Below are 56,203 nucleotides of genomic sequence, written 5' to 3'. Positions count from 1 at the left end.
TGTTTCCGCCAAGGTGCGGCTCCTGTCTGTCGGCATCTCGATCGGCATCGGCGCGCGGCATCCTCCGCCGCACGGTCGCGCATGGTCCAACGAACCGCCGGCGCTGCCAAGCCGGCGCGGGATGTGCGCTGCGCCCTTGTCCGCCGCCGTCGCCACCCACACAATCCGGGCACGCTCCCCAGGTATCTCCGCCCATGCTCGTACTCCAACCCGCCCGCAAGCGCCGTGACAGCGGCGCCAGGATCGGCCTGGCCATCGCCGGCGGCGGCCCGATCGGGGGCATGTACGAACTCGGCGCGCTGCGCGCCCTCGACGAAGCCATCGAGGGCCTGGACCTGACCCGGCTGGAGGTCTACGTCGGCGTCAGTTCCGGCGCCTTCCTGGCCGCCGGGCTGGCCAACCGGATGAGCACCGCGGAAATGTGCCGGATCTTCATCACCGGCGACGCCGACGACGAGGTGGTGTTCAACCCGGCCAGTTTCCTGCGCCCGGCGGTGTTCGAATACCTGCGCCGCGCGGCCGGCGTGCCGCGCCTGCTGCTGGAATGGGCCGGCGCCGCCCTGCGCCGCCCCGGCGAGGCGCGGCTGTCGGCCGCGATCAACCATTTCGGCGGCATCCTGCCGACCGGACTGTTCGACAACTCGGGGGTGGAGGAATTCCTCCGCCGGATCTTCACCAGTCGCGGCCGCAGCAACGATTTCCGCGAGCTGGCGCGGCCGCTGTTCGTGATCGCGGTGGACCTGGATACCGGCAGCGCCGTCCGTTTCGGCGACGCGGGCTGGGACGACGTGCCGATCTCGCAGGCGATCCAGGCCAGCTCCGCCCTGCCCGGCCTCTACCCGCCGGTGGAGATCCGCGGCCGCCATTTCGTCGATGGCGCCCTGCGCCGGACCATGCACGCCTCGGTGGCGCTCGACCACGGCATCGACCTGCTGCTCGGCATCAATCCGCTGGTGCCGTTCGACGCCAGCGTCGGCGGCACCCGGCCGCACGAGGAACAGGACAAGCTCTCCGAAGGCGGCCTGCCGATGGTGCTGTCGCAGACCTTCCGCACCCTGCTGCAGTCGCGCGTCGAGGTCGGCCTGGCGAAATACGCCGAGAAATACCCCGACGTCGACCAGATCGTGTTCGAGCCAAACCCGGCCGACGAGGAGATGTTCTTCACCAACGTGTTCAGCTTCTCCTCGCGCCGCCGCGTCTGCGAGCACGCCTACCGCACCACCCTGCGTGACCTCGCCAAGCGCCGCGACGAACTCGCGCCCCTGCTGGCCCGCCACCGCCTGCGCCTGCGCGAGGAGGTGCTGGCCAACCCCGAGCGCTCCCTGCTCGACGGTCTGGGCGACGCCCCGCGCTCGACGGAAACCACCGCCCGCTTGCGTCGTGCGCTCGACGACGTCGATGCACTGCTCAGCCGGCGCCGCGCCCGCCGCCGCTGACACACCGGCGAGAACGACTGCGCCGGCGCGCGCCGCACACCGCCCCGCACCCTTCCCCCGCATGGTGTGATTGCTCTAGTCCGGGCGTGGAAACTGCAGCCGTCCCGGACCGCGTCCGCCCCATGATCGTGAGGTTTCCATGGCCAAGCTGAAGTCCTCCGCCCGCGCCAAGCGCGCCGCCACCGGCAACAAGGAAGCGGGCCTGCAAGCCAAGGCCGAGCAGGTGTCGCGCTCGATCGTCGACTCCGCCCAGCAGATCTGGCTGGCCGGCGTCGGCGCCTTCTCCCGCGCCCAGGAAGAAGGCACCCGACTGTTCGAGGCTTTGGTCAAGGAAGGCATGAATCTCGAAAAGACCACCCGCCACCTCACCGCCGGCAAGGTCGATGCGGTGCGCGATGCGGTCGAAGAGCGCGTCGGCCAGGCCCGCGAGCGTGCCGCCGACACCTGGGACCGTCTGGAAAAGGTCTTCGAGCAGCGCGTGCAGCGCGCCCTGACCCGCCTGGGCGTGCCCAGCCGCGACGAGATCAAGGCCCTGATCGAGCGCGTCGACCAGCTCAACGCCGAATTGCGCAAGCTCTCCGGCAGCGACGGCGCCAGCCGGTCGCGCCCGGCCGGGTCCGCCGCGAAGAAGGCGAAGGCGCCGGCCGACAAGCCCGCCGCCCGCAAGCGGGCCGCCGCGAAGAAGCCCGCCCGACGCAAGGCCGCCCTGCCCAAGGCCCCCACGCCGGTCGCTCCCGGCGAGTCCCGCTGACCCTTCACCCGGTTTGCGCCCGCCAGCCACCCTGGAAGTCCGTCGGCTCCCTCCCCCTGCGGCTTCCGGCTGGCGGGCCATTTCCTTCGCCACGCCCGCAATGGCACACCGGACCGGGCGGAAGTCCGGCGACACGACCACGAGACGGCCGGACGGATCCGCGTAGACGCCGTCGCGGCCTGAACCTGCGCAGCGTTACGTTGTAGACAGTGTCCGGCGCCGCAGAGCAGCCCGCGGCTGCCGTCATGCCCGTCACGGAGGAACCACGTGCTTTCGCTGTCCCCCGCGCTCGCGGCCGTCTTCGTCGGTCTGGCCTCGGGTGTCGTCATCTACCTGCTGTTCGGCGTCCGCGGCCGCAGGCAGGCCGAATCCCATGCCGGCGTCGATGTGCTCGCCGCGATGAAGTGGCGCGAATTCGCGCATTTGGTACTGGAGGCGTTGCGCCGGCAGGGCTACGTCGAGCAGGACGTGGAGCGCCAGCCTGGCGACAGCGGCTTCGACTTCGTGCTGGGACGCGACGGCCAGCGCTACCTGCTGGCCTGCAAGCAGGGCCGCGCCTACCGGCTCGGCGAGCAGGCCGTGCGCGAGTTCGCCACCGCGATCCGCATGCAGGGCGCCATGGGTGGCGTGCTGGTGACGCTCGGCCAGGTCGAAGGCTTCGCCCGCGAAGTCGCCACCGCGCACCGGATCGAACTGATCGACGGCGAGACACTGTGGCAACGCGTCGCGCCGCTGCTCCCGCAGGAACTGCGCCGCGGCGTTCACAAGCAAGCCGAAAGCGGCAGCAACCGCCGCCTCGCGCTCGGCGCCCTGGGCAGCGTCGCGCTGGCGCTGACGGTCTTCACGCTGATGGAGCCCGAGAGCAAGCCACCGCTGGCGGCCGCCAGCATCGTATCCGATCGCCCGCTGCAGCAGGCGCCGCCTGTCCGGCCGGGCAGTTCCGCCGCCGAGTTGCCGCCGCTGCCGAAGCTGAGCGAGGCCGAGTTTGCCGAACGCCGCGTCGCCGCCGCCCAACTGGTCGGCAAGCTTCCCAACATCGACAGCGCAAGCTGGTCGACCCGGTCGACCCTGGTCATCGCCCTGCGCGATACGCGCGATGGCAGGGCGGCGGACCCGGTGGAAGAGTCCTGTCGCATCCTCGTCCAGTACGAGGAACTGCGCTTCACCCGCCTGCAGATCGAACCGCCGCCCGGCGACGACGCGCCGGTGCGGTGGCGGCAATGCCGGTAGGTGCGGGTTGCGGGCTGATGACCGGCTGGGGGACGGCCTCCACCGTCACCAGTGCACGCCGCGCATCAGCGCGGCGAAGGCGATCTGCTCGTTGGTCGGCCGCTCGCCCTCGCGGGCGCCCTTGATGCCCTTGGCCGCCGCCGAGTCGGGGAACAGCTCGAAGGCGGTGTTCATGATCACCTCGTAGGCCTTCGGCGCCACCGCGTTGAGCACCGCCGCGAAGGTGCCGAGCCGCGTCGCGATCCGGCTCGGGCGCTCGATGATGGCCTTGACCACCAGATCGGCCGCCTCTTCCGGCGACAACGTCGGCACGCTCTCGTAGACCTTGGTCGGCGCGATCATCGGCGTGCGCACCAGCGGCATGTTGATGGTGGTGAAATGGATGTTCTTGCTCGACAGCTCACCCTGCGCGCAGCGGCTGAAGGCATCCAGCGCCGCCTTCGACGCGACATAGGCGGAGAAGCGCGGCGAGCTGGCCAGCACGCCGATCGAGCTGATGTTGACGATCTGGCCACGACGCTGCTCGATCATCTTCGGCAGGAAACCCATGATCAGCCGCAGCGAGCCGAAGTAATTGAGCTGCATCGTGCGCTCGAAGTCGTGGAAACGGTCGAAGCTCAGCTCGATCGACCGCCGGATCGAGCGGCCGGCGTTGTTGACCAGAATGTCGACCGTCCCGTGCTCGGCGAGCACGGTCGCCACCAGCCGGTCGCAGTCGGCCATGTCGGACAGGTCCGCCGTGTAGGCCCAGCACTGGCCACCGGCGGCGACGATCTCGTCGCGGGTCCGGAGCAGCTCCTCCTCGCCGCGCGCCACGATGATCGTCTTCGCGCCGGCCGCCGCGATCTTCTCGGCCGTCGCCTTGCCGATGCCCGACGAGCCGCCGGTGACCAGCACCACTTTGCCCTCGACGCGACCGCGCAGCGAGCGGTCGACGAACAGGTCGGGATCGAGGTGGCGCTCCCAGTAGTCCCACAGCCGCCAAGCATAATCCTCCAGCTTCGGCAGGACGATCTTCGAACCCTTCAACGCGCGTTCGGTCTCGCGGTTGTCGAAGCGGGTGGGATAGGTGATGAACTTCAGCGCCTCGCGCGGAATCTTCAGGTCGCGCAGCATCATGCCGACGAAGCGCCGCACCGGTGGCAGGCTGCCGATCGCCGCGCGCGCCGCGGCCGGCACGAAGGCGAACATGCGCGCGTCCAGCCGCATGGTCATCTCCGGTGCGTGGGCGGCGCGACAGAACACGTTGAGCAGCTCGCCCACCCGCATCGGCTCGGGGTCGACCAGGTGGAAGCAGCCGCCGTCCAGTCCCTTTTTGTGGGCGATGTGATCCATCGCATCGGCGACGTAGTCCACCGGCACCACGTTGATGCGCCCGCCCTCGATGCCCAGCGTCGGCACCCACTGCGGCAGCAGCTCACGCATCTTCTTGATCAGGGTGAAGAAGTAATACGGCCCGTCGATCTTGTCGATCTCGCCGGTGCGCGAATGGCCGACCACGATCCCCGGCCGGTAGATGCGGAACGGCACCGGGCATTCCTTGCGGACCAGGCCTTCCGATTCGTGCTTGGTACGCAGGTACGGATCATCCAGCTCCTCGGCCTCCTCGAACATGTCCTCGCGGAACACCCCCGGGTACAGACCGGCGGCGGCGATCGAGCTGGTGTGGTGGAAGCAGCCGGCATGGATGGCCCCGGCCAGCTCCAGAGCGTGCCGGGTGCCGTCGATGTTGGCGACCCGCTGCGCCTCGGCATCGGCGGTGAGGTCGTAGACAGCCGCCAGATGGAAGAAGTGCCGGACCTTGCCCCGCAGCGCCTTGACCTGCGCTGCCGTCAGCCCGAGCCGCGGCTTGGCCAGGTCACCGGCCACGACGCGGATGCGTTTGCGGTCCCAGCCCATCCTTTCTGCGACCGCGTCGAACTTCTTCTGCGCCCCCTTGCGGACCAGCACATGCACGGTGCCGCTGCGCTTCAGCAGATTGCTGACGAGATGACGGCCGATGAAACCGGTGGCACCGGTGACGAAGTAGGTCATGACGCTGGGCTCCCCTCGAGGCTGGATCGATCCATGCGTAACGGTACGGCTGCCCGGCAAGCATAGCCACAGCCCCCGATGCTGCCTAGCGAATGCCCTTCCGACGACGCATTAGCCCGGAGCGGGCGGGGTGACCCGAACGGCAGATGAGCCCGGACGGCTCCGGCATGTTCACCCTCGGACGAGCATCGCGCCCCGGAATACCTGCCCGGGGCGCTCGTCGGCCTGCCGGCGTGGCAGCATGCAGCATGGCGCCGGCCTCACCGGCCGCCGCGCGGGGACCATCCGGGCGTGCGCATCGCGGGCCGTCGCACGGGCCGGATTCGGCGCCGAACCAGGGACGACGGGAGCACGACGATGAACGACACCCTTCCCAAGTCCGCCCGCAAGGTGCAGGCCGCACTGGAAGCCGCCGGCCTCGCGGCGCAGGTGACCGAACTGCCGCAGTCCACGCGCACCGCCGTCGATGCGGCCAACGCGCTCGGCTGCACGGTGGCGCAGATCGCCAAGTCGCTGGTGTTCCGCTGCGCGAGCGACGGCAGCGCGGTGCTGGTGATCGCCAGCGGGCCGAACCGGGTGGATGAAGGGCTGATCGCCGCACGACTCGGCAGCGCCATCGGCAAGGCGGATGCCGACTTCGTCCGCGCGGCGACCGGCTTCGCCATCGGCGGTGTGCCGCCGCTCGGCCATCCGGCCCCGTTGCGGACGCTGATCGACGCGGACCTGCTGGCTTTCGAGCGGGTGTGGGCCGCCGCCGGCACACCGAACGCGGTGTTCCCGCTCGACCCGCGCGAGCTGGTGCGGATCACCGGCGGCGAGGTGGCGACGGTGACCGCGAAGACCGACGGCTGAGCAAGGCAGCACCGCCCCCGCCCCGCCTGCCGACGCGGCGCCGCCGGGCAGCCAGCACCGATTGAACCGCCCGCCCGCCTGGCGACACCTTTATTCCCGAAACCACATCACAGGGGACGGCGCGTGCGGCGGGACAGCGGGCGGATCTACGACGAGTACCTTGCCGCCGCAGCCCGCGCGGGCGACCGCGCGGCGTGGGAGCGCCTGGTCGCACGCTGGCATCCGCGGCTGCTGCGGCATGCCTGGCGGCTCACCGGCGATGGCGAACAGGCACGGGACCGGGTGCAGGAAGCATGGATGGAGATCCTGCGCGGGCTGCGCCGGCTGGACGATGTGGCGGCATTTCCGGCATGGGCGTTCCGCATCGTGACGCGCCGCTGCCAGCGCGCCTACCGCCATGCCGAGCGCGAGCGAGAGGGGATCGATGCGCTGGCCGTGGCCACGCCGAGCTCGACGCCGGAGCATGCATCGGGCGAGTTCGCCGCCGAGCTGGGCCAGGTACTGGCCGCGATGCAGTCGCTGCCGGCCTCGCAGCGCGCGGCGCTGGCGCTGTTCCACCTGGACAACCTGAGCGTGGCGGAGATCGCCATCGCGCTCGACGTTCCGCCGGGAACGGTCAAGACCCGGCTGATGCACGCACGGCGCAAGATCCGTGCGCAACTGGAAGGAGCGAACGATGGGCAAGATTGACGAACTGATCGAACAGGCGTTGTCCTCCGAAGACCGCGAGCTGCTGGCCCGACACGCAGAGCCAGGCTATTTCGCGCAGGCCTTCGGCCTGTTCCGCGGCTCGCTGGGATGGGTGGTGTGGCTGGCTTACCTGACCGGCATCGCGGCCTTCATCGGCTTCGCGTTCGCGCTCTGGCAGACGTGGACGGCGGCCGAAGCGCTGGCCGCGGTGCGATGGGGCGTGCTCGCCGTGGTGCTGTTCCAGTACAGCGCGATGATAAAGAGCTTCCTCGGCAGCCACCTGGAAGCCAATCGCACCCTGCGCGAGCTCAAGCGCGTCGAGCTGCAGTTGGCGCTGGTGCGCAGCGCGTTGACGGGCAAGGAAGACTGAAAGCTCATGAGTTTTCCACACGCTCTCCGATCCGGTAACGTCTTGCCCATGGCCGCCGCCGCGGCCGGCACCGGAAAGGGACCGGAGAGATGAACCGTTACGCGCTGCTGCTGTTTCCGCTGTTGATGCTCGCCTGCACTGGCGCACGGGCCGAAGCCTCGCAAGCCACCTTCGAGCGCATCACCCGGGTGGCGATCGCCGCCTTTCCGCCGGGCACGACCTCGTTCGAGCTGTTCCTGGTGACACCGGACGATCGTGCCGCCTCGGTACGCCAGCTCTCGTCCTTCCTCGGCGCAGCCAAGAAGCAGCGCGCCCGCTGGGTGGTCGCCTCGGAAGACGCAGAGCTGCTGCACGGCGTGCTGATGGAGGTGTTCGCGCGCAGCCGCAGGAGCATGCGCATCCAGACCCAGATCGTCGTCGTCAGCCCGATCCCGGCGAGCGTCGAACTGCAGGACGCGGCGCGCGAGGTCGGCGCCAGCCTGGAATTCCTCGTCCTGCCGCCGGCCCCGGCCCCGACCGCAGGAGACTGATCGCTGCGCCCGTTCCAGGACATCTGCTGTCCGGTGCAAGGCCTCGACCTGGCCGGACCGCCGCCGCTGCGATGAACGACGGCTGCATCTTCTGCGCCATCGCCGCAGGCCAGGCGCCGGCCAGCCTGGTGCACGAGGACGCGCTGACGCTGGCCTTCCTCGATCTGCGCCAGGCCCATCCCGGGCATGTGCTGGCGATTCCGCGCCGCCATTGCCGCGACCTGCGCGAACTCGACGATGCCACCGGCGCGGCCCTGATGAAGACACTTTCCCGCGTGACGCGCGCAGTGGCGGCAGTCTTCCCGCACGAAGGCATCAGCATCTGGCACTCGATCGGCCAGGCGGCGCGCCAGGAAGTGCCGCATCTGCACTTCCACGTGCATCCACGCCGGCTCGGCGACGGGTTGCTGCGCGTGTATCCGTCCGCGCCGGCGCGCCCGCCGCGCGCCACGCTCGACCGCTACGCCGCCGCCTTGCGTGAGCAACTGGCGGGCGACATGGCATCGCCACGCTGATAGGCTGGGTCACGGGCCATGCGGATCGCGCCGCCTGCGCCCGCATTCCTTGCCCGCCATGCCCAGGTGCCGCCATGAGCATCCCGCAAAAGCCCGCCGGCTACAGCGCCGTCTCGCCCTACCTCATCGTCGACGGGGCGGCGGCAAGCATCGACTTCCTCAAGCAGGTTTTCGACGCGGTCGAACTGCGCCGGTTTCCCGACGCCGAGGGCCGTCTGCTGCATTCGGAAGTCCGCATCGACGACAGCGTGCTGATGATCGCCGACTGTGTGCCCGAGTGGCCGGCGGTGCCGGCGCACGTGCATGTGTACGTGCGCGACGTCGATGCCACCTATCGGCGTGCGCTGGATGCCGGCGCCACGCCATTGCAGGCGCCAGAGAAGAAGCAGGACGAGGACAAGCGCGGCGGCTTCCGCGACGCCCGCGGCACGACCTGGTGGATTGCCACACGCGTGGAATGAGCCGCGACCGCACTGCCCCACAGCCTCCGAGGTGACGCCGTGCCCGGACAGACATCGCAACGCCAGGCCTACGTCCTCGCCCCAGGCGAGGGCCGCCACTATCCGATGGGCCGCATCGCCGCGGTGTTCAAGGCCGACGGCGCGGAAACCGCGCACGGCTATTCGATCTCGGAATGGTGGCTGGAGCCGCGCACGCAGGGCCCCGGCGCGCATGCGCATCCCGAGGACGACGTGTTCTACGTGCTCGCCGGCACGATGAGCTTCCTGGTCGGCGACCGCTGGGTCGATGCGCCGGCCGGTTCGTTCGTGCTGGTGCCGGGCGGCACCACGCACGACTTCGAGAACCGCGGCGAGATCCGTGCCGGCGTGCTCAACTTCACCGCGCCGGGCACCTTCGAGGAGCACATGCCGGCGATCGCACAGTGGTTCGCCGAGCATCCGCCGGGCACGGCCGGCGGCTAGACTTTCCGTTCCCGCACACGCTGCCCGCACGGATGACGGTACTCGGCTTCGCTCACAACAACCTGCGCGCGCCACAGGCCATGATCGAACGGCTGCGCACGTTCTACTGCGAGGTGGTCGGCCTGCGGGTCGGGCCGCGTCCGCCCTTCCGCAGCCGCGGCTATTGGCTGTACGCCGGCGAACACGACGTGCTGCACCTGACCATCGCGCCGGACGACGAGCCGCGCGCCGGCGACACGCCCACCACCTTCGACCACGCCGCCTTCCGCTGCCGCGGCCTGGACGTGTACCGGCGCCGCCTGGCCGAGCTCGGCATCGCCTACGAAGTGGACGAAGTGCCGCTGACCGGGCAGGTACAGCTGTTCCTCAAGGACCCGGCCGGCAACGGCGTGGAACTGAACTTCGCCGCCACCGACCGGTAGCCGGACGCACGGTGTTCCCGCGATTCGGAATCGGCAGCAGGCCGGGGGGCGGTCACGAACGGCACCAGCCGCGCCACCTCTCCCTACAATGGCGACGCGGCCGCTCGCCGCGTTCTTCGGGAAGGACATGCACAGCGTATTCGTGATCTCCGGCGTGTCGCGCGGACTCGGCGCCGCGCTGGCGCACGCCGTGCTGGCGCGCGGCGACCGGCTGATCGGCATCTCGCGCTCGCCCTCGCCGCTGGGCACGCACATCGTCCACGACCTGGCGCAACCGGCCGGCCTGGCGGACAAGCTCGCGCCGCTGCTGCGGGCGGAGGTCGGCCCGCAGGTGCGCCGCTACGTGCTGGTGAACAACGCCGGCGTGCTGGCGCCGATCGGCACCCGCTACGACACGGCGGACATCGAGCGCAACCTGATGGTCAACCTGGCCGCGCCGATCGCGCTCAGCCGCGTCTTCCTCGACATCCTGGCCGAGGTGCCCGCCGACAAGCGCGTGCTCAACATCTCCAGCGGCGCGGCCACCCGCCCCATCCACGGCTGGAGCCTGTACTGCGCGGCCAAGGCCGGGCTGGAGCACTTCGGCCGCTGCCTGGCGCTGGAGCAGCAGGTCGCGGCGCACCCGGCCGATGTGGTCAACATCAGCCCCGGCGTGATCGATACCGGCATGCAGGCGGCGATCCGTGCAGCGACGCCCGAGCAGTTCCCCGACCTGGCGCGCTTCCAGGCCCTGCACGCGGAGGGTGCGCTGGCCACGCCGGAAGCCATCGCCGACAAGCTGCTGGCCGGGATCGATGCCGGCGCCCGGCACGCCGGCGTCACGCTGCCGATTGACGACTTCGCGGCCGGTCGCACCGACCCGGCCTGAGGCGCGGAACGCGGCTGCCGGCCACACCCGCGCCGCGACCGTGCGGCGCATCGGTCGGGAGCGTCGGCGGCTTCGACTCCTTCTCCCCAGCAGGAAGGTGCCCGCAGCGGGCTGTTTTCCGTCGGCCCGCCAAGCAAGGTCTGAACAAGTCCATCCTGGACTTGCCAGCCCACGCCGCCTCCGGCGCATGTCCGGGCGCGGCTTCGACGAATCGGGCACTGGCGTGCTTGATTCGCGAGCCGGCCATCCCTGGCCGGCGGAACCTCTGAATCGACCAGAGGTTCCCTCAAGCTTCCGGCCCGGCGGCCGATAAACCCGGTACCGGTGCCGTCCCGGCCTCGGCGCTCGCCTGCTTCGCCCGGCACCATCCCCGCCCGGGCCACATCGCGGTCGCCGAGACCGGCCCGGCACTGGACCACCGGCCCACGCCATGCCGGCCCTCGTCGTCCCAGGGCTTGACCGACCGGGCCGTCCGCCCCGTACCAGGATCGATCTCTGCCCTTGTCCACGACCGTCCCCACCGCCAGCGCCCTGTCAAACGCACTGGACGCCGTCCTGGTGGTGGAGAACTCGCCTTCCTACGCCGCAATGGTGGCCGAGGCGATCCGCGAGCGGCTCGGACTGCCGGTCACGGCCGTCACCAGCCTGGCCGACGCTCGCCGTGCGCTGATGGACGAGAACCGTTATTTCCTCGTGCTCACCGGGCTGGTGCTGGCCGACGCCGACCAGCAGACCATCATCGACACCTTCGTCTCGCGCGGGCTGCCCACCGTGGTGGTGTCCGGCGTCTACGACGAGACGATCCGCCAGCGCATTCTCGGCCGCTCGGTGGTCGACTGCGTGCTCAAGAGCGCGCCGGGAAACATCGACTATCTGGTCTGGCTGGTGCAGCGGCTCGACCGCAACCGCCGCCTCGCCGCGCTGGTGGTGGACGACTCGCTGACCGCCCGCAGTTACACCGCGGCGCTGCTTGCGATGTACGGTTTCCGCGTGGTCGAGGCCGGCGACGGCGCCACCGCGCTGGACCTGCTCGCCAGCGATCGCGGAATCCGGCTGGTGGTGGTCGACTACCAGATGCCCGGCATGGACGGCATCGAATTCACCCGCCGGGTGCGCGAACACCATGCGCGCGACAAGCTGGCGATCATCGGCGTCTCCGCCTCCGAGCGTGCCACGCTGGTGGCGCAGTTCCTCAAGAACGGCGCCAACGACTTCCTGCACAAGCCGTACTCGCGCGAGGAATTCTTCTGCCGCATCTCGCAGAACGCCGACAACCTCGACCTGATCGGCACGCTGCAGGATCTTGCCACCAAGGACTTCCTCACCGGCCTGCCCAACCGTCGCCATTTCTTCGAGCAGGCCCGTCGCCGCTTCGACCAGGCGGTGGCCGCCGGGCGACCGCTGGCGGTGGCAATGCTCGACATCGACCACTTCAAGCACATCAACGACACCTGGGGCCACGATACCGGCGACGCCGTGCTGCGCGCAGTCGCGGCAACCCTTGCGCTGGCGGCCACCTCGCAGGACCTGGTGGCGCGCTTCGGCGGCGAGGAGTTCTGCATGCTGGCGCCGGACATGCCGGTGGACATCGCCATGCGCCGCTTCGAACGGCTGCGACGGGCCATCGCCGACCTGCGCATCCCCTGCGGCGACGCCACGGTCTCGCTGACCGTGAGCATCGGCGTCTGTCCGGCGCCGCGCGAGAGCCTGCACGCGATGCTGTCCGACGCTGACCGCCTGCTCTACCTCGCCAAGGCCGGCGGGCGCAACCGGGTGGTGACGGGCGAGGGCTGAGAGCCGGAAACCGGGAACCGGGAACCGGGAACCGGGAAAAGCTTCGAACCCTCGCCGCTGTCCGGGGAAATCGGCGCGGAACGCCTGAAGCCGCGACCGGTCCGCCGCATGCCGGCAGGGCGCGTTCGCTTTCCCGTGCACCCTCACGCCGGAGCCCGCTCTCCCGCTATGCTGCACGCCCGCCCCACGCGAGCGCCGCGATGAACACGCTCCACGGCCAGTGCCACTGCGGCAACCTGCGGATCGACCTGCGCACGGCATCGACACCCTCGCAATTGCAGCCGCGCGCCTGCGACTGCGGCTTCTGCACCCGCCACGGCGCGGCCTGGGTTTCCGACCCGCACGGGCGGCTGGACATCACCGTGCAGGACCAGGCCGCGCTCGGCGATTACCGCCAGGGTGCCAACCTCGCACGCTTCCTGCTGTGCCGGCATTGCGGCGTACTGGTCGCGGTCGAACGGGAGGAGGCCGATGGCCGCTTCGCCGCGGTCAACGCGCGCTGCCTCGACGATGCAGCCTCGCTGCCGGCCGCCGTCACCGCCTCGCCGCAGCGGCTGTCCGCCGACGAAAAGCAGGCACGCTGGCGGCAGCTGTGGATCGCCGACGTCCACTGGCACAGCGCCCGGGACGGCCGGTCATGAGCGTCGTCTGCCGTGTCTGCGGAGAAGGCGACCCGCTCCCCTTCCAGTCCGTGGGCGGCCGCGACTACTGGCGCTGCCCGCTGTGCGAGGCGACCCTGCTCGACCAAGCGCAGCTTCCATCCGCCGACGCCGAGCGCGCCGAATACGCGCGGCACCAGAATGCGACCGGCGATGCCGGCTACCGCCGCCACCTCGCCCGCCTGCTCGACCTCCTGCTGCCGCGGCTGGCGCCGGCCAGTGCGGGCCTCGACTACGGCTGCGGCCCCGGCCCGGCGCTGGCGGCCATGCTGCGCGAAGCCGGCCACGACATGGCGCTGTACGACCCCTTCTTCCACCCCGATGCCGCCGTGTTGCAGCGCGACTACGACTTCGTCGTCTGCACCGAGGCCGTCGAGCACTTCCACCACCCCGCCGCGGAGTTCGCCCGCCTGCGCACATTGCTGCGCCCCGGCGGCTGGCTCGGCATCCTCACCTGCTTCCAGACCGACGACGCCCGCTTCGCCGGCTGGCACTACCGCCGCGACCCCACCCACGTCGCCTTCTATCGCGAGACGACCTTCCATCGTCTCGCCGCGCGCCACGGCTGGCACTGCGAAATCCCGGCCAAGGACGTGGTGCTGATGCGACGCCACGACCACGAGTGACCCATGACCTGCGCCACTTCTCTACATCGACCGCATCGTGGTCCATGACGCCTTCCGCCGGGCCGGTTTCGGGCGACTGCTCGGCCAGGACATCATCGGCTTCGCGCGGATCGACTGCGCGCGCCACGAGGTGGCACTGGTCGAGGCGGCCGTGGCCGAATGACACTGCCGCATCCGGGCCGGCGCTGCCGGCGCGGTCCGCGCTCATGCCTCCCCAATCCGTTCCATCGCCAACCCCTGGATCGCCCATGCTTCGCCGGCCGCTTCCCATCGCCCTTCTGATCGCCATCCTGCTGGCCGTGTCGCCGGCCCGGGCCGTCGACACGCTGGTGGTCGTGGTGCGTCACGCCGAAAAGGCAGCCGAAGGCGATGACCCGCCACTGACCGAAGCCGGTGTCGCGCGCGCCGAGCGGCTGGCGCGCCATCTCGCCGGCCTGCGGCTGGGCGCGGTCTACGCCACCGACTACCGCCGCACACGCGACACCGCCCTGCCCGCTGCGCGGGCAGCCGGCATCGCCGTCGAGGGCTACGCGCCGGACGGGGCCGCGCTGGCCGCTGCGATCGGTCAGCGGCATCGCGGCGAGGCCGTGCTGGTCGTCGGCCACAGCAATACCGTGCCAGGCCTGGTCGCGCTGCTCGGCCGGCGCGAGGTGGCGCCGATCGGGGACGCGGAATACGACCGCCTGTACCTGATCGCACTGCCGGAGAACGGCGAACCGCGCGTGCTCGAAGCGCGCTACTGAGCACGATTGCGTCGCCCGTCGGCCCGGCACACACTTCGCGGGGGAGGTGCCGTCATGCCCAGCCGCCACGACAAACCCACTCCCGCCGCGCGGCACGCGATGGACGCGTGGCGGCTGATCCGTCTGCTGCTCGGCCTGGCCGGCGCGGCGCTCGCGCTGTTCGGCGCGTACTGGATGTCCGGCCCGCACTCGCCGCTGCCGGTGCCGGCCTGGCGCGTGCCAGGCGCCCTGCTCTTCCTCGGCGCGACCGCATTCGCGCTCGGCAACGTCGCGCTGGCCCGACCCTGGCGCTGGCCCGGCTACCTGATGCTGGCCGCGATCGCGCTGCTGTTCCTCACCCGTGCCCTGGTGCCTGGATGAGTCGGGAAGGGGCGCCTGCCTGCCCGCGGCCGGCGCGAGCGCGGGCTCTGTCACCGTCACGCCATGGAACACCACGTCGCACCGATGGCATCGCCTCACCGTGCCGGAGGTGCCATGCTTGCGGCGCCCGCGCACTCAGGAGACCGCCATGCCCGTGATCATCCGGCCCCGCACCCACGACATCGGTGGCCTGGTCGTGCGCCGCGCGCTGCCGGCCATGCAGCGGCGCAGCGTCGGGCCGTTCGTGTTCTTCGACCACATCGGCCCGCATGTCTTCGGCCCCGGCGAAGGCATCGACGTGCGTCCGCATCCGCACATCGGCCTGGCCACCGTCACCTTCCTGTGGGACGGCGCGCTGATGCACCGCGACAGCCTGGGCTGCGTGCAGGAGATCGCGCCCGGCGACGTCAACTGGATGACCGCCGGCCGCGGCATCGTCCACTCCGAGCGCACGCCGGACCGGCAACGCGCCGAGGGACATCGCATCCACGGCCTGCAGACCTGGGTCGGCCTGCCGCAGGCGCACGAGGACGACGCGCCGGCCTTCCATCACCACGGCGCCGCCACGCTGCCACGCATCGAGCGCGATGGGGCACGCATGACCGTGGTGGCCGGCCACGGCTTCGGCGAGCGCTCGCCGGTGCGGGTCTACGGCGGCACCTTGTACGTCGCGATCGACCTGGATGCCGGCGCCGCGCTTACGATCCCCGCCGAGCACGCCGAGCGCGCGCTGTATCCGGTCGAAGGCGAGCTGGAGCTGGACGGCTTTCCGCTGCCCGACACATGCCTGACCGTGCTCGACGAAGGCAGCGAACCGACCCTGCGCGCGCGCACTCCCTCGCGGGTGATGCTGTGCGGCGGCGAGCCGCTGGACGGCCCGCGCTTCGTATGGTGGAACTTCGTCTCCAGCTCGCGCGAGCGCATCGAGCGGGCCAAGGCGGACTGGCGCGAGGGCCGTTTCGACCGGGTCCCGGGCGAGACCGAGTTCATCCCGCTGCCCGGGTAGCGGCGCTCCGGCCGCGACCCCGGAGCCGGGCCGGCACCGCGACTACGAGACCAGCGGCCGCAGCCAGAAGGTCAGTGGCTTTTCGCTCTCGGCCGGCTCGCCGATCTCCTTCCACGCCAGCCGCATGGTCATGCCGGGCTGGCGCGCGTAGCCGCGTTTGGCCCAGAAGGCGTCGTTGTCGCGGTGGCCGGGCGGCCGGCGCGGATCGTCCGGCGCGCGATCGACCGCGGCGAAGGCGGTCCAGCCGAAGCGCCCGAGCCGGCGCGCGTGCGCTTCGCGTTCGTCGAAGAAGCGATGGCCGAGGCCGAGGCCACGGTACGCTCTCAGCAGCACCGACTCGCCGCAATAGAAGACCTGCTCGACCGGGATGCCGCGCGCGACGAACGGACGCTGGAACGCCTCGTCCTCGTCGGCCAGCGGGATGCCGGTGGACGCACCGACCACGCGCCCATCGTCGAAGGCGAGCACGAACAGGCTGTCCGGCGAACGGGTGTAGGTGGCCAGGTACCTGGCCTCGTAGGCCGGGTCGCCGTCATACAGGTAGGGATAGTCGCGGAACACCGCGATGCGCAGCCGCGCCACGGCGTCGAGGTGTTCGCCGATCTCCGTGCCGCGGAAGGTGGCGATGCGAACGGACGGCTGGCTCATCGGCTCACCTGGTCGATCCAGTCCTGCAGGTTGTAGTAGTTGGTGACCCGCGCGATGCGGCCATCGCGAACTTCGAAAAAGGCCCCGCCCGGGAGCACATACGTCTGGCCTCTGGCCTCCGGCAGGCCGTCGTCGTCGGCCAGGTAGGTGCCATGCACCACGTACTCGGCGGCGGCGTGGCGGCCGTCTTCGGACACCATCACCACGACATCGCGCAGCTGTTCGCGGTAACAGCGATCCATCCGCGCCATGAAGGCGCGGAAGGCGGCGACGCCGGTCTCGCGTCCACCCTGGTTGAGGTCGTGGACCACGTCATCCGCGAGCAGGCCGAGCATGGCCTCGCGATCGCCGCGGTTGAATGCGTCGTAGTAACTGCGGATGAGGTCGGCGGTGGTCATGCATCCTCCTGGGCGGCGATGGCGGGGTGGCGCGGAAAGGCGGCCACGATTATCGTCGTGGCGCACGCACCGCGTCGAACCTCCGGCCACGCCCCTCATGAACTACCGCCACGCCTTCCACGCCGGCAACCACGCCGACGTGCTCAAGCACGTCGCCCTGCTCGCCCTGATCGATGCGCTGCAACGCAAGGACACCCCGATCTTCGTGCTCGACACCCACGCCGGCCGCGGCCGCTACGACCTGGCCGGCGAGCAGGCCGGCCGGACCGGCGAGGCCGAAGGTGGCGTCAAGCGCCTGCTCGCGCTCGCCCGCGACCAGCGTCCCTCGACGGACAGCCTGCGTGCGCAAGCCGCCGGCAACGCCGGGCCGGCGCCATTGCCGCGCGGCCCGGGCGCACTGCCCGAGCCGGTGCTGCGCTACCTCGACGCCGTGCGTGCCTGCAATCCCGAGGGCGGCTGCACGGTCTATCCCGGCTCACCGCTGCTGCTCGCGCAGGCGCTGCGCGCGCACGACCGGCTCGCCTGCTGCGAGCTGCAGGCGGAGGAGGCCGCCGCGCTCAAGGCGCTGTTCGCCGGCGATGGCCGTGTCGGCGTGCACCGTCGCGACGGTTACGGCGCGCTCGCCGCCCTGCTGCCACCGAAGGAAAAGCGCGGGCTGGCGCTGATCGACCCGCCCTACGAAGCCCAGGAGGCCGAATACGACGCCATCCTCGCCGCCCTCGCCGAAGGCCTGCGCCGCTGGCCGCAGGGCATCTATGCGCTGTGGTACCCGATCAAGCAGCGGCGCACACTGCGGCCGTTCTTCCGCAAGGCCGCGGCCTTGCCCGCCAAGTCGGCGCTGGCGCTGGAACTGTTGATACGCCCCGACGACTCGCCGCTGCGCATGAACGGCAGCGGCATGCTGCTGCTCAATCCCCCCTGGCAGTTCGACGCCGCACTTGCGCCCGCCCTGCCGGCGCTGGTGTCCGCGCTCGGCGAAGCCGGTGCATCCTCGCGGCTGGAGTGGCTCCGACGCGCCGACTGACGCGCGACGGCGGCCCCGGGGTGATGCAGCGGAGTTCCGCCTTCATCGGCACGATACGCTGGCGATCGCAGACGCCATCGAGATCGGCTACCGTGAGCCGGCCAGGCACTGCGTCGGCCCTGTCCGGCCCCGGGAAGCCGCCGCCGCGAGCCACGCCACGCCGGAGGTCTGCCATGCGTCCGCGACTTGTCCTGTCCATGCTGATCCTCACCGCCTTCGCCGTCGGCTGCGCACCGCAGCCGGTGTTCCGCCAACTGCCGGTCGAACTGGCGCCGCCGCCGCAGGTGGTGTCCGCCGAACCCGCGCGCCATCGCGGTGGCGAGGTGCTGTGGGGCGGTACCGTCGTCGCCGTCCACAACCAGGCCCGTCACAGCGAGATCGAGGTGCTGGCCTACCCGCTCGACCGCGGCCAGCGCCCGCAGACCGGGCACGGCCAGCAGGGCCGCTTCATCGCCCTGCTGCCGGGCTATGTCGAGGCCGCCGACTTCCCGTCCGGCACCGCCGTCACCGTGACCGGCCGCATCACCGGCGCCCGCGAAGGCCGCATCGGCGATCACGCCTACACTTGGCCGGAAGTCTCCGTGCGCGGGCTGCAGCGCTGGACCGGCGACGGCCGCCGTCCGCCGCGCGTGCACTTCGGCATCGGTGTCGGCATCCGCCGTTGAGCGCCCGACCTCGTCTCGCCGCGAGCCGGCTCAGCCGCCGGGCAGCCACACGCCGGCGAGCGCGCCGATCGCGGCGCAGGCCGGCACCAGCCACAGCACCGAGCGGCCACGAACCAGCGCCCCCAGCGTGGCGAGCGCGAGCGTGGCGATCAGCGCCTGCCGCCCGATGCCGTTGGCGGCGAACAGGTGCCAGCCGAACCACAGCGCCAGATTGGCGATCACCCCGACCACCGCGGCGGTGATGCCGCCCAGCGCCGCGCTCGCCAGCGGCCAGTCGCGCAGGCGTTCGATCCACGGCGCCGCCGGCAACACGAACAGGAAGCACGGCAGGAAGGTCGCCCACAGCGTCACCGCCGCGCCGAGCAGCGCGGCGGCCAGCGGCGAGGCGAAGTCGGGCTGCTGCCAGCCGCCGACGAAGCCGACGAATTCCAGCACCAGGATCAGCGGCCCCGGCGTGGTTTCGGCCAATCCGAGTCCCACCAGCATCTGCTCGGCGGTGAGCCACTGCTGCGTCTGCACCGCCTGCTGCGCCACGTAGGGCAGCACCGCGTAGGCGCCACCGAAGGTGATCAGCGCCGCCTTGCTGAAGAACAGCGCCTGCGCGAACGCCGTGCTGCCCGCGCCCAGCCAGCCGCCCAGCGCCAGCAGCGGCAGCCACCACAGCAGCAGGCAGGCCAGCGCCACCCGCAGCGCCCAGCCGCGCCTGGCGTCCTGCGTCGCAGGTACCGGCGGCAGCCCAGCGTGTGCCGTATCCTGCGGCAGCCAGTCGCGGCGCCAGCGGCCGGCCGCCAAGCCGAGCAGGCCGGCGCCGACGACGATGGCCGGGAACGGCAGCGAGAGCACGGCGACGGCGAACAGCGCGGCCAGCGCGACGGCGAAGGCGAACGGCGTCTTCAGCACCCGTCGGCCGATCCGCGCCACCGCGTGGGCGATGATCCCCAGCACCGCCGCCTGCAAGCCGAGCAGCACGCCCGCCACCGCCGGCAGCGTGCCGTAGCGCACGTACAGCCAGCTCAACAGCGCGATCAGCAGCGCGCCGGGCAACACGAACAGCGCACCGGCGGCGATACCACCGCGCAGCCCGTGCAGGCGCCAGCCCAGATAGGTCGCCAACTGCATCGCCTCCGGGCCGGGCAGCAGCATGCAGTAGTTCAGACCATGCAGGAACGCGCCTTCGTCCACCCAGCGCCGGCGCTCGACCAGCTCCGAATGCATGAGCGCGATCTGCCCGGCCGGACCGCCGAAGCTGATCCAGCCGAGCTTCCACCAGAAGCGCAGGGCCTGGGCGAAGGTGGGCGATACCGGATTCATGCGCGTGCAGTTCTCAGCGTGCAATGAAGGCGTACCGCCGCAGCGCGCGCGTTCGCCCGCATCATCCCGCGCCCAGCTCGCGCTGCTGCTTTTTCGTCAGCTTCGCCCGCACCAGTTCGTAGGCGCGACGGACGAAGGCCTCCAGCTCCGCGCGCGGCAGCACGGACGGATCGTCGAGCGTCACCCAGTGCGCCCGCGCCAGGTACGGCGCCGGCCGGAAGCCGGGGCGGTCGGTGAGTTCGAGGAAGCGCGCGTCCTCGACCTTGAAACTGAGCTTGCCGCGCTCGCGGCCGGTCAGGCACAGGACGCAGAACATCTTGCCGCCGACCAGAAAGCACAGGTCGTCGTCCCACTTCAGATCGGTGCTCACCCCCGGCCAGCCGGCGGTCAGCGCACGCAGTGCCTGCTCGTCCATCATCGCCCCCTCACGTTTCCAGCCCCGCGGTCGTCGCACGGAGAACCGGAGAATACTGCGGCCGGTGGCCGCCACGATGGCATGCACCGCGGCTGGAGCCATCGCTCCAGTCAGGCTGTGTCAGCATGATGGACCGATGAGCATCGTCAGCCGCCAGCATCTGTCGCAGCCCTGGCACGAGCGCCTGGTGCTCGACGACGGTCGCGAACTGGTCTTGCGGCCGATCGACCCCGCCGATGCCGAGCCGCTGCGCGCGGCGTTCTCGCTGCTCAGCCGGGAGGAGATCCGCCAGCGCTTCCTGCATGTGCTGACCGAACTGACTCCCGAGCACGCGCGTCGGCTGACCACGCTCGATCCGCAGCGCGAGTTCGCGCTGGTGGTCGCCGAGCCGTTGCCGCCGGGCGAGGCGCTGGTGGTCGCGGTCGCGCGCGCGGCCATCGACGATGACGGCCGCCATGCCGAGTTCGCCGTGCTGGTCGGCCGCCCGCTCGCCGGTCGAGGCCTCGGCCGGCTGCTGATGAAGCGGCTGATCCGCTGGGCGCGGCTCAAGCGGCTGGAATCCCTGTACGGCGACGTGCTGGAGGACAACACCGCGATGCTCACCCTGGCGCGCGCGCTGGGTTTCCGCCGCGAGCCGCTGCCGGCATCGCCGGGGGTGACGCGGGTGCGGTTGGCTCTGGCCGAGCGCAGTCGTGGCTGAAACCGATCCCACATCTCGGTCGCGGCATGAGGCCGCGCGTGCCGCTCGCCCCCCTCGAACGCCCGTCACCGCCACGCCGCTACACTCGCCTTTCGCCGCCCCGCCCAAGGACAACGCCATGTCGCAAGCCGGTCTCGACGCCCTGTTCCACCCCCGCTCGGTCGCCGTGGTCGGCGCCAGCCCGCGCGAGCGCAGCCTCGGCCGCGTGGTGGCACGCAACCTGCGCGCCGGCGGCTTCGCCGGTCGCATCGACATCGTCAGCCCGAAGTACGCCGACATCGACGGCATCGCCACCGCCGCCGCGCTGGCCGACCTGCCCGACGCCCCCGAGCTGATCGTCGTCACCGTACCGCCCGAGCACGTGCCCACGGTGATCGACGAGGCCGGCGCCGCCGGCGTGCGCGCCGCCGTGGTCATCACCGCCGGCCTCGGCCAGGGCGAGGGCTCGCCGCGCGAGGCTGCGGTCGCCGCCGCGCGCCGCCACGGCCTGCGCCTGGTCGGCCCCAACTGCCTGGGCGTGCTGTCGCCGCACGCCGGGCTCAACGCCAGCTTCGCCGCCAGCCCGGCCCGACCCGGCGACCTCGCCCTGCTGGCGCAGTCCGGCGCGATCATCACCGCCACCGTCGAATGGGCCAACGCCCGCGACATCGGCTTTTCCGGCATCGTCTCGCTCGGCGACATGGCCGATGTCGAAATCGGCGAGCTGCTCGACCACTTCGCCACCGATCCCGGCACCCGCGCGATCCTGCTGTACATCGAGACGCTGCGCGACCCGCGCCGCTTCATGTCCGCCGCCCGCGCCGCCGCGCGCGCCAAGCCGGTGATCGTGGTCAAGGCCGGCCGCCACGAGGCCGGCGCCCGCGCCGCCGCCTCGCACACCGGCGCGCTGGCCGGCCGCGATGCGGTGTTCGACGCCGCCTTTGCCCGCGCCGGCCTGCTGCGCGTGTACGACCTGGAAGAACTCTTCGCCGCCGCCAACACCCTGGCCCGACTGCGTCCGACCGTTGGTCAGCGGCTGGCGATCCTGACCAATGGCGGCGGCGTCGGCATCCTCGCCATCGACCGCCTGATCGACCTCGGCGGCGAAGCGGCCGGACTGTCGCCGCCGACCCTCGCCAGGCTCGACGCCACGCTGCCGCCGACCTGGTCGCGCGGCAACCCCGTCGACATCGTCGGCGACGCCGACGGCGCGCGTTACCTCGCCGCGCTCCAGGCCCTGCTCGACGCTCCCGAGTGCGATGGCGTGCTGGTCGTGCACGTGCCCACCGCGCTGGTCGATCCGGTGGAGATCGCCGACACGCTGGCCGCCGAACTCGCCACGCGCCACCGCGCCGGCACCCTGGCCAAGCCGGTGCTGACCTGCTGGCTCAGCCGCGAAGCCGAGGCGCGGCAACGCTTCGCTGCCGCCGGCGTGCCCTGCTACCGCACCCTCACCGGCGCGGTGCGCGGTTTCATGCACCTGGTCCGCTACACGCAGGCGCAGGCGCAGCTGCTGGAAACGCCACCCTCGCTGCCGGCCGACTTCACTCCCGAACCCGAGCGCGCCCGCGCCGTGGTGCGCGCCGCGCTCGCCCGCGGCGACCGCTGGCTCGACCCGCTGGCGGTGGCCGAGCTGCTGGCCGCCTACGACATCCCCGCCCCGCCGGTGGCGCTGGCCAAGGATGCCGACGAAGCCGCCCGCCTCGCCGCCTCGATGCTGCGCAGGCACGACGCGCTGGCGCTGAAGATCCACTCGCGCGACATCCCCCACAAATCCGATGTCGGCGGCGTCGTGCTCGGGCTGGACAGCATCGAAGCCGTGCACACCGCCGCCGAGGCCATGCTCGCCCGCGTCACGCGGGAAAAACCCGATGCCCGCGTCGATGGCCTGCTGCTGCAACCGATGGTGAGCCGCCCGCGCGCCCGCGAACTGATCGCCGGCCTCGCCGACGACCCGATCTTCGGTCCGGTGGTACTGTTCGGCGCCGGCGGCATCGCCGTGGAAGTGATGGACGACACCGCGCTGGCCCTGCCGCCGCTGCACCTCAACCTCGCCCATGGCCTGATCCGCCGCACCCGCGTCTCGCGCCTGCTCGACGGCTTCCGCGACCGGCCCGCCGCCGACCGCGACGCGGTCGCGCTCACCCTGGTCAAGCTCGCCCAGCTCAGCGCCGACGTGCCCGAACTGCGCGAGCTGGACATCAACCCGCTGCTGGCCGACGAAAACGGCGTGCTCGCGCTCGACGTGCGCGCCCTGATCGCGCCCGGCGACGCCACCGGGGCCGTCACCAACCCGCGCTTCGCCATCAAGCCCTACCCCAAGGAGCTCGAAGGCCGCCTGGTCCTGCGCGACGGCGAGGAAGTTGCAGTGCGCCCGGTGCGCCCCGAGGACGAGGACCGCCTGCGCCGCTTCTTCGCGCAGATGGACGAGCACGACTTGCGCCAGCGCTACTTCGCCGCCGTGCGCCACCAGAGCCACGGCTTCATCGCCCGCCTGACCCAGGTGGACTACGCCCGCGTGATCATGCTGCTCGCGGTCGATGCCGACGACGAAGTGCTGGGCCTGGCCCACATCCACGCCGACCCCGATGGCGAAGCCGGCGAATACGCCATCCTGGTCCGCACGGATCTCAAGGGCCGCGGCCTGGGTTGGGCGCTGATGCAGCGCCTGATCGAGCACGCCGCCCGCGCCGGCCTGCGCCGCATCACCGGCCAGGTGCTGCGCGAGAACGCCACCATGCTCGCCATGTGCCGCGAACTCGGCTTCGACCTGGCCCCCGAACCGGACGACGAACGCATCGTCCGCGTCGAACTGCCCATCGCTGCAGGAACGACGCGGCCGCCCGTCGCAGGCTGAGGGGCAAGCCGCGGGCGCGAAAGGCGGCTCAGCCGAGCAGGACGCGCTCGGCGATATCGCGGTACAGTGCCGGCAGGGCCTCCAGCTCGGCCAGCGCCACCCGTTCGTCGATCTTGTGGATGCTGGCGTTGACCGGCCCCAGCTCGACCACTTCGGCGCCCAGCGGGGCGATGAAACGGCCGTCGGAGGTGCCGCCGCCGGTGTTCTCGTCCGGCCTCACGGCCAGCCGCTCGATCAGCACGCCACGCACCGCCTCGCGCAGGCGACCTTCACGGGTGTGGAACGGTTCGCCGGAGCGATGCCAGGCGATGTCGGCCCGCACGCCGTGACGCGCGAACACGTCCTCGATCTCGGCCACCAGCGCATCGGCCGTCCAGTGCGGCGAATAGCGCAGGTTGAACTGCACCGTGGCCGTGCCGGGGATCACGTTGCTGGCGCCGGTGCCGGCAGTGAAGTTGGCGATCTGGAACGAAGTCGGCGGGAAATCGGGATACGGCTCACTGTCCCACTGGCGCGCCGCCAGCGCGGCCAGCGCCGGCAGCGCGGCGTGGATCGGGTTGAGCGCCTTGTCGGGATAGGCGACGTGGCCCTGTATGCCATGCACCGTCATGGTTCCCGTGAGCGAACCGCGGCGGCCGATGCGCACCACGTCGCCCAGACGCGCCGCCGAACTCGGCTCGCCGACCAGGCAGAAATCGATGCGCCGGCCTTCGGCGCGAAAGCGCTCGGCCACCCTGCGCACGCCGTCGATGGCGTCGCCCTCCTCGTCGGAGGTGAGCAGCAGCGCGACCGTGCCGGGATGCTCCGGATGGGCAGCGACGAACGCCTCCAGCGCCAGCACGAAGGCCGCCACGCTGCCCTTCATGTCGGCCGCGCCGCGGCCGTAGAGAAAGCCGTCACGCACCTCCGGCACGAACGGGTCCGAGGCCCATGCCTCGCGCGGCCCCGCCGGCACCACGTCAGTGTGGCCGAGCAAGCACAGCACCGGCCCGCCCTGGCCGTGCGCGGCCCACAGATTGGCCACCCCGCCGTACGGCAGGTGCTCGACGCGGAAGCCGGCCCTGACCAGCCGTTCCGCGATCAGTACCTGGCAGCCGGCGTCGTCCGGCGTCACCGAAGGCCGGCGGATCAGTTCGCAGGTGAGTTCGAGGAGGGTGGACATCTGGATGACGGTGAGCGGGAAGTATGTCAACCAGGCACGCGACGACGGACCTGGCGCCTCGTGCAGCGACCGGCTCCTCGACGCACCCGGCACGACCGGGCGTGACGACGGATCGGCTCGCTTTCTTCAGCGGCCGGCATGATCTGCCTGCAGCCCGAACCGCAGCTTCCAGGCCTTGTCGGTGAAGCCCACCGAGACCGTGCCGTCGGCGGTGACCAGCACCGGACGCTTGACCAGTGCGGGGTACTCCTTGAGCAGCAGGGTCCACTCCGGATCCGAACCGGGCGACTTGCGCGCCTCGGGCAGCGCGCGCCAGGTGGTGGAGGCGCGGTTGATCAGCTTGTCCCAGCCGCCGAGCTGTCGCGCCCAGGCCTTGAGCGTGTCCGGGGCGACGCGCTGCTCGCGGTAATCGACGAATCGGTAGGCGATACCGAAACGATCCAGCCAGTTGCGCGCCTTGCGGCAGGTGTCGCACTTGTCGAGCCCGTAAACCGTCACATCCGCCATGTCTCTGCCTTCCCCATCGTGTGCCGCAGGATCACGCCGCGCCGCGCAGCAGGTCGTTGACGCTGGTCTTGGCCCGGGTCTTGGCGTCGACCTGCTTCACGATCACCGCGCAGTACAGCGAATGCGTGCCATCGGCGGCCGGCAGCGCGCCGGACACCACCACACTGCCGGCCGGCACGCGACCGTATGTGATCTCGCCGGTGGCGCGGTTGTAGATGCGGGTGGACTGGCCGAGGAACACGCCCATACCGATCACGCTGCCCTTCTCCACCACCACGCCCTCGACGACTTCCGAGCGGGCACCGATGAAGCAGTCGTCCTCGATGATGGTCGGGCTGGCCTGCAGCGGCTCGAGCACGCCGCCGATACCGGCGCCACCCGAGATGTGGCAGCGCTTACCCACCTGTGCGCAGGAGCCGATCGTGGCCCAGGTGTCGACCATGGTGCCCTCGCCGACCCAGGCGCCGATGTTGACGAAGCTCGGCATCAGCACCACGTCCTTGCCCAGGTGCGCGCCGCGGCGGACGATGGCACCCGGCACCACGCGCGCTCCGATCTCGCGGAAGGCGCTCTCGTCTTCGCCGGCGAAGCGCAGCGGCACCTTGTCCCAGTACGGCGCCGGCTGCCCTTCCATCACCCGCATCTCGTTGACGCGGAAATACAGCAGCACGGCCTTCTTCAGCCACTCGTTGACGGTCCAACCGCCCTTGCCGTCGGGTTCGGCCACGCGCAGCACGCCCGACTCCAGACCGCGCATCACCTGCTCGATCATCGGCCGCGTGGAGCCGTCGATCTCGGCGGCGGTCAGCTGCGCGCGACGCGCCCAGGCGCTCTCGACGATGAGCTGGAGCTCAGCCGTGCCCGGCTGCTTGCGTGGTCTTGCCATGTTGTCCTCCATCCACGCAGGCCGCCAACGCGTCGCGCACGGCCTGCAAGCGTTCGGGATCGACGAGCGCACGATCGTGCTCGTCGGTGATCAGGAAAAAGTCCTCCACGCGCTCGCCGAAGGTGGCGATGCGCGCGTCGTGCACGCGCAGGCGGTGCTTGCGCAGCACCTGCGCGACGTCGGCCAGCAGCCCGGGGCGGTCGGTGCAGACCAGGGTGAGCTGGGTGCGGTCGCAGCCGGCATCGGCGAAATCCACCTGCACCGGCACGCGGAAATGGCGGAAATGCCGCGGCAGCGCGCGCCGCGATGGCCGCACCTGGTCGAGCGAGCGCGACAGCACCTCGAACAGCCGCCGCTCGACAATGCCGGCCAGGGTTTCGGGTTCGTGCTGATCGTTGTCGGCGGCCAGCACCTGGAAGGTGTCCAGGCTCATGCCGGCGGTGGAGGTGACCACGCGCGCGGCCAGCACGTTCAGCCCGAGCCGGTCGAGGCTGGCGGTGACCGCGGCGAACAGGCCGTCGCGATCCGGCGAATAGACGAACACTTCCAGCGCGCGCGCGCCCGGCTTGCTGCCGTCGGCCAGCGGGCGCACGCGCACCAGCGGTTCGCGGGCGTTGCGCCGGCTGGCGATGCCCTCGGTCTGCCAGGCGATCTGCTCGGGGCGATAGCGCAGGAAGCTCTCGTCCGGGAACTCGCGCCACAGCGCGTCGATGCGGTCGGCGTCCATGCCGGACGAGAGCAGCATGGCCCGTGCCGCCGAACGCGTTTCGGCGATGCGCTCGACGCCATAGACCGGGTGCTCCAGGCCGCGTCGCAGCACGAAGCGGGTGGCGGCATAGAGGTCGGCGATCAGCCGGTCCTTCCACGCGTTCCACAGCTTGGGGCTGGTGCCGGCAATGTCGGCGACGGTGAGCAGGTAGAGGTAGTCGAGGTGCTCGCGGTCGCCGACGCGGGTCGCGAAGCGGTTGACCACCTCGGGGTCGGAGATGTCCTGGCGCTGCGCGGTCACCGACATCAGCAGGTGGTGGCGCACCAGCCAGGCCACCAGCTGCGTGTCCGCCGCCGGCAGCCCGTGCGCCTCGCCAAAGGCCAGCGCGTCCTCGGCGCCGAGCTCGGAATGATCGCCGCCGCGCCCCTTGGCGATGTCGTGGAACAGCCCGGCCAGCAGCAGCAGCTCGGGCTTGCGCAGCCGCGGCCACAATTCGTGGCCGAGCGCGAAGCGCTGCGCCGACTCGGGTCGGGCAAAGCTTTCGATGTTGCGCAGCACCGCCAGCGTGTGCTGATCGACGGTATAGACGTGGAACAGGTCGTACTGCATGCGCCCGGACACACGTCCGAACGCCGGCAGGTAGCGCGCCAGCACGCCCAGCTGTGCCATCCGTGCCAGCGTGGTGACCGCCTGCGGGCCGCGCAGCAGCTCGACGAACCGTGCGCGCAGCGTGGCATCGGCGTCGGTATAGGCCGGGAACGAGGCCAGCGATTCGGCCAGCGCGCGCGCCGACTCCGAATGCAGGCCGCGCAGCGTCGGATGCGCCGCCCACACCGCGAACAGGCGCAGCGCCAGTGCCGGGTCGCCGGCGACACGCGCCGGCTCGCGCAGGGCGAGGTAACCGCGGCGGGCGACGAAGTCGGCATCGATCGGCACCGGCTCGCTCTCGCCCTCCAGCTGCTCCTCGAAACGCTGCAGGAGACGGTCGTTGATGCGCAGCACGGTGGCGGCGCTGCGGAAGAAGCCCTGCATCATCTGCTCGACCGCCAGGTTGTCACTGCGCTCGTCGCGCAGGCCGAGCCGGGCGGCGAGCGGTTTCTGGTGGTCGAACAGCAGGCGCTCCTCGCGCCGGCCGGCCACCAGGTGCAGACCGAAGCGCAGCCGCGACAGCGCGCGCCGCTCGCGTTCGAGGGTGGCGAATTCGTCCTCACCCAGCGTACCGAGCGGCACCAATGCTTCGAGCGAAGGCACGCCGTGGATGCGCCGCGCCATCCAGGCCAGCGTATGCAGGTCACGCAGGCCACCGGGGCCCTCCTTGAGGTTGGGCTCGAGGTTGTAGGCGGTATCGTTGAAACGGCTGTGACGCTCGCGCTGCTCCTCGCGCTTGGCAGCGAAATAGCGGTCCGGCGGCCATACCCGCTCCGGCGCGACGGCGCGCTCGACCAGCGTCGCCGCATCGGCATGACCGGCCAGCCGCCGTACCTCGGTCATCGCCGTGACCACGGTGATGTCGGCGGCGGCGGCCTCGGTGCACTGCGCCACCGAACGCACGGCATGGCCGGCCGTCAGGCCGGCATCCCACAGCAGCATGAAAAAGCGCGACAGCGCCGCCTCATGGGCGACCTGCGCATCCGGCTCGGCCAGCACCAGCAGATCGACGTCGGACTGCGGGAACAGTTCACCGCGCCCATAGCCACCGGTCGCCAGCAGGCTCAGCGGCGCGTCGGCGGGCACACTGCGCGCCCACGCCGAACGCACCACCACATCGACCGCCCGACTGCGCTCGACCAGCAGCCGGGTGACGTCCTCGCCGGCATCGAAACGTGCGGCCAGCCCCGCGTCGGCCTGCAGCAGGTGCATGCGCGCGGCTTCGCGCCATTCGGTGTCGTCGCGGTCGATGTCGGGAAGGATGGTCACATCAAAAGACTACGGGACTCGGGGTTCGGGGTTCGGGAAAAGCGTGAAGCGGGCATCCCGGGGCTCGAGTGACGGGCGAAGTGGCGCGAACCCTGCCCCACCCTGCCCCGGCTCCCGCCGCAATGGCGGGGCTGCGCCGCACCCTCCCGGAGCCCGGCCCCCGACCCGTCTCACAAATCGTTGTCGTCGCCCGGCAGGCGGGTCAGGATCTCGACGCCATCGTCGGTGACCAACACCGTGTGCTCCCACTGGGCCGAGAGCGAACGATCCTTGGTCACCACCGTCCAGCCGTCCGGCAGCAGCCGGGTGTGGCGGGCGCCGGCGTTGATCATCGGTTCGATGGTGAAGGTCATGCCCGGCTGCAACCTCAGCCCTTCGCCGGGCCGGCCGTAATGCAGCACCTGCGGCTCCTCGTGGTACACCCGGCCGATGCCGTGACCGCAGTACTCGCGCACCACGGAGAAGCGCTGGCTCTCGGCATAGCTCTGAATGGCGTGACCGATGTCGCCCAGCGTGGCGCCCGGGCGCACTGCGCGGATGCCGCGGAACATGGCCTCGCGGGTGGTCTCCACCAGCCGCCGCGCCAGCACCGAGGGCTCGCCGACGTAGTACATGCGGCTGGTGTCGCCGTGCCAGCCGTCCTTGATGACGGTGACGTCGATGTTGAGGATGTCGCCCTCCTTCAGGACCTTCCCTTCGCTCGGGATGCCGTGACAGATGACGTTGTTGACCGACGTGCAGATGGTGGCCGGGAACGGGATCCGCCCCGGGCCGCCGCCGTAGCCGACGTTGGCCGGGATCGCCCGCTGCACGTTGACGATGTGGTCGTGGCAGATGCGGTCGAGCTCGGCGGTGGTGACGCCCGGCCTGACGTGCGGGGCGACGACCTGCAGCACCTCGGCGGCCAACCGGCCGGCGACGCGCATCTTCTCGATGTCCTGGGGGGATTTGAGGGTGACGGCCATGAGGCCGGATTATCCAATACTTGCAGGCACTTGGGCCAGCCGGATACAATTTCGCGTCTTGCCGCCGGCCTTGGCCTGCCGCAAGCCGCCCACGCCGGGCGTCACCGGCGAATACACACCCGCATCACCGCCCCGTGCCGGGGTGCCCCGCGAGGGGTTCGGCCACGGAGGATGCGGGGAGGCCCAACCCCGGAGCATGCGTCCGCCACACCTCATCCCCGGCGGCGCGCTCCACCTTGTGCGAGGTATTCCCCATGCCCCAGGTCACCATGCGCCAGATGCTGGAAGCCGGCGTGCACTTCGGCCACCAGACCCGCTACTGGAACCCCAAGATGGGTCCGTACATCTTCGGCGCCCGCGGCAAGATCCACATCATCAACCTCGAGAAAACCCTGCCGCTGTTCCAGGACGCGATGAACTTCATCTCCGGCCTGGCACAGAAGCGCGGCACCATCCTGTTCGTCGGCACCAAGCGCTCGGCGCGCGAGGCGATCAAGGAAGAGGCCATCCGCTGCGGCATGCCCTACATCTCCCAGCGCTGGCTGGGCGGCACCCTGACCAACTTCCGCACCGTCAAGCAGTCGGTCGCCCGCCTCAAGGAGCTGGAAGCCGCCGAAACCGACGGCACCTTCGAGAAGCTGGTCAAGCACGAGGTGCTGAGCCTGCGCCGCGAGCGCGACAAGCTGGAAGCCTCCCTGGGCGGCATCAAGAACATGGACCGCCTGCCCGACGCGCTGTTCGTGATCGACATCGGCCACGAGAACATCGCCGTGCAGGAAGCCAAGAAGCTGGGCATCCCGGTGGTCGCCGTGGTCGACACCAACTACGACCCGAACCTGGTCGACTACCCGATTCCGGGCAACGACGACGCCATCCGCGCCGTGCAGCTGTACGCCCGCGCCGCTGCCGATGCCGTGCTCGAGGGCAAGGCCGCCGCGCCGATCGTCGCCCGCGGCGACGACGAATTCGTCGAGCTGGATGCCGAGGGCAACCCGGTCACCGCCGACGAGGGTGAAAAGAAGAAGGCCGCGCCGCGCCGCGCCCCGTCCAAGAAGGCCGGCGCCCGCCGCAAGGCCGACGGCGAGTCCGCCGAGTAAGCCACGCGTCATACGGCCGCGCGAGACGGCGCGGCCGCCTCCCGTTCATGCAGGCGCAGCCTCAGCCGCGACACCCGCCCTCACGAGGCCGCACCGGTCGTGGCTGAAGCCGCCCCTGCCCCCTACGCAATCGAGGTATCTGCGATGGAAATCACCGCCTCCCTGGTCAAGGAACTGCGCGAGCGCTCCGGCGCCGGCATGATGGAATGCAAGAAGGCGCTCGTCGAGAACGACGGCGACATCGAGGCCGCCATGGAGTGGCTGCGCAAGTCCGGCCTGGCCAAGGCCGACAAGAAGGCCGACCGCATCGCCGCCGAGGGCCGCATCGTCATGGCCTCTGCCGCCGGCAAGGCCGTGCTGGTCGAGGTCAACTCCGAGACCGACTTCGTCGCCAAGGACGAGAACTTCGTCGCCTTCGCCGAGGCCGTCGCCAAGGTTGCGCTGGAGAGCGGCGCGACCGACGTCGAAACGCTCAAGGCCGCCGCCATGAACGGCGGCACCGTCGAGGAGGCCCGCCAGGCGCTGGTCGCCAAGGTCGGCGAGAACGTGCAGATCCGCCGTCTGGCCCGGATCGAGTCGGGCAACACCGTCGGCGCCTACATCCACGGCGGCCGCATCGGCGTGCTGGTGGATCTCAAGGGCGGCAATGAGGAGCTGGCCCGCGGCCTGGCCATGCACGTGGCCGCGATGAACCCGCCGTACCTGTCCCCGGCCCAGGTCCCGGCCGAGGTGGTCGAGAAGGAAAAGGAAATCGCCCTGGCCCAGATGTCCGACAAGGACAAGGCCAAGCCGGTCGAGATCCAGGAAAAGATGATCGCCGGCAAGATCAACAAGGCGCTCAACGAGGTCAGCCTGACCGGCCAGGCCTACGTGCTGGACACCAACAGCTCGGTCGAGGCGGTGCTCAAGAAGGAAGGCGCCGAAGTGCTCGGCTTCATTCGCCTGGCCGTCGGCGAGGGCATCGAGAAGAAGGAAGACGACTTCGCCGCCGAGGTGATGAAGCAGGCCGGCCTGGCCTGATTCCGCTGCGTCGGCCGCATCGCAAGCCCCGGCAGCCCGACTGCCGGGGCTTCTTTTTTGGAATCTGCGTCCGAAAAAGGCCGCCGCGGCGGCGCCTTTTTCTGCCAGAATGGCGCAGCCCCGTTCGTACCGGAATGCACGGATGACCCCGGACCTGGAGTCCCGCCTCGCGTTCTGCAACAACCTGCCGACCCTGCCCGGCGTGGCGATACAGCTCGTGGAGTTGGCGCAGGATCCGGAAGCGCACATCGCCACCGCAGCCAAGATCATCTCCCATGACCCGGCGCTGAGCGCGAAGATCCTGCGTGTCGCCAATTCACCACTGTACGCCACCCAGCGCAAGGTCGAGAACCTGCGCCAGGCACTGACCGTGCTCGGCCTCAACGCCACCCTCACCCTCGCGCTCGGCTTCTCGCTGGCCAAGTCGCTGCGCGCGGCCTGGAACCAGTCCAGCCACAACGAAGCGGTCTGGCGCCGCAGCATCCTCGCCGCCACCGCCTGCCGCAGCCTCGGCGAAAAGCTCGGCCTGCCACGCACCGAGGAGCTGATGCTGGCCGGCCTGCTGCAGGACATCGGACGCCTCGCCCTCGGCCAGCTCGATCCGGTGCGCTACGCCGCTATCTGCACGGAGGCCGACGACGGCGACGGGCTGCTGGCCCGCGAACGCGAGGCCTTCGGCGCCGACCATGCCGAGGTCGGCGCCTGGCTGGCGCGCCGCTGGAATCTGCCGGCCTATCTCGAACAGGCGATCGCCGGCAGCGAGAGCGGTGGCGGCGAAGACCTGTTCGATATCTGTGCGGCGCTGTCGGGCCTGATCGCCGATATCTGGATCGCGCCCAACCCGGAGGAACACCGCCGGCGCGTGTCCGACATGGCACAGGCACGGCTGAATCTGTCCCGGGCCGATTTCGCCGAAGTCATCACCCTGGTGACCGAATCGATACCGGAATTCGCCATGCTGTTCGACATGCGCCTGACCGAGCCCGAGCGCATGGACGCCATCGTCGAGCACGCCCGCGAGCTGCTGCTGATCCGCAACCTCAAGGACATCCAGGAGGCGCACCGCCTGCGCCGCGAGGCCGAACAGCTGAAGGACCACGCCCGTGCGCTGGAGGATCGCGCCCGCCGCGACCCGCTGACCGGACTGTTCAACCGCGCCCATTTCCAGGAACTGCTGGAGAAGGAGTTCGATGGCGCGCGCCAGTTCGGCTGGCCGATTTCGCTGGCCTTCATCGATCTTGACGACTTCAAGCAGATCAACGACCGCTACGGACACCTGGCCGGGGACGAGGTGCTGCGCCAGTTCGCCACTGTGCTGGTGATGGGGGTGCGCGCCTCGGACGTGCTGTGCCGCTTCGGCGGCGAGGAATTCCTGCTGCTGCTGCCCAGTACCGGCGAGACCGCCGCCCGCACCCTGCTGCAGCGGCTGCTGCAGGACATTTCCTCGACCCCGATGGCCGAAGTGGACGACCAGGTGATCCGCGTGACCGCCTCGGTCGGGCTGGCGACGATGAGCGGCGGATTCGGCTTCGACAGCGCCGACGCGCTGGTGCGCGCCGCCGACCGCGCCCTCTACGACGCCAAGGGACACGGCCGCAACCGCATCTGCGTCGCCGAGGGCGACACCCCGGTCGAGCCGCGCTGACGGACGCGGCGTGTCTCGGCTACACTTCGCGCGCTTTTCACCAACCGAGCCGCGCCCATGAATGTCCCCGCCCTGAAGTATCGCCGCATCCTGCTCAAGCTCTCGGGTGAGGCGCTGATGGGCAAGGCCGACTACGGGATCGACCCGGAAGTGATCGGCCGGCTGGCCAGGGAGATCCTCGAGGCCAGCCGCGCCGGCGTGCAGGTCGGCGTGGTGATCGGCGGCGGCAACATCTTCCGCGGCGCCGGCTTGCAAGCGGCCGGCATGGACCGGGTCACCGGCGACCACATGGGCATGCTGGCCACGGTGATGAACGCCCTGGCCATGCAGGACGCGCTGGAGCAACTCGGCGCCTTCGCCCGGGTGATGAGCGCGCTGAAGATCAACGAGGTCTGCGAGGACTTCATCCGCCGCCGCGCCATCCGCCACCTGGAGAAGGGCCGCATCGTCATTTTCGCGGCCGGTACCGGCAATCCCTTCTTCACCACCGACTCGGCCGCGGCGCTGCGCGCGATCGAGGTCGGCGCCGACCTGCTGCTGAAAGCCACCAAGGTCGACGGCGTCTACGACGCCGACCCGAAGAAGAACACCGACGCCAAGCGCTTCGAGCGGCTCGGTTACGCCGAGGTCATCGCCCGCAACCTGCAGGTGATGGACACCGCCGCGATCGCCCTGTGCCGCGACTACAACATCCCGCTGCGCATCTACGACATGACCGAACCGGGCAACCTGATGCGCATCCTGCAGGGTGAGCCGATCGGCACGCTGGTGCACTCCTGAAGCCGGAAGCGGGGCCTGCGTGAGGGAGCCGTTCGGCGTCCCGCCCGACCACGTCCGGGCGCACAACGGCCCGTCCCATCGATTCCCGATTCCCGCCTGGCCGTCGGCCGGGCCTATAATCCGCCGTTCGCTTCCATTCGCCGCGGAGTCCGCGATGCTCAACGAAATCAAGAAAGACGCCCAGACCCGGATGGCCAAGAGCGTCGACGCCCTGCGCCAGGAGCTGACCAGGCTGCGCACCGGCCGCGCCAGTACCGCCCTGGTCGATCACCTCAAGGTCAACTACTACGGCTCGGAAGTGCCACTCTCGCAGGTCGCCAGCGTGGCCGTGGCAGACGCCCGCTCGCTGACCATCACGCCGTGGGAGAAGAACATGGTGCAGGCGGTCGAGAAGGCCATCCTCGCCTCCGACCTCGGCCTGACCCCGAACACGGCCGGCACGGTGATCCGCATCAACCTGCCACCGCTGACCGAGGAGCGCCGCAAGGAACTCACCAGGCACGTCCACCACGAGGGCGAGAACGCCAAGGTGGCGGTGCGCAACATCCGTCGCGACGCGTTGCACCAGGTCAAGGAACTGCTCAAGGAGAAGCAGGTCACCGAGGACGACGTGCGCCGCGCCGAAGAGGAAATCCAGAAGCTCACCGACAAGGCAGTGAAGGACGTCGACGAGGTGGTCAAGGCCAAGGAGCAGGAGCTGTTGGCGATCTGAGCCGTCGACGGTCGCCAATGAACTCCGACCCCTCCCGACTGGCCGCGCCCGCCCGCAAGCCGTGCCACATCGCCGTCATCATGGACGGCAACGGCCGCTGGGCCGAACAGCGCAAACGCCCGCGCACGATCGGCCATCGCGCCGGTGCGCGCGCGGTCAACGTCTGCATCGACTTCTGCCTGCGCGAGGGCATCCAGGCGCTGACCCTGTTCGCCTTTTCCAGCGAGAACTGGAAACGGCCGCGGGAGGAGGTCGGCGCGCTGATGCGGCTGTTCCTCAACGCGCTGGAGCGCGAGGTCGACGAGCTGCACCGACGCGGCGTGCGCCTGCGCTTCATCGGCGAGCGCAGCCAGTTCTCCCCCGTCATCCGCGAGCGCATGGCCGCCGCCGAGGCGCTGACGGCCGGCAACGCCGCGCTTGAGCTCACCATCGCCGCCAGCTATGGCGGCCGTTGGGACATCGCCCAGGCCGCGCGCCGGCTGGCCGAGCAGGTCGCCGCCGGCACGCTGGCGCCGGCCGAGATCGACGAGTCACGCTTTGCCCGCGAGCTCAGCCTGGCCGAGCTGCCGGAGCCGGACCTGTTCATCCGCACCGGCGGTGAACAGCGCATCAGCAATTTCCTGCTCTGGCAGATGGCCTATACCGAGCTGTGGTTCACCGATACGCTCTGGCCGGACCTGAGCGAAGACACCCTGCGCGCCGCGCTGGCCGACTTCGCCGCCCGCGAACGCCGCTTCGGCCTCACCGGGGCACAACTGGCCTCGGGCCTGACAGGAGAATCCGCATGACCGGACAGCGCGTGCTGACCGCCGCCCTGCTGGGCCCCCTCGCCATCGCGGCGGTGCTCTGGCTGCCCACCCCGATCCTGGCCGCCCTGCTCGCCATCGTGTTCCTGCTCGGCCTGTGGGAGTGGACCCGGCTGGTCGGCCTCACCCATGTCCTGCCGCGCCTGGGCGTGCTCACCGCCGGTGCCGCGATCATGGCGGTGCTGACCTGGAGCGCCCGCCCCGGCGGTCTGTTCCCGTTCCAGCTGACCCTCCTGATCGGCGCCGGCTGGTGGCTGCTGGCCGCGCTCTGGCTGCGCCGGTTCGAGTTCATGCGCCAGGCCACGGCGAGCGCGCGCGGCATCAAGCTGCTGGCCGGCCTGCTGGCGACCGTGCCGGCCTGGTGCGCGCTGGTGCTGCTGCACGCCGACGGCGAATTCGGCCCGCGCTGGGCGCTGCTGGCGCTGTCGCTGATCTGGGCCGCCGACACCGGCGCCTATTTCGCCGGCATCCGTTACGGCACCAGCAGGCTGGCTCCACGCATCAGCCCGGGCAAGACCTGGGCCGGCCTGTGGGGCGGCGTGGGCGCCAGTCTGCTGGTGGCCGTGCTGGCGGCGCCGCTGCTCGGCCTGGGGCTGGCGCAACTGCCGGCGCTGCTGTTGCTGTCGGCGATCGCGGTCGGCTTCTCGGTGGTGGGCGACCTCTACGAGAGCCTGCTCAAGCGCCATGCCGGCTGCAAGGACTCCGGCGGCCTGATCCCCGGCCACGGCGGCGTGCTCGACCGCATCGACAGCCTGCTCGCCGCCCTGCCGGCATTCGCGCTGGGCAAGGCCTGGCTGGGACTGTGAAACGACGATGAGCCCGCAACGCATCGCGGTGCTCGGCGCCACCGGCTCGATCGGCGGCTCGGCACTGGACGTGATCGCCCGCCACCCGGATCGCTTCCGCGCCAGCGTGCTGGCGGCGAACACCCGCGTCGACGAACTGCTCGACCTGTGCCGCCGCTTCCATCCCGAGATCGCCGTCATCGCCGACCCGGCCGGGTTTCACCGACTGCGCGAGGGGCTGCGCGCGGCGGGGCTGAAGACCGAGCCCCTGGCCGGCCCTGAGGCGCTGGCCGAGGCGGCCGCCTCGGACCGCTGCGAGACGGTCGTCGCCGCCATCGTCGGCGCCGCCGGCATGGCTTCCACCCTGGCCGCTGCCCGTGCCGGCAAGCGCCTGCTGCTGGCCAACAAGGAATCGGTTGTGCTGGCCGGCGCGCTGCTGGTGCGCGAGGCCGAAGCGCATGGCGCGCGGATCATCCCGATCGACAGCGAGCACAACGCCATCTTCCAGTGCCTGCCGGCCGACCGCGCCCTGCACGGCGGCGTTCATCGTCTGTTGCTGACCGCCTCGGGTGGCCCGTTCCGCGGCTGGACCCGCGAACGCCTGGCCGGGGTGACGCCCGAGCAGGCCTGCGCCCACCCCAACTGGACCATGGGCCGCAAGATCTCGGTCGATTCGGCCACCCTAATGAACAAGGGGCTGGAGGTGATCGAGGCGCACTGGCTGTTCGGCCTGCCGCCCGAGCGGATCGAAGTCGTGGTCCACCCGCAGAGCGTGGTGCACTCGCTGGTCGACTACGTCGACGGCTCGGTGCTGGCCCAGCTCGGCAATCCCGACATGCGCACCGCGCTGGCCTGCGGCCTGGCCTGGCCGGAACGGGTGAGTTCGGGCGTGGCTCCACTGGATCTGGCCGCCATCGCCCGGCTCGACTTCGAGCCTCCCGACCGCGCCACCTTCCCCTGTCTGGATCTGGCCTACGCCGCATTGCGCGCCGGCGGCACCGCCCCGGCCATCCTCAACGCCGCCAACGAAGTGGCCGTTTCAGCCTTTCTTCAGCGCCGACTGGGTTTCCTAGGGATTCCGGCACTCATCGCCGCCACCCTGGACGCCGTGCCGGACTCGCTCGCCGACTCGCTCGACGTTCTCCAGGCCGCCGATGCGGAAGCCCGCCGCCAGGCCTCCGCCCTGATCACGAGGTTCGCGAACTGAAATGGAAGCCTTCTTCGGCTCGATCTGGTGGCTGATCGTCAGTCTCGGCATCCTGGTCACCTTCCACGAGTTCGGCCATTACTGGGTCGCGCGACGCTGCGGCGTGCGCGTGCTGCGCTTCTCGGTGGGCTTCGGCCGTCCGCTGTGGTCGCGTCGCGGCAAGGACGGCACCGAGTACGTGATCGCCGCCATTCCGCTGGGCGGTTACGTGAAGATGCTCGACGAGCGCGACGACAGCGTGCCGCCCGAGGCCCGCCAGGAGGCCTTCAACAGCAAGCCGGTCGGCCAGCGCATCGCCATCGTCGCCGCCGGCCCGCTGTTCAACCTGATCCTCTGCGTCGGCCTGCTGTGGCTGATGTTCGTGGTCGGCAAGCCCGACTTCCTGCCCAATGTCGGCCGCGCCGACGGGTTGGCTGCCGCGGCCGGCTTCGAGCGCGGCGACCGCCTGACTCGGGTCGACGGCAGGCCGGTCGACACCTGGTCGCACGCACTGATGGGCCTGACCGTGGCCGCGCTCGACAAACGGCCGGTGGCGGTCGAGGTCGAGACCGCGCGCGGCGACAGCCGCATCCGCACCCTGCCGCTCGACCGGCTGCCGGACGGCGTCAATGAGCGCACCGTGTTGCGCGAGATCGGCCTGGTGCCGCAGCACTGGCTGATCCCGCCGCTGATCGGCGAAGTCTCGCGCGACTCGCCGGCCGAGGCCGCCGGCCTGCGCGCCGGCGACCGCATCCTGGCGCTGGGCGGACGACCGATCCACGCCTGGGACGAGATCGGCCGCACCGTGCAGGAACTGGCCCGTCCCGGCGAACCTCTGCCGGTGCGCATCGAGCGCGCTGGCGACCGTTTCACCGTCGAGATCGTGCCCGCGCGCAGCGAGGCCGACGGCCAGACGCGCTGGATCCTGGGCGTGGCGGCCCAGACGACCGAGAGCGGCTACGACACGTTGCTGCGCTACAACCCCTTCTCGGCCATCGGCGCCGCCTTCGGCGAAACCTGGCGCATGACCCGCGAGACCCTGGCGATGCTCTGGCGCATGGTCACCGGCAAGGCCTCGCTGCAGAATCTGTCCGGGCCGATCACCATCGCCCAGTACGCCAACGTCTCGGCCGGGCTGGGCCTGGCCTGGTTCCTCAACTTCCTGGCCCTGCTCTCGCTCAGTCTGGCCATCATCAATCTGCTGCCCATCCCCGTGCTGGATGGCGGACACCTGCTGTATTACCTTATCGAGCTGGTCAAAGGCAGCCCGATGAGCGACCGTGCCCTGATCGCCGGCCAGTACATCGGGCTTGCCATGCTGGCCGGGCTGATGGGGTTGGCCTTCTACAACGACATCCTGCGGCTGCTCGGCTGACCGCGGATCCCCTTACCGAATTGACCCTCGGGGCGCGCCGCGCTCCGACCAACTGGACGTGACGGATGACGCGTATCGCCGCTCCCCGCCTGCTCTCACTCGCCCTCGCCTCCGCCCTTGCCGTCGCCCAGCCGGCGTCGGCCCAGCAGTTCGAACCGTTCACCGTCGCGGACATCCGCGTCGAAGGCCTGCAGCGCATCACCGCGGGTACGGTGTTCTCGTACCTGCCGGTCGAGCGCGGCGACCTGATGGACCGCAACCGCGCCGGCGTCGCCATCCGCGCGCTGTTCCGCACCGGCTTCTTCAACGACGTGCGGCTCGATCGCCAGGGCGACATCCTCGTCATCACCGTCGAGGAGCGGCCGGCGATCAACAAGATCACCCTGGTCGGCAACAAGGACATCAAGACCGACGATCTGATGCGGGGACTGCGCGACATCGGTCTGGCCGAGGGCGAGACCTTCGACCGCCTCAATCTCGAGCGCGTCACCCAGGAACTCACCCGTCAGTACAACAACCGCGGCAAGTACAACGTCTCGATCCGGCCGAGTGTGACCCAGCTCGACCGCAACCGCGTCGACATCACCATCGACATCAAGGAAGGCAAGGCCGCGCGCATCCGCCACATCAACATCGTCGGCAACCGGAATTTCGAGCAGGACGAGATCCGCAAGGGATGGGAGTCCAACACCAGCAACTGGCTGAGCTGGTACCGCCGCGACGACCAGTACTCGCGCGAGAAGCTCTCCGGCGACCTGGAGAAGCTCAACTCCTTCTACCTGGATCGCGGCTACGTCGACTTCAACGTCGAGTCCACCCAGGTCTCGATCAGCCCCGACAACCGCGACATGTTCATCGTCGCCAACATCACCGAGGGCGAGGTCTACACGGTGTCCTCGATCGAGGTCACCGGCGAGACCATCCTGCCGCACGAGGAGATCTCCAAGCTGGTCTTCCTGCAGCCGGGCATGACCTTCTCGCGCGGCCTGATCGAATTCAGCTCCGACGCGATCGTCAACGTGCTCAGCAACATCGGCTACGCCTTCGCCCGAGTCACGCCGATCCCCGAGGTCGACCGCGAGAACCGCACCATCGCGATCAGGATGTTCGTCGAGCCGGGCCAGCGCGTGCAGGTCCGCCGCATCGTGTTCCGCGGCAACAACCGCACCTCGGACGAGGTGCTGCGCCGCGAGATGCGCCAGTTCGAGTCCAGCTGGTACTCGCAGGCCGCGATCGACCGCTCCAAGGTGCGCCTGCAGCGCCTGGGCTTCTTCGAGACGGTGGACATCGAGACCCCGGAAGTCCCGGGCACGGCCGACCAGGTCGACGTGGTCGTCAACGTCAAGGAGCGCCAGTCCGGCCAGCTCAGCTTCGGCCTCGGCTACTCGCAACTTGCCGGCCTGATCACCTCGGTGCAGCTCAGCCAGGACAACTTCCTCGGCACCGGCAACCGGATCGCCGTCGCAGTCCAGAACAACGCCTACTCGCGCCGTTTCGACTTCTCGTACTTCGACCCGTACTTCACCGACGAAGGCATCTCGGTCGGCTACAACGTCCGCTACAGCGAGTTCAACCGCGGCGACTTCAACGTCGCCCAGTTCACCACCGACAACGGCGCGGTGCAGGCGGTGTTCGGCCTGCCGATCACCGAGACCGACAGCGTCGGCCTGAGCATCGGCATCGACCGCAACGACATCACCACTGTCGACGGCCTCACGCCGCCGAGCCTGATCCAGTACATGGTCGACACCATGGGCGACCGCGCCCGCTTCCCGGTCTTCTGCCTCGCCGACGAAGAAGATCCGGATGCCCCGTGCGTGGAAACGCCCGGCAACAACCGCAAGTGGCGCGTCAACGCCTGGCGCTCGGAACTGTTCTGGTCGCGCGATTCGCGCAACCACTTCTTCGTGCCGACCCGCGGCACCGTCCAGCGCCTCGGCGCCGAGATCGCGCTGCCCGGCTCGGATCTGGAGTACTGGAAGCTCTCCTACCAGTACTCGCGCTACTGGCCGATCTCGCGCGCGCTGGTGCTCAACACCAACGCCGATATCGGCTGGGGCCGCGGCTACGGCAACACCAAGGGCTTCGACCTGCCGTTCTTCGAGAACTTCTACGCCGGCGGCACCCGCTCGGTGCGCGGCTTCGAGGACAACACGCTCGGCCCCTGCGAGTTCGCCTCGCCGCTGTCCACCCGCTGCCAGTCGATCGGCGGTTCGTTCAAGACCGTGGGCGGCGTCGAGCTGATCTTCCCGACCCTGTTCGACACCGATGCGGCCCGGGTCTCGGCCTTCCTCGACGTCGGCAACGTGTTCCGCAACACACGCGAGTTCGACAGCGGCGACCTGCGCGCATCGGTGGGCATGGCCCTGCAGTGGCAGGCGCCGATCGGTCCGATCATCATCAGCTACGCCTATCCGATCCGGAAGAAGGACGGTGACCGCCTGGAGCGTCTGCAGTTCACGTTCGGCACCGTGTTCTGACCCGATCCGGCGAGGGGACGCCGCTCATGACGGGCCGCAGGACCTACACGCTGGGCGAGATCGCGGCGCGCTTCGATCTCGCCCTCCGCGGAGACCCGGCGACACCGATCGCCGGTGTGGCCACGCTCGCCCGTGCCGGCGCCGACCGCATCGCCTTCCTCGCCAATCCCCAGTACCGCAAACATCTGGCCGCCACCGCCGCCGGCGCGGTGGTGCTGCGCGCCGCCGACGCGGACGCCTGTCCGGTGGCCTGCCTGGTCGCCCGTGACCCCTACGCGGCCTTCGCCCGCATCGCTGCACTGTTCGAAATCCGGCCGTCGCGGCCGGCCGGCATCCATCCCAGTGCCGTGATCGACCCCAGCGCCGAAATCGCCGCCGAAGCCCACATCGGCCCCTTCGTCAGCATCGGCGCGCGCAGCCGCGTCGAGCGCGGCGCCGTACTCGGCCCGGGCTGCGTGGTCGGTGAGGACTGCGTGGTCGGCGAGGGCTCGGAGCTGGTCGCCCGTGTCACCCTGGTCGCCCGCGTGCGGCTGGGCCGCCGGGTGCTGGTGCATCCCGGCGCCGTGCTCGGCGCCGACGGCTTCGGCCTGGCCATGGAGGCCGGCCGCTGGCTGAAAGTGCCGCAGTTGGGCGGCGTGACCATCGGCGACGACTGCGAGATCGGCGCCAACACCACCATCGACCGCGGCGCCATCGAGGACACCGTGCTCGAAGAAGACGTGCGCCTGGACAATCAGATCCAGATCGGCCACAACGTCCACATCGGCGCCCACACCGCCATGGCCGGCTGCGCGGCGGTCGCCGGATCGGCGAAAATAGGCCGCCACTGCCTGATCGGCGGCGGCGCCGGCATCGCCGGCCACATCGAACTGTGCGACCGGGTCGTGGTCACCGCCATGACCCTGGTCACCCATTCCATCCACGTCCCGGGCGAGTATTCCTCCGGCACGCCGTTGCAGGACAATCGCTCGTGGCGCAAGAACGCCGCGCGCTTCAAGCATCTGGACGAACTCGCGCGCCGCCTCAAAGCCGTTTTGCCAAGGACCGACCGAGAATGAACGACGCCCCCGTCTCGCTGCCCGTGGACGTGATCCGCATCCAGGAACTGCTGCCCCACCGCTATCCGTTCCTGCTGGTCGACCGCGTGATCGCGCTCGAACCGAACGTGCGCATCCACGCGGTCAAGAACGTCTCCGTCAACGAGCCGTTCTTCCAGGGCCACTTTCCCGGCCGTCCGGTGATGCCCGGCGTGCTGGTGATCGAGGCGCTGGCCCAGGCAGGCGGCCTGCTCACCCAGCTCTCGCTGGCCAGTGGCGCGGACAAGCGCGACAAGCTGTTCTACCTGGTCAAGGTCGACAAGGCGCGCTTCTCGCGCATGGTGGTCCCGGGCGACCGCCTCGATCTCATGGTCGAGCTCAAGCGCCAGATCCGCAACATGGCGCTGTACGAGTGCCAGGCGCTGGTCGACGGCGAGGAAGTCGCCAGCGCCGAGATCCTCTGCGCCGAGGCCAGGAACTGACCATGATCCATCCCACCGCCCAGATCGACCCTGCGGCCCGGATCGGCGAGAACGTCCGGATCGGCGCCTATTGCGTGGTCGGGGCGGAGGTCGAGATCGGCGACGGCACAGTACTGGCCAGCCATGTCGTGATCGATGGCCCGACCCGGATCGGCCGCGATTGCCGCATCCACGCGTTCGCCGCCATCGGTGGCGAGCCGCAGGACAAGAAATACGCCGGCGAGCGGGTGACCCTGGAAATCGGCGACCGCAACACCATCCGCGAATACGTCACCATCAACCGCGGCACCGGCAACGGCGGCGGCGTCACCCGCGTCGGCGACGACAACTGGCTGCTGGCCTACACCCACATCGCGCACGACTGCCAGGTCGGCAACCACTGCGTGTTCTCCAACAACGCCACCCTCGCCGGCCATGTCACGGTGGGCGACCACGTCATCCTCAGCGGCTTCGCCGGCGTGCACCAGTTCTGCCGCATCGGCGCCCACGCCTTCATCGGCATGGGCGCCTTCGTCAACGGCGACGTGCCGCCGTTCGTGATGGTCGCCCAGGAGGGCTACGGCCGTCCGCGCGGCATCAATGCCGAGGGGCTGAAGCGGCGCGGCTTTTCGCCGGAGCGGATCGGCGCGATCAAGCGCGCCTACCGTGCGCTGTATCTGTCGGGTCAACCCCTCGCCGAGGTCCGCGCGCAACTCGCGGCCATGGCGGACGACGCGCCGGACGTGAAGGCGATGCTGGATTTCATCGACACCGCCGAGCGGGGATTGTTGCGGTAAAGCGGAAACCGGGACCCGACCCGGGACCCGGCAGAGAGCAACAAAGCATCGGCATCCCCGGGCAAACCGGGATCCAGATTGCTTTCCGCTTCGGCTTTCGCGAGAAAAACGGCGCCGGCCACGCGCCGGATGCCAGCCGCCCCGGAAACGACGCCCCATCCCCACGCGAGGCAATATCGACAGCCATGACGACGCCTCCCGCCGTTTCTTCGAGCCCCGGATCCCGAGCCCCTGGCCACGGCCGCAAGCGCATCGCGCTGGTCGCCGGCGAAGCCTCCGGGGATCTGCTCGGCGCCGGACTGATCCAGGAACTGCGCGAGCGTCTGCCGGATGCCGAGTTCGCCGGCATCGGCGGCGCGCGCATGCGCGCGGCCGGGCTCGACGCCTGGCACGACTGCAGCGAACTGGCGGTGATGGGGCTGGCCGAGGTGCTGCGCCACCTGCCCCGCCTGCTGCGGCTGCGCCGCCGTCTGGTCGGACGCCTGCTCGCCTGGAAACCGGATGTGTTCATCGGCATCGACGCCCCCGACTTCAATCTCGGCATCGAGAAGCGCCTCAAGCGTGCCAGCATCCGCACGGTGCACTACGTCAGCCCCTCGGTGTGGGCCTGGCGCGAAAAGCGCGCGGAAAAGATCGGCCGCAGCGCCGACCGCGTGCTGTGCCTGTTTCCGATGGAGCCGCCGATCTATGCCCGCCACGGCGTCGATGCGCGCTTCGTCGGCCACCCGCTCGCCGATGCGTTTCCGCTCGTTCCCGACCGCGCGGCCGCCCGCGACGCACTCGGCCTGCCCCACGACGTCCCGGTCATCGCCGTGCTGCCCGGCTCGCGGGTCGGCGAGGTGCAGCGCCTGGGCCGCATCTTCGTCGAGGCCTTGGGCGAACTGTGGCCGCACGTGCCTGGCCTGCGCGTGGTCGCGCCGATGGCCAACGAGTACTGCCGCGAGGCCTTCGCCGCGGTCAACGGCGGCAACTTCGCCGACCTCCTCGACGGCCGCGCGCACGAAGCGATGATCGCCGCCGACGTGGTGCTGCTGGCCTCGGGCACCGCCGCGCTCGAAGCGATGCTGGCCAAGCGGCCGATGGTGGTGGCCTACCGCATCGCACCGCTCACGCACTGGATCGTGCGGACCTTCGGACTGCTCAAGACCGACCGCTACAGCCTGCCCAACGCCCTGGCCGGCGAAGCCGTCGTGCCCGAACTGATGCAGCGTGACTGCACCCCGGAAAACATCGCCGCCACGCTGCTGCACTGGTTCCGCCACCCGCAGGCGATCGACGCCCTCGCCCCCCGCTTCCGTGCCCTGCACGAGATGCTGCGCCGCAACGCGTCGGCGCGGGCGGCCGATGCGGTGGTGGAGTTGCTCCACAGTCGGAAATCGGAAACCGGAAATGGGACATCGTAAGACCCGCGCCATGGCTGGCAATCCGCCGCTGCCGCGCGACCACGACACCCGGCGCGCGCCGCAGGACACGGCGACGATTCCCACTCCCACCCATCCAGCCCCGGTCCCAGGCACCGCCGGCGTCGACGAAGCCGGCCGCGGCCCGCTGGCCGGGCCGCTGGTGGTCGCCGCGGTCATCCTCGACCCGCAGCGCCCCATCGACGGACTGGGTGACTCCAAACGGCTGAGCGAGGCGCAGCGCGAGGCGTTGTTTCCGTTGATCGTCGAGTGGGCAGTGGCATACCGCATCGAGATCGTCGCGGCCGAGGAGATCGACCGTCTCAACATCTTCCGCGCCACGCTCGAAGGCATGCGCCGCGCCGTCGCCGGGCTGTCGCCGGCCGCCGCGCACGCCCTGATCGACGGCAACCGCGTTCCGCCCGGACTGCCCTGTCCGGCCGAAGCGATCGTCGGCGGCGACGCACGCGTACCGGCCATCGGCGCGGCCTCGATACTCGCCAAGGTCGCGCGCGACCGGCTGATGCTCGCGCTCGATGACGAGTACCCCGGCTACGGCTTCGCCCGCCACAAGGGCTATCCCACGCCCGAGCACCTGGCCTGCCTGGACGCGCTCGGCCCCTGCCCGGCGCACCGCCGCAGCTTCGCCCCGGTGAAGCGCGCGATGGCGCGCGGCCTGTTCGACTGACCCGCCCCTTGCGACCTCACCGGCGCATCCGGGCCGAAGGTCAGTCCCACTTGCGGCACGCGCACGCCGCGCGACCTCGACGCATCCTTGCGCATCAAAGAGTAGGCAACGCCGAGCAGGACGACGCTGCCGCGGCGCACCAGGGCCGGCGCAAGCGCGGAACAGGCCCGGGACGGATCCGTGCAGTGCCGCCGGCAGGAGGCGACCGATCCCCCACCCCGGGAGACTGCGATGCGCATCGACTTCGACTTCGAACCCGACGACCCCGACCTGCAGCCTTTCCGTGACGCCTGGCTGCAACAGTGCGAACGCCGCCGCGACCGGCCACTGGGCGCGCTCGCGGCACGTGCGCTGTCGGCGCAGGCGGCGATTCCGCTCGACGCCCCGGCCGCCTGCCGCGACCGGCTGGCCGCGATTCCCGACCTGGTGGCGCTGCTGATCGATCCGGGCTGGCCGCTCCCGTCGCACGAGCACGCGCGCCTCAGCGGCGCGCTGGCCTATTTCTGCGAACGGATGGACCTGATCCCGGACGACGCTTCGCACTTCGGCCTGCTCGACGACGCCATCGTGCTGGCGATGGCGCTGTCCGACTGCGCGGAAACCTGGTGCGACTGGCGCGAGTACCGCGCCTGGCGCGAGGCCTGTCCCGAGGCCGGCCCGCTGGACCGTCGGCAATGGCACGCGACGCGCGACGCGCTGCTGCGCGACGCCCTGCGCCGGGCGCGGCTGGCCAGCTATCTGGCGACTCCGTCACGCGGCCGCTACGCACCTGCGGGCGCGGCGCTGGACTTCCCCGAAGCGGTGCAGTTCGGCCTGCATTGAGCAGGGCCTGCGGGCGCCCCTGTCAAGCCTTGTCCGCCCCCACCCCCGGGGCTACCCTGCCGGCTGACCTGCGGTCGCCGGCATGACTCCCCGCTTCATCCATCTCCACCTCCACAGCGAGTATTCGCTCACCGACTCCACCATCCGCATCGGCGAGCTGGTGAAGCGGTGCGCGGCCCTGGGCATGCCGGCGGTGGCGCTGACCGACCAGAGCAACCTGTTCGCGCTGGTGAAGTTCTTCAAGGCCGCCGAGGCCGCCGGCATCAAGCCGATCGCCGGCGCCGACCTGTGGCTGACCGACGAAGGCCAGCCGCCCGCGCGGCTCACCCTGTACTGCCAGAACCGCGACGGCTACCTCGCGCTGTCGCGCCTGTTGTCGCGCGCCTACCTGGAGGGCCATCACGGCGACTACGTGGCGATCCGTCCGGAATGGCTGTTCGCCGACTGCACCGGGCTGATCGCGCTGGCCGGGCGCGACAGCCCGATCGGCCGGCACCTCGTCGCCGGCCGCGACGAACAGGCCGCGCGCACTGTCGCCGACTTCAAGCGCCACTTCCCCGACCGCCTGTACCTGGAGCTCACCCGCACCGGCCGGAACGGTGAGGAACCGTTCAACGCCGCCGCGATCGAGCTCGCCGCGCGCCACGACCTGCCCCTGCTGGCGAGCAACGACGTGCGCTTCCTGTCACCCGACGATTTCGAGGCGCACGAGGCGCGGGTGTGCATCGCCACCGGCCGCGTGCTCGACGATCCCAAGCGCCCGCGCGAGTACAGCGCCGAGCAGTACCTGAAGTCGCCCGAGCAGATGGCCGAGCTGTTCGCCGATCTGCCCGAGGCGCTGGAGAACACCGTCGAGCTGGCCAAGCGCTGCAACCTGGAACTCAAGCTGGGCACCTACTATCTGCCCGACTTCCCGGTGCCCGAAGGCCACACCCTCGACAGCTGGATCCGTACGCAGGCACATCAGGGCCTGGCCGCGCGGCTGGAAAAGCACCCGCTCGCGCCCGGCCACAGCCGCGAAGACTACGCACGCCGGCTCGACACCGAGCTGGACGTGATCGTGAAGATGGGCTTTCCCGGCTACTTCCTGATCGTTGCCGACTTCATCAACTGGGCCAAGGACAACGGCATCCCGGTCGGCCCCGGCCGCGGCTCCGGCGCCGGCAGTCTGGTCGCCTGGGCGCTGGGCATCACCGACCTCGACCCGATCCCCTACGACCTGCTGTTCGAGCGCTTCCTGAACCCCGAGCGCGTGTCGATGCCGGACTTCGACATCGACTTCTGCATGGACCGCCGCGACGAGGTGATCGACTACGTCGCCCGCAAGTACGGCCGCGACAAGGTCAGCCAGATCATCACCTACGGCACCATGGCGGCCAAGGCCGTGGTGCGCGACTGCGGCCGCGTGCTCGGCCACCCCTACGGCTTCGTCGACGGCATCGCCAAGCTGATCCCGAACACGCTCGGCATCAGCCTGGAGGACGCGCTCGGCCGCACCGAGGCGGCGGCGAAGAACCAGGAGCTGGCCTCGCCCGAGCTGATCCAGCGCTACAACGACGAAGAGGACGTGCGCGACCTCATCGACCTGGCGCTCAAGCTGGAGGACCTCACCCGCAACGCCGGCAAGCACGCCGGCGGCGTGGTGATCGCGCCGGCCGCGCTGACCGACTTCGCCCCGCTGTTCGCCGAACACGCCGGCGACGGCACCCGTGGGCGCAACCCGGTCACCCAGTTCGACAAGGACGACATCGAGGCGGTCGGCCTGGTGAAGTTCGACTTCCTCGGCCTGCGCACGCTCACGATCATCGACTGGGCGGTGAAGGCGATCAACGCGCGCCGCGCGCGGGAAGGCGCCAAACCGCTCGACATCGCCGCGCTGCCGCTGGATGACCCCGCGACCTACGAGCTGTTCGCCCGTGGCGACACCGTCGCGGTGTTCCAGTTCGAGTCGCGCGGCATGCGCGAGCTGCTCAAGCGCGCCAGGCCCGACCGCTTCGAGGACATCATCGCGCTGGCCGCGCTGTTCCGCCCCGGCCCACTGGGCTCGGGGATGGACCGCGACTGGGTCGACCGCAAGCACGGCATCGCCGAAGTCACCTACCCGCACCCCCTGCTGGAGCCGGTACTGGCGCCGACCTACGGCGTCATCGTCTACCAGGAACAGGTGATGCAGATCGCGCAGGTGCTGGCCGGCTACAGCTTGGGCGGCGCCGACCTGCTGCGCCGCGCCATGGGCAAGAAAAAGCCCGAGGAGATGGCCAAGGAGCGCGCCAAGTTCGAAGCCGGCTGTGCCGAGCGCGGCATCGACGCGGCCGTCGCCACCGGCATCTTCGACCTGATGGAGAAGTTCGCCGAGTACGGCTTCAACAAGTCGCACTCGGCCGCCTACGCACTGGTCGCCTACCAGACCGCCTGGCTCAAGACCCACTACCCCGCCGAGTTCATGGCCGCGACCGCATCGTCGGACATGGACAACACCGACAAGGTGGTCAACTTCCTCGCCGAGACGCGCGCGCTCGGCATCGCCGTGCTGCCACCGGACGTCAACGCCTCGGCCTACATGTTCGAAGCGGTCGAGCCGAAGGTGGTGCGCTACGGCCTGGGCGCGATCAAGGGCGTGGGCCGCGGCGCCTGCGAAGCGATCGTCGAGGAGCGCCGGCGCGGCGGCCCGTATCGCGACCTGCTGGACTTCTGCAAGCGCGTGGACTCCAGCAAGCTCAACCGCCGCGTGCTCGAAGCGCTGATCCACGCCGGCGCACTCGACGCGCTCGGCCGCAACCGTGCCTCGCTGATGCTGCAATTGCCCGAGGTACTCCGCGCCACCGAGCAGCTCGCCCGCGAGCGCGAGGCCGGCCAGGTGTCGCTGTTCGGCGACGCCGACGCGCCCGAGATCCACATCGAACTGCCCGAGACCGACGAATGGCCGCTCAAGCGCCGCCTCGACGGCGAGCGCGAGACGCTTGGCCACTACCTCAGCGGCCACCCGCTCGACCCCTGCCGCAACGAGCTGCTCTCGCTCACCGGCTGCACGCTCGGCGACCTCGACCGGGTCTGGGCCGAGCGACGCGGCGGCAACGGCGAGCGGCGCGGCTACCGCGACGAAGTGCAGGTGACCGTGGCCGGCATGGTCGCCGGCGTGCGCAAGCGCGGCGAGACACAGGCCTTCGTGCAGATCGAGGACGGCCACGGCCGGCTCGAATGCGCCTTCTTCGGCGACGCCTTCACCGACTTCGCCCCGCTGCTGACCCGCGACGCCATCCTGGTGATCGAGGGCGGCCTGCGCGAGGACGAGTTCAGCGGGGGCTTCTCGCTGCGGGTCAAGCAGTGCTGGGACTTCCGCCAACTGTGCGCCGAGCACGGCCGCGGCCTGGCGCTGACGGTCGACCTGCGCGAGGATCCGGGCCTGGGCCGTCTCGAGCGCCTGCTGGCCGAATACCGCCCCGGCCGCACCCCGCTGCGGCTGGAACTGATCACCCCCAAGGCGCGCGGCGCGCTCGACCTCAACGGCCACAGCGCGGTGCGCGCCGACCCCGAGCTGCTCGGCGTCCTGCGCGCCCTGCCCGGCGTCAGTCGCGTACGGCTGGTGCTGGGGCGCCCTGGCAGCTGAGCATCCACACCTCGTGTTCTAGAGTCGCCACTCTAGCCCCGCTATACTCCCGCCCTCTTCCGGCGGCCGGTATCCTGCCCGCATGAATCCGAATTTCCTCGATTTCGAACAACCCATCGCCGAACTGGAAGCCAAAATCCAGGAACTGCGCCATGCCAGCCATGGCCCGGCGGTCAACATCGAGGACGAGATCCAGCGCCTGCAGGAAAAGCTCAAGGCGCGCACTGCGGAAATCTTCCGCAATCTGACGCCGTGGCAGATCTCCCAGCTCGCCCGCCATCCGGCCCGACCCTACACCAACGACTACATCCGGCTGATCTGCGACGAGTTCCACGAGCTGGCCGGCGACCGCGCCTACGCCGACGATCCCGCCATCGTCGGCGGCATCGGCCGCATCGACGGCCGCCCGGTGATGATCATCGGCCACCAGAAGGGCCGCGACACCAAGGCCAAGATCCGCCGCAACTTCGGCATGCCGCGACCGGAGGGCTACCGCAAGGCGCTGCGGCTGATGAAGATGGCCGAGCGTTTCGGCCTGCCGCTGCTGACCTTCATCGACACCCCCGGCGCCTACCCTGGCGTCGGCGCCGAGGAGCGCGGCCAGTCCGAGGCCATCGCCCGCAACCTGCTCGAAATGGCCGAGCTCAAGACCCCGATCGTCTGCACCGTGATCGGCGAGGGCGGCTCCGGCGGCGCGCTCGCCATCGGCGTCGGCGACCGCACCCTGATGCTCGAATACAGCACCTACTCGGTGATCTCGCCGGAAGGCTGCGCCTCGATCCTGTGGAAGTCGGCCGACAAAGCCAAGGACGCCGCCGAGGCCCTGGGCCTGACCGCCCCACGGCTGCTCGAACTCGGCCTGATCGACGAAGTGATCCGCGAACCGCTCGGCGGCGCCCACCGCGACCCGCAGGAGATGGCCACGCGGCTCAAGGCCGCGCTGCTGAGGAACCTGGACGCGCTGCAGAACGTCCCCGTCGACGAGCTGCTCGAACGCCGCTACCAGCGCCTGCGCGGCTACGGCGCTTACGAATCGGCCTGAGCCGGCGCAGCGGCGGCCCGATCCGCTAGCATCGCGGGATGCCCGTCCCGCCGCTCCCGCAGCACCTTGCCGATGCGCTCGCCGCCACACCCGCCGGCGCGCTGTGCGTGGCCTTCAGCGGCGGCCCCGATTCGCTCGCCCTGCTGCACGCGCTGGCACGGCTGCCGGCCGCGCGCCAGCGCGGCCTGCGCGCATTGCACGTCGATCACGGCCTGCATCCGGATTCGCCGGCCTGGGCCCGGCACTGCCTCGCGTTGTGCGCCGGATGGGATGTGCCCTGCGACATCCTGCACGTCGCGGTGGCGCGCGACAGCGGCGACGGCCTGGAAGCCGCCGCCCGCGCCGCGCGCCATGCGGCACTGGCCGCGGCGATGCGGCCGGACGAGATCCTCGTCATGGCCCATCACCGCGACGACCAGGCCGAAACCTTTCTGCTGCGCGCCCTGCGCGCCTCCGGTCCGGACGGACTGGCGGCGATGCGGCCGTGGCGCCGTTTCGGCCCCGGCTGGCTGTGGCGGCCGCTGCTGGACCTGCCGCGCGACACACTGCGCGACTACCTGGCCGCGCATTCGCTGGACGCCATCGACGACCCCGCCAACCGCGACCCGCGCCACGACCGCAGTTGGCTGCGCAACGAACTGATGCCGCTACTGCGCCAGCGCTGGCCACAGGCCGGGGCCGCGCTGGCCCGCAGCGCCAGACTCTGCGCCGAAACCGTCGATCTGCTCGACAGCGAGGACGCCCGCTGCCTCGCCCGGGTGCAGACGGCCGACCCGCAGGTGCTGCACACCGATGCGCTGCTCGCGCTACCCACAGCACGCCGCGCGCGTGTGCTGCGACGCTGGATCAGCGAACTCGGCCTGCCGCCGCTGCCCGGCCAGGCCATCGACAGCATCGAGCACGAATTGCTCCCGGCCCGCGCCGACGCCGAAGCCGCATTCACCTGGTCCGGCGCGACGATCCGGCGCTGGCGTGGGCTGTTGCACGCCGGATGGTGTGTGGCGCCATTGCCGGACGACTTCATCGTCGAGTGGGATGGACGCACACCGATGGCCCTGCCCACCGGCGACATGCTGCGTCTGGACTGCAATGCACAGGCAGGCGCGGCTTCAGCCGTGACCGGAGCATTCGCAAGCGACCCGGTCGCGACTGAATCCGCTCCCACGAAGAGCACCGGATTCGATATGCCGGTGACAGTACGCAGCCGCCGCGGCGGCGAGCGCATCCTGCTGCCCGGCCGCGACCACTCGCACGCGCTCAAGCACGTCCTGCAGGATCTCGGCGTCCCGCCCTGGGAGCGCGAGCGCCTGCCGCTGCTGTTCGCGCCCGACGGCGAACTGCTGGCCGCCGGCGACCTCGCCGTCTCCACCCGCCTCGCCACCTGGCTGCGCGACAACGGCCTGCGCCTGCAATGGCGGCGCAGCGCGAAAACCTGGACACAACCGCCTTGCGGCACCGCTTGCGCACACCGCGTCGAGCAACCGCAACCGCATCGGCATCGCCGCCGCCCACCCCCGGTTGCCGACCCGCCCGACTCCTTGTAGCGTTCCAGCACCGACTCCATGGCTGGGGAAACCATGGCGAATTCAGACACCCGGATCAGGCACCCGCATCGACGCGACAGCGTTGATTCGTGCAGGGAATTTTCTACCCGGCAACACCCCGCCCTCCCGGGATAGGCACCCGGATTACACCCCACATTGACGTCGAATCGTAGTTAGGCCGCACATGAAGCGTCTTGTTGCCCCACCCAACACGGCCACAAGTGAATAGTTCTCTTAAGCTCAATGGGTTCTTCCGGGTTCTCCGTGGCCATCAGGCCTTGACTAGCGCATTGGTATTTGCCGGGTAGAGGTCGAGCCCGCCACAGTGGAACAGCGCGGCGATACGGAAGCTGGCGTGGCTGCGGAAGCCGCGGGCACTGCGCTGGATCGCCATGAGCAGGCTGTTGATGCCTTCGGCCTTGCCGTTGGTGATCGGGTGCCGGCAATAGCGGATGATCGGTTCGAGCTTCTCCTTGACCAGCAGCGCGAAATCGAGCATCGGGCCCGGCAGGTGGTCGCTGACATGGTTCAGCCACGCCTGCACGTGAGCCCGCGCCGCCTCGACCGTGGGTTGTTCCCAGGTCGGAGGTGTTCCAGGACACCCATGATCTAGGGGGTGTTCCAAGGTGTTCCAGGACACCGATGATCTTTACGGCGGCGCCGTCCCCAGTCCCGCCCTTCCGGCCGTGTAGGCCGTTTCCTACACGATCCGTCAAGCCAGACCGACTGACAGCCCAAGCCGCGCGCGCCAGACTGCGCGCATGACCCAGCCGCGCCGCCACATCGTCGATCCCGCCACCGCAGGCTTCTACCACTGCGTCTCGCGCTGCGTCCGCCGCGCCTTCCTCTGCGGCTTCGACACCCACTCGGGCCAGTCCTTCGAGCACCGCAAGGCCTGGGTGGAAGAGCGCCTGCTGGAACTGGCCAAGTGCTTCGCCGTCGGCCTCTACGCCTACGCCGTGATGAGCAACCATCTGCACGTGGTGCTGTATGCCGATCCCGGCGTGGCGCATGCCTGGTCGGCCGAGGAGGTCGCCGAACGCTGGACTCGCCTATTCCCGGTGCGCGAGGGCGATCAGGTGAACGAGGAAGCCACCCGGCTGCGTGCCGAGATGCTCGCCGGCAACCCCGAACGCATTGCCGAGCTGCGCGAGCGCCTGGGCTCGGTGTCCTGGTTCATGCGCTGCCTGAACGAACCCATCGCACGCCGGGCCAACCGCGAGGACGGCTGCACCGGGCGCTTCTGGGAGGGACGCTTCAAGTGCCAGGCCCTGCTCGACGATCAGGCCGTGCTGGCCTGCATGGCCTATGTCGATCTCAATCCAATCCGGGCGGGCATTGCGCCGAGTCTGGAGGCATCCGAATACACCTCGGTGGTCAAACGCCTGATTTGCGGCGACATCGAAGCCGACCAGCCCCTGCTGCCGGTCGCCGGACGCGTGAAGGCCGAAGGCTTGCCGCTGACGCTACCCGAGTACCTGGCGCTAACCGACTGGACCGGACGCATCGCCCGGGCCGACAAGCGCGGGGCCATCGTCGGCGGTCCGCCGGCGGCGCTGAGGCACCTGGGCATACCCAGCGACCAGTGGCAGGACCAAGTGTTCGGCATCGAGACCCGCTACTGGCGCGCCGTCGGCGCCGTCGAGGCCCTGCTGGCCAAGGCGCGAGAACTGGGGCAGTGCTGGCTCAAGGGGGCCGGCGTCATGCGCAAGCTCGAGCGCGCCAGGGTGCATTGAGAGGATCGGGGCCGTCACCGATCACACGGAGCACCGATCGACGCGCAGCCGAAGGCGGTCACGCACCTACCTTTCTAGAATCAGGCGAGACGGCCGCCGTTCCTGGACCTGGCCGCAGATTCGCCGAGCATACTCACCCAGCAGGTCTTGCGAGCGCTGCGAAGGCAGCCAACTCCGGCGACCGTTGTCATGGCGGCACGAATCTTGGGTGTCCTCGTTCTCCCCCCCCCCCGCTCGCGCTCGCGAATCTTGGGTGTCCTCGTTCTCGCTTTAATCTCGTTAATCGAATCTTGGGTGTCCTCGTTCTCCTCGTTCTCGCCCCGATCGACGCGCAGCCGAAGGCGGTCACGCGCCTCCCTTTCTAGAATCAGGCGAGACGGCCGCCGTTCCTGGACCTGGCCGCAGATTCGCCAAGCATACTCACCCGGCAGGTCTTGCGAGCGCTGCGAAGGCAGCCAACTCCGGCGACCGTTGTCATGGCAGCACGAATCTTGGGTGTCCTCGTTCTCCTGGGTGTCCTCGTTCTCCTTGGGTGTCCTCGTTCTCGTCCCCTCGTTCTCGTCCCTCGTTCTCGTCCTCTCGTTCTCGTCCTTCCTCGTTCTCGTCCTCGTTCTCGCTGGTCGTTCTCGCTGGTGTCCTCGTTCTCGCTCGTTCTCCCCCGCGACACCGTGGCCGGGTCCTCGCCGCGCAGCAGCCTCAGCAGCGCATCACGCCTGGGCCTCGCCGACCAGCGGCCGCGCTCCTTCACCAACTCGATCTTCTTGTGCTTCATCTCGGACTCTCCCCTTGGGGGCAGGCCCCGCAGAAGCGTGTTCGAGGCAATCGGGGGGCGGAGGACGTGTCGGAATCGTAGCAGGATGGACGATGGACGGTTGCCGTTTACACCGCATCAACATTGAACGCCTGATAATAGTGGACCGTGGGCCCCATGAGGGCGACTCAAGCAGTAGCGAAAGACCCTCATCATCGGGCAGGGATGCCGCCAACCGGGCATCAGGCGCCGGATGGCTCGAGCACAGGCATGGCCGACAGCCCCGCGAGTCAGAAAAACGACACTAAAACTCAACGAGGCGGTTCTCCAAGATGAGAAGCATTGTAATCTTCGGCACACTTGCCATCGGCATGGTGGCTACCCTGTCGGCCCTGCAAAATGCACGAACTCCGCAGCGGGCTTGGCTTGGCCCCCCTTGGACGACTGCGCGAATCCCCGGAAAATCACACCGTCGTTGCC

Annotated in this window: 53 protein-coding genes and 2 pseudogenes (1 of these 55 cut by a window edge); 43 read left to right on the top strand and 12 right to left on the bottom strand. The window is 70.2% G+C overall.

The features are described 5' to 3' along the window. Positions 1-48 carry the 5' portion of a DUF8198 family protein gene (locus tag HNQ58_RS03775; protein ID WP_246416939.1) on the bottom strand. It extends 708 nt beyond the left edge of the window, so the window shows 48 of its 756 coding nt (coding positions 1-48); the start codon lies at positions 46-48; its stop codon lies beyond the left edge, outside the window. 146 nt (positions 49-194) lie between these two features. Here HNQ58_RS03775 and HNQ58_RS03770 point away from each other — a divergent pair, with 146 nt between their 5' ends. The 3 genes from HNQ58_RS03770 (at position 195) to HNQ58_RS03760 (ending at position 3,417) form a co-directional block, all read left to right on the top strand. Then, entirely contained in the window at positions 195-1,436 is a 1,242-nt protein-coding gene (locus tag HNQ58_RS03770) for a patatin-like phospholipase family protein (protein WP_183947459.1), read from the top strand. Between the two features lie 139 nt (positions 1,437-1,575). Next, positions 1,576-2,187 carry a phasin family protein gene (locus HNQ58_RS03765; protein WP_183947458.1) on the top strand — a complete coding sequence of 204 codons (612 nt, stop codon included), beginning with the start codon at positions 1,576-1,578 and terminating at the stop codon, positions 2,185-2,187. 267 nt (positions 2,188-2,454) lie between these two features. Beyond that, complete coding sequence (locus tag HNQ58_RS03760) at positions 2,455-3,417, top strand: restriction endonuclease (RefSeq protein ID WP_183947457.1); 963 nt, start codon at positions 2,455-2,457, stop codon at positions 3,415-3,417. 45 nt (positions 3,418-3,462) lie between these two features. On the opposite strand, the gene HNQ58_RS03755 is transcribed toward HNQ58_RS03760, so the two are convergent. Further along, positions 3,463-5,451, bottom strand: coding sequence for an SDR family oxidoreductase (locus HNQ58_RS03755; protein ID WP_183947456.1), 1,989 nt, complete (start codon positions 5,449-5,451; stop codon positions 3,463-3,465). A 357-nt stretch (positions 5,452-5,808) separates the two neighbouring features. Here HNQ58_RS03755 and HNQ58_RS03750 point away from each other — a divergent pair, with 357 nt between their 5' ends. The 16 genes from HNQ58_RS03750 to HNQ58_RS03680 all read left to right on the top strand — a co-directional run bounded on the left by HNQ58_RS03750 (position 5,809) and on the right by HNQ58_RS03680 (position 15,809). Further along, on the top strand, positions 5,809-6,303 hold the full coding sequence (locus HNQ58_RS03750; RefSeq protein WP_183947455.1) for a YbaK/EbsC family protein: 495 nt from the start codon (positions 5,809-5,811) through the stop codon (positions 6,301-6,303). 123 nt (positions 6,304-6,426) lie between these two features. Next, the gene (locus HNQ58_RS03745; protein ID WP_183947454.1) at positions 6,427-6,993 is read left to right on the top strand and encodes a sigma-70 family RNA polymerase sigma factor; all 567 of its coding nucleotides are present in this window, start codon (positions 6,427-6,429) and stop codon (positions 6,991-6,993) included. Continuing rightward, positions 6,980-7,363, top strand: coding sequence for a DUF6768 family protein (locus HNQ58_RS03740; RefSeq protein WP_183947453.1), 384 nt, complete (start codon positions 6,980-6,982; stop codon positions 7,361-7,363). The genes HNQ58_RS03745 and HNQ58_RS03740 overlap by 14 nt, the downstream gene beginning before the upstream one ends. 89 nt (positions 7,364-7,452) lie before the next feature. Beyond that, the gene (locus HNQ58_RS03735) at positions 7,453-7,893 is read left to right on the top strand and encodes a hypothetical protein (RefSeq protein ID WP_183947452.1); all 441 of its coding nucleotides are present in this window, start codon (positions 7,453-7,455) and stop codon (positions 7,891-7,893) included. A gap of 71 nt (positions 7,894-7,964) precedes the next feature. Beyond that, positions 7,965-8,408: an HIT family protein gene (locus HNQ58_RS03730; RefSeq protein ID WP_183947451.1), complete on the top strand. Its 444-nt coding sequence runs from the start codon at positions 7,965-7,967 to the stop codon at positions 8,406-8,408. 74 nt (positions 8,409-8,482) lie between these two features. Beyond that, positions 8,483-8,869 carry a VOC family protein gene (locus tag HNQ58_RS03725; RefSeq protein WP_221301134.1) on the top strand — a complete coding sequence of 129 codons (387 nt, stop codon included), beginning with the start codon at positions 8,483-8,485 and terminating at the stop codon, positions 8,867-8,869. A gap of 39 nt (positions 8,870-8,908) precedes the next feature. Next, positions 8,909-9,331, top strand: a complete 423-nt coding sequence (locus HNQ58_RS03720; RefSeq protein ID WP_221301133.1) for a cupin domain-containing protein — start codon at positions 8,909-8,911, stop codon at positions 9,329-9,331. A 32-nt stretch (positions 9,332-9,363) separates the two neighbouring features. Next, a complete protein-coding gene (locus tag HNQ58_RS03715; RefSeq protein ID WP_183947450.1) occupies positions 9,364-9,753 on the top strand; it encodes a VOC family protein in 390 nt (129 codons plus the stop codon). A gap of 127 nt (positions 9,754-9,880) precedes the next feature. Then, on the top strand, positions 9,881-10,621 hold the full coding sequence (locus tag HNQ58_RS03710) for an SDR family NAD(P)-dependent oxidoreductase (RefSeq protein WP_183947449.1): 741 nt from the start codon (positions 9,881-9,883) through the stop codon (positions 10,619-10,621). A gap of 588 nt (positions 10,622-11,209) precedes the next feature. Then, positions 11,210-12,415 carry a diguanylate cyclase gene (locus tag HNQ58_RS03705; protein ID WP_183947592.1) on the top strand — a complete coding sequence of 402 codons (1,206 nt, stop codon included), beginning with the start codon at positions 11,210-11,212 and terminating at the stop codon, positions 12,413-12,415. A gap of 200 nt (positions 12,416-12,615) precedes the next feature. Then, the gene (locus HNQ58_RS03700; RefSeq protein ID WP_183947448.1) at positions 12,616-13,056 is read left to right on the top strand and encodes a GFA family protein; all 441 of its coding nucleotides are present in this window, start codon (positions 12,616-12,618) and stop codon (positions 13,054-13,056) included. Continuing rightward, on the top strand, positions 13,053-13,700 hold the full coding sequence (locus HNQ58_RS03695) for a class I SAM-dependent methyltransferase (protein ID WP_183947447.1): 648 nt from the start codon (positions 13,053-13,055) through the stop codon (positions 13,698-13,700). Before HNQ58_RS03700 ends, HNQ58_RS03695 begins: the two co-directional genes overlap by 4 nt. 37 nt (positions 13,701-13,737) lie before the next feature. After that, on the top strand, positions 13,738-13,863 hold the full coding sequence (locus tag HNQ58_RS13525; RefSeq protein WP_281379554.1) for a hypothetical protein: 126 nt from the start codon (positions 13,738-13,740) through the stop codon (positions 13,861-13,863). Between the two features lie 85 nt (positions 13,864-13,948). Beyond that, the gene (locus tag HNQ58_RS03690; RefSeq protein ID WP_183947446.1) at positions 13,949-14,443 is read left to right on the top strand and encodes a SixA phosphatase family protein; all 495 of its coding nucleotides are present in this window, start codon (positions 13,949-13,951) and stop codon (positions 14,441-14,443) included. A 54-nt stretch (positions 14,444-14,497) separates the two neighbouring features. Next, positions 14,498-14,803, top strand: a complete 306-nt coding sequence (locus HNQ58_RS03685) for a hypothetical protein (RefSeq protein ID WP_183947445.1) — start codon at positions 14,498-14,500, stop codon at positions 14,801-14,803. A 148-nt stretch (positions 14,804-14,951) separates the two neighbouring features. Further along, positions 14,952-15,809 carry a pirin family protein gene (locus tag HNQ58_RS03680; RefSeq protein ID WP_183947444.1) on the top strand — a complete coding sequence of 286 codons (858 nt, stop codon included), beginning with the start codon at positions 14,952-14,954 and terminating at the stop codon, positions 15,807-15,809. A 42-nt stretch (positions 15,810-15,851) separates the two neighbouring features. Here HNQ58_RS03680 and HNQ58_RS03675 read toward each other — a convergent pair whose 3' ends face one another. Further along, the gene (locus tag HNQ58_RS03675; RefSeq protein WP_183947443.1) at positions 15,852-16,457 is read right to left on the bottom strand and encodes a GNAT family N-acetyltransferase; all 606 of its coding nucleotides are present in this window, start codon (positions 16,455-16,457) and stop codon (positions 15,852-15,854) included. Next, complete coding sequence (locus tag HNQ58_RS03670; protein ID WP_183947442.1) at positions 16,454-16,855, bottom strand: ketosteroid isomerase-related protein; 402 nt, start codon at positions 16,853-16,855, stop codon at positions 16,454-16,456. Before HNQ58_RS03670 ends, HNQ58_RS03675 begins: the two co-directional genes overlap by 4 nt. 97 nt (positions 16,856-16,952) lie before the next feature. On the opposite strand from HNQ58_RS03670, the gene HNQ58_RS03665 reads away from it, so the two are divergent. Both HNQ58_RS03665 and HNQ58_RS03660 read left to right on the top strand, forming a co-directional pair. Next, positions 16,953-17,879, top strand: coding sequence for a 23S rRNA (adenine(2030)-N(6))-methyltransferase RlmJ (locus HNQ58_RS03665; protein ID WP_183947441.1), 927 nt, complete (start codon positions 16,953-16,955; stop codon positions 17,877-17,879). A gap of 173 nt (positions 17,880-18,052) precedes the next feature. Next, positions 18,053-18,544 (top strand): Slp family lipoprotein, encoded by a 492-nt coding sequence (locus HNQ58_RS03660; RefSeq protein ID WP_183947440.1) that lies wholly within the window; start codon positions 18,053-18,055, stop codon positions 18,542-18,544. Between the two features lie 30 nt (positions 18,545-18,574). Here the strand turns inward: HNQ58_RS03660 and chrA are convergent, their stop codons facing one another. After that, positions 18,575-19,855 (bottom strand): chromate efflux transporter, encoded by a 1,281-nt coding sequence (chrA, locus tag HNQ58_RS03655; RefSeq protein WP_183947439.1) that lies wholly within the window; start codon positions 19,853-19,855, stop codon positions 18,575-18,577. 61 nt (positions 19,856-19,916) lie between these two features. Next, positions 19,917-20,270 (bottom strand): MmcQ/YjbR family DNA-binding protein, encoded by a 354-nt coding sequence (locus HNQ58_RS03650; RefSeq protein WP_183947438.1) that lies wholly within the window; start codon positions 20,268-20,270, stop codon positions 19,917-19,919. A 136-nt stretch (positions 20,271-20,406) separates the two neighbouring features. On the opposite strand from HNQ58_RS03650, the gene HNQ58_RS03645 reads away from it, so the two are divergent. Together HNQ58_RS03645 and HNQ58_RS03640 are read left to right on the top strand one after the other, a co-directional pair. Further along, positions 20,407-20,970, top strand: coding sequence for a GNAT family N-acetyltransferase (locus HNQ58_RS03645; RefSeq protein ID WP_183947437.1), 564 nt, complete (start codon positions 20,407-20,409; stop codon positions 20,968-20,970). A 118-nt stretch (positions 20,971-21,088) separates the two neighbouring features. After that, on the top strand, positions 21,089-23,806 hold the full coding sequence (locus HNQ58_RS03640; RefSeq protein ID WP_183947436.1) for a bifunctional acetate--CoA ligase family protein/GNAT family N-acetyltransferase: 2,718 nt from the start codon (positions 21,089-21,091) through the stop codon (positions 23,804-23,806). Between the two features lie 28 nt (positions 23,807-23,834). Here the strand turns inward: HNQ58_RS03640 and dapE are convergent, their stop codons facing one another. The 5 genes and pseudogenes from dapE to map all read right to left on the bottom strand — a co-directional run bounded on the left by dapE (position 23,835) and on the right by map (position 29,952). After that, on the bottom strand, positions 23,835-24,968 hold the full coding sequence (dapE, locus tag HNQ58_RS03635; protein WP_183947435.1) for a succinyl-diaminopimelate desuccinylase: 1,134 nt from the start codon (positions 24,966-24,968) through the stop codon (positions 23,835-23,837). Positions 24,969-25,094: 126 nt separating this feature from the next. Beyond that, positions 25,095-25,475, bottom strand: a complete 381-nt coding sequence (locus HNQ58_RS03630) for a Spx/MgsR family RNA polymerase-binding regulatory protein (protein WP_183947434.1) — start codon at positions 25,473-25,475, stop codon at positions 25,095-25,097. Positions 25,476-25,506: 31 nt separating this feature from the next. Further along, positions 25,507-26,343 (bottom strand): annotated as a pseudogene (dapD, locus tag HNQ58_RS03625) (2,3,4,5-tetrahydropyridine-2,6-dicarboxylate N-succinyltransferase); the annotation flags it as partial. Further along, positions 26,327-28,987, bottom strand: a complete 2,661-nt coding sequence (gene glnD / locus HNQ58_RS03620; protein WP_343057169.1) for a [protein-PII] uridylyltransferase — start codon at positions 28,985-28,987, stop codon at positions 26,327-26,329. The gene glnD and the pseudogene dapD, both read right to left, overlap by 17 nt. Before the next feature lie 170 nt (positions 28,988-29,157). Beyond that, a complete protein-coding gene (map, locus tag HNQ58_RS03615; protein ID WP_183947432.1) occupies positions 29,158-29,952 on the bottom strand; it encodes a type I methionyl aminopeptidase in 795 nt (264 codons plus the stop codon). Positions 29,953-30,206: 254 nt separating this feature from the next. Between map and rpsB the strand changes: the two genes are divergently transcribed. The 19 genes and pseudogenes from rpsB to tilS form a co-directional block, all read left to right on the top strand. Continuing rightward, a complete protein-coding gene (gene rpsB / locus HNQ58_RS03610; protein WP_183947431.1) occupies positions 30,207-31,049 on the top strand; it encodes a 30S ribosomal protein S2 in 843 nt (280 codons plus the stop codon). Between the two features lie 144 nt (positions 31,050-31,193). Beyond that, entirely contained in the window at positions 31,194-32,069 is an 876-nt protein-coding gene (gene tsf, locus HNQ58_RS03605) for a translation elongation factor Ts (RefSeq protein ID WP_183947430.1), read from the top strand. Positions 32,070-32,211: 142 nt separating this feature from the next. Next, on the top strand, positions 32,212-33,714 hold the full coding sequence (locus tag HNQ58_RS03600; RefSeq protein WP_183947429.1) for a sensor domain-containing diguanylate cyclase: 1,503 nt from the start codon (positions 32,212-32,214) through the stop codon (positions 33,712-33,714). Positions 33,715-33,771: 57 nt separating this feature from the next. Continuing rightward, positions 33,772-34,494, top strand: coding sequence for a UMP kinase (gene pyrH / locus HNQ58_RS03595; protein ID WP_183947428.1), 723 nt, complete (start codon positions 33,772-33,774; stop codon positions 34,492-34,494). 154 nt (positions 34,495-34,648) lie between these two features. Then, the gene (gene frr / locus HNQ58_RS03590) at positions 34,649-35,206 is read left to right on the top strand and encodes a ribosome recycling factor (protein WP_183947427.1); all 558 of its coding nucleotides are present in this window, start codon (positions 34,649-34,651) and stop codon (positions 35,204-35,206) included. Between the two features lie 17 nt (positions 35,207-35,223). Then, positions 35,224-35,994 (top strand): polyprenyl diphosphate synthase, encoded by a 771-nt coding sequence (gene uppS, locus HNQ58_RS03585; protein WP_183947426.1) that lies wholly within the window; start codon positions 35,224-35,226, stop codon positions 35,992-35,994. Further along, positions 35,991-36,818 (top strand): phosphatidate cytidylyltransferase, encoded by an 828-nt coding sequence (locus HNQ58_RS03580; protein ID WP_183947425.1) that lies wholly within the window; start codon positions 35,991-35,993, stop codon positions 36,816-36,818. The genes uppS and HNQ58_RS03580 overlap by 4 nt, the downstream gene beginning before the upstream one ends. A 7-nt stretch (positions 36,819-36,825) precedes the next feature. After that, entirely contained in the window at positions 36,826-38,004 is a 1,179-nt protein-coding gene (locus HNQ58_RS03575) for a 1-deoxy-D-xylulose-5-phosphate reductoisomerase (RefSeq protein WP_183947424.1), read from the top strand. 1 nt (position 38,005) lies between these two features. Then, positions 38,006-39,358 carry an RIP metalloprotease RseP gene (rseP, locus tag HNQ58_RS03570; RefSeq protein ID WP_183947423.1) on the top strand — a complete coding sequence of 451 codons (1,353 nt, stop codon included), beginning with the start codon at positions 38,006-38,008 and terminating at the stop codon, positions 39,356-39,358. A 65-nt stretch (positions 39,359-39,423) separates the two neighbouring features. After that, entirely contained in the window at positions 39,424-41,838 is a 2,415-nt protein-coding gene (gene bamA / locus HNQ58_RS03565) for an outer membrane protein assembly factor BamA (protein WP_183947422.1), read from the top strand. A 26-nt stretch (positions 41,839-41,864) separates the two neighbouring features. Beyond that, a complete protein-coding gene (gene lpxD, locus HNQ58_RS03560; RefSeq protein WP_183947421.1) occupies positions 41,865-42,896 on the top strand; it encodes a UDP-3-O-(3-hydroxymyristoyl)glucosamine N-acyltransferase in 1,032 nt (343 codons plus the stop codon). After that, positions 42,893-43,357 carry a 3-hydroxyacyl-ACP dehydratase FabZ gene (fabZ, locus tag HNQ58_RS03555; RefSeq protein ID WP_183947420.1) on the top strand — a complete coding sequence of 155 codons (465 nt, stop codon included), beginning with the start codon at positions 42,893-42,895 and terminating at the stop codon, positions 43,355-43,357. The genes lpxD and fabZ overlap by 4 nt, the downstream gene beginning before the upstream one ends. Before the next feature lie 2 nt (positions 43,358-43,359). Next, a complete protein-coding gene (lpxA, locus tag HNQ58_RS03550; RefSeq protein ID WP_183947419.1) occupies positions 43,360-44,133 on the top strand; it encodes an acyl-ACP--UDP-N-acetylglucosamine O-acyltransferase in 774 nt (257 codons plus the stop codon). Between the two features lie 185 nt (positions 44,134-44,318). After that, a complete protein-coding gene (gene lpxB / locus HNQ58_RS03545; protein WP_183947418.1) occupies positions 44,319-45,536 on the top strand; it encodes a lipid-A-disaccharide synthase in 1,218 nt (405 codons plus the stop codon). Further along, complete coding sequence (rnhB, locus tag HNQ58_RS03540; RefSeq protein WP_246416935.1) at positions 45,523-46,221, top strand: ribonuclease HII; 699 nt, start codon at positions 45,523-45,525, stop codon at positions 46,219-46,221. Before lpxB ends, rnhB begins: the two co-directional genes overlap by 14 nt. 231 nt (positions 46,222-46,452) lie before the next feature. Then, positions 46,453-47,043, top strand: coding sequence for a YkvA family protein (locus HNQ58_RS03535; protein ID WP_183947417.1), 591 nt, complete (start codon positions 46,453-46,455; stop codon positions 47,041-47,043). A gap of 82 nt (positions 47,044-47,125) precedes the next feature. Further along, on the top strand, positions 47,126-50,650 hold the full coding sequence (gene dnaE, locus HNQ58_RS03530; protein WP_183947416.1) for a DNA polymerase III subunit alpha: 3,525 nt from the start codon (positions 47,126-47,128) through the stop codon (positions 50,648-50,650). A gap of 82 nt (positions 50,651-50,732) precedes the next feature. Beyond that, complete coding sequence (locus HNQ58_RS03525) at positions 50,733-51,692, top strand: acetyl-CoA carboxylase carboxyltransferase subunit alpha (protein WP_183947415.1); 960 nt, start codon at positions 50,733-50,735, stop codon at positions 51,690-51,692. 38 nt (positions 51,693-51,730) lie between these two features. Next, positions 51,731-53,119 (top strand): annotated as a pseudogene (tilS, locus tag HNQ58_RS03520) (tRNA lysidine(34) synthetase TilS); the annotation flags it as partial. A 388-nt stretch (positions 53,120-53,507) separates the two neighbouring features. Here tilS and HNQ58_RS03515 read toward each other — a convergent pair. Further along, positions 53,508-53,876, bottom strand: a complete 369-nt coding sequence (locus HNQ58_RS03515; protein ID WP_343057167.1) for a transposase — start codon at positions 53,874-53,876, stop codon at positions 53,508-53,510. 121 nt (positions 53,877-53,997) lie between these two features. Between HNQ58_RS03515 and HNQ58_RS03510 the strand changes: the two genes are divergently transcribed. Then, positions 53,998-54,972 (top strand): transposase, encoded by a 975-nt coding sequence (locus tag HNQ58_RS03510; protein ID WP_183947412.1) that lies wholly within the window; start codon positions 53,998-54,000, stop codon positions 54,970-54,972. Positions 54,973-56,203 lie beyond the last annotated feature (1,231 nt).

The sequence above is a fragment of the Rehaibacterium terrae genome (genome assembly GCF_014202935.1).
Lineage (GTDB): Bacteria > Pseudomonadota > Gammaproteobacteria > Xanthomonadales > Xanthomonadaceae > Rehaibacterium > Rehaibacterium terrae.
The sequence above is the reverse complement of the archived record's forward strand: the minus strand, read 5'-3'. Positions and strand labels throughout refer to the sequence as shown.

Excerpts from the sequence above, each read along its gene's own strand:
- HNQ58_RS03770 (WP_183947459.1), top strand. The coding sequence starts at position 195 with ATGCTCGTACTCCAACCCGCCCGCAAGCGCCGTGACAGCGGCGCCAGG.
- HNQ58_RS03765 (WP_183947458.1), top strand. The coding sequence starts at position 1,576 with ATGGCCAAGCTGAAGTCCTCCGCCCGCGCCAAGCGCGCCGCCACCGGC.
- HNQ58_RS03755 (WP_183947456.1), bottom strand. The coding sequence starts at position 5,451 with ATGACCTACTTCGTCACCGGTGCCACCGGTTTCATCGGCCGTCATCTC.
- HNQ58_RS03750 (WP_183947455.1), top strand. The coding sequence starts at position 5,809 with ATGAACGACACCCTTCCCAAGTCCGCCCGCAAGGTGCAGGCCGCACTG.
- HNQ58_RS03740 (WP_183947453.1), top strand. The coding sequence starts at position 6,980 with ATGGGCAAGATTGACGAACTGATCGAACAGGCGTTGTCCTCCGAAGAC.
- HNQ58_RS03735 (WP_183947452.1), top strand. The coding sequence starts at position 7,453 with ATGAACCGTTACGCGCTGCTGCTGTTTCCGCTGTTGATGCTCGCCTGC.
- HNQ58_RS03730 (WP_183947451.1), top strand. The coding sequence starts at position 7,965 with ATGAACGACGGCTGCATCTTCTGCGCCATCGCCGCAGGCCAGGCGCCG.
- HNQ58_RS03725 (WP_221301134.1), top strand. The coding sequence starts at position 8,483 with ATGAGCATCCCGCAAAAGCCCGCCGGCTACAGCGCCGTCTCGCCCTAC.
- HNQ58_RS03715 (WP_183947450.1), top strand. The coding sequence starts at position 9,364 with ATGACGGTACTCGGCTTCGCTCACAACAACCTGCGCGCGCCACAGGCC.
- HNQ58_RS03710 (WP_183947449.1), top strand. The coding sequence starts at position 9,881 with ATGCACAGCGTATTCGTGATCTCCGGCGTGTCGCGCGGACTCGGCGCC.
- HNQ58_RS03705 (WP_183947592.1), top strand. The coding sequence starts at position 11,210 with ATGGTGGCCGAGGCGATCCGCGAGCGGCTCGGACTGCCGGTCACGGCC.
- HNQ58_RS03700 (WP_183947448.1), top strand. The coding sequence starts at position 12,616 with ATGAACACGCTCCACGGCCAGTGCCACTGCGGCAACCTGCGGATCGAC.
- HNQ58_RS03695 (WP_183947447.1), top strand. The coding sequence starts at position 13,053 with ATGAGCGTCGTCTGCCGTGTCTGCGGAGAAGGCGACCCGCTCCCCTTC.
- HNQ58_RS03690 (WP_183947446.1), top strand. The coding sequence starts at position 13,949 with ATGCTTCGCCGGCCGCTTCCCATCGCCCTTCTGATCGCCATCCTGCTG.
- HNQ58_RS03685 (WP_183947445.1), top strand. The coding sequence starts at position 14,498 with ATGCCCAGCCGCCACGACAAACCCACTCCCGCCGCGCGGCACGCGATG.
- HNQ58_RS03680 (WP_183947444.1), top strand. The coding sequence starts at position 14,952 with ATGCCCGTGATCATCCGGCCCCGCACCCACGACATCGGTGGCCTGGTC.
- HNQ58_RS03675 (WP_183947443.1), bottom strand. The coding sequence starts at position 16,457 with ATGAGCCAGCCGTCCGTTCGCATCGCCACCTTCCGCGGCACGGAGATC.
- HNQ58_RS03670 (WP_183947442.1), bottom strand. The coding sequence starts at position 16,855 with ATGACCACCGCCGACCTCATCCGCAGTTACTACGACGCATTCAACCGC.
- HNQ58_RS03665 (WP_183947441.1), top strand. The coding sequence starts at position 16,953 with ATGAACTACCGCCACGCCTTCCACGCCGGCAACCACGCCGACGTGCTC.
- HNQ58_RS03660 (WP_183947440.1), top strand. The coding sequence starts at position 18,053 with ATGCGTCCGCGACTTGTCCTGTCCATGCTGATCCTCACCGCCTTCGCC.
- chrA (WP_183947439.1), bottom strand. The coding sequence starts at position 19,855 with ATGAATCCGGTATCGCCCACCTTCGCCCAGGCCCTGCGCTTCTGGTGG.
- HNQ58_RS03650 (WP_183947438.1), bottom strand. The coding sequence starts at position 20,270 with ATGGACGAGCAGGCACTGCGTGCGCTGACCGCCGGCTGGCCGGGGGTG.
- HNQ58_RS03645 (WP_183947437.1), top strand. The coding sequence starts at position 20,407 with ATGAGCATCGTCAGCCGCCAGCATCTGTCGCAGCCCTGGCACGAGCGC.
- HNQ58_RS03640 (WP_183947436.1), top strand. The coding sequence starts at position 21,089 with ATGTCGCAAGCCGGTCTCGACGCCCTGTTCCACCCCCGCTCGGTCGCC.
- dapE (WP_183947435.1), bottom strand. The coding sequence starts at position 24,968 with ATGTCCACCCTCCTCGAACTCACCTGCGAACTGATCCGCCGGCCTTCG.
- HNQ58_RS03630 (WP_183947434.1), bottom strand. The coding sequence starts at position 25,475 with ATGGCGGATGTGACGGTTTACGGGCTCGACAAGTGCGACACCTGCCGC.
- map (WP_183947432.1), bottom strand. The coding sequence starts at position 29,952 with ATGGCCGTCACCCTCAAATCCCCCCAGGACATCGAGAAGATGCGCGTC.
- rpsB (WP_183947431.1), top strand. The coding sequence starts at position 30,207 with ATGCCCCAGGTCACCATGCGCCAGATGCTGGAAGCCGGCGTGCACTTC.
- tsf (WP_183947430.1), top strand. The coding sequence starts at position 31,194 with ATGGAAATCACCGCCTCCCTGGTCAAGGAACTGCGCGAGCGCTCCGGC.
- HNQ58_RS03600 (WP_183947429.1), top strand. The coding sequence starts at position 32,212 with ATGACCCCGGACCTGGAGTCCCGCCTCGCGTTCTGCAACAACCTGCCG.
- pyrH (WP_183947428.1), top strand. The coding sequence starts at position 33,772 with ATGAATGTCCCCGCCCTGAAGTATCGCCGCATCCTGCTCAAGCTCTCG.
- frr (WP_183947427.1), top strand. The coding sequence starts at position 34,649 with ATGCTCAACGAAATCAAGAAAGACGCCCAGACCCGGATGGCCAAGAGC.
- uppS (WP_183947426.1), top strand. The coding sequence starts at position 35,224 with ATGAACTCCGACCCCTCCCGACTGGCCGCGCCCGCCCGCAAGCCGTGC.
- HNQ58_RS03580 (WP_183947425.1), top strand. The coding sequence starts at position 35,991 with ATGACCGGACAGCGCGTGCTGACCGCCGCCCTGCTGGGCCCCCTCGCC.
- HNQ58_RS03575 (WP_183947424.1), top strand. The coding sequence starts at position 36,826 with ATGAGCCCGCAACGCATCGCGGTGCTCGGCGCCACCGGCTCGATCGGC.
- rseP (WP_183947423.1), top strand. The coding sequence starts at position 38,006 with ATGGAAGCCTTCTTCGGCTCGATCTGGTGGCTGATCGTCAGTCTCGGC.
- bamA (WP_183947422.1), top strand. The coding sequence starts at position 39,424 with ATGACGCGTATCGCCGCTCCCCGCCTGCTCTCACTCGCCCTCGCCTCC.
- lpxD (WP_183947421.1), top strand. The coding sequence starts at position 41,865 with ATGACGGGCCGCAGGACCTACACGCTGGGCGAGATCGCGGCGCGCTTC.
- fabZ (WP_183947420.1), top strand. The coding sequence starts at position 42,893 with ATGAACGACGCCCCCGTCTCGCTGCCCGTGGACGTGATCCGCATCCAG.
- lpxA (WP_183947419.1), top strand. The coding sequence starts at position 43,360 with ATGATCCATCCCACCGCCCAGATCGACCCTGCGGCCCGGATCGGCGAG.
- lpxB (WP_183947418.1), top strand. The coding sequence starts at position 44,319 with ATGACGACGCCTCCCGCCGTTTCTTCGAGCCCCGGATCCCGAGCCCCT.
- rnhB (WP_246416935.1), top strand. The coding sequence starts at position 45,523 with ATGGGACATCGTAAGACCCGCGCCATGGCTGGCAATCCGCCGCTGCCG.
- HNQ58_RS03535 (WP_183947417.1), top strand. The coding sequence starts at position 46,453 with ATGCGCATCGACTTCGACTTCGAACCCGACGACCCCGACCTGCAGCCT.
- dnaE (WP_183947416.1), top strand. The coding sequence starts at position 47,126 with ATGACTCCCCGCTTCATCCATCTCCACCTCCACAGCGAGTATTCGCTC.
- HNQ58_RS03525 (WP_183947415.1), top strand. The coding sequence starts at position 50,733 with ATGAATCCGAATTTCCTCGATTTCGAACAACCCATCGCCGAACTGGAA.
- HNQ58_RS03510 (WP_183947412.1), top strand. The coding sequence starts at position 53,998 with ATGACCCAGCCGCGCCGCCACATCGTCGATCCCGCCACCGCAGGCTTC.